The organism is Sphingomonas nostoxanthinifaciens (assembly GCF_019930585.1).
Taxonomy (GTDB): domain Bacteria; phylum Pseudomonadota; class Alphaproteobacteria; order Sphingomonadales; family Sphingomonadaceae; genus Sphingomonas_I; species Sphingomonas_I nostoxanthinifaciens.
In genome coordinates this window covers 3,950,032-4,006,527 of the sequence record NZ_CP082839.1, presented here as the reverse complement: position 1 = coordinate 4,006,527, position 56,496 = coordinate 3,950,032, and the positions used below count along the sequence as shown (strand labels likewise).

Annotated in this window: 55 protein-coding genes and 1 tRNA gene (2 of these 56 cut by a window edge); 37 read left to right on the top strand and 19 right to left on the bottom strand. The window is 66.3% G+C overall.

The annotated features are described in order from the left end of the window. The 27 genes from K8P63_RS19030 to K8P63_RS18900 all read left to right on the top strand — a co-directional run. Positions 1-777: the final stretch of a terminase gpA endonuclease subunit gene (locus tag K8P63_RS19030; protein WP_223797549.1), read on the top strand. The gene continues 1,272 nt to the left of window position 1, outside the view; only the last 777 of its 2,049 coding nucleotides appear in the window; the start codon falls outside the window, past its left edge; the stop codon is at positions 775-777. Further along, positions 777-989, top strand: coding sequence for a phage head-tail joining protein (locus K8P63_RS19025; protein WP_223797378.1), 213 nt, complete (start codon positions 777-779; stop codon positions 987-989). The genes K8P63_RS19030 and K8P63_RS19025 overlap by 1 nt, the downstream gene beginning before the upstream one ends. Then, the gene (locus K8P63_RS19020) at positions 986-2,461 is read left to right on the top strand and encodes a phage portal protein (protein WP_223797377.1); all 1,476 of its coding nucleotides are present in this window, start codon (positions 986-988) and stop codon (positions 2,459-2,461) included. The genes K8P63_RS19025 and K8P63_RS19020 overlap by 4 nt, the downstream gene beginning before the upstream one ends. 8 nt (positions 2,462-2,469) lie before the next feature. Further along, positions 2,470-4,665 (top strand): prohead protease/major capsid protein fusion protein, encoded by a 2,196-nt coding sequence (locus tag K8P63_RS19015; protein WP_223797548.1) that lies wholly within the window; start codon positions 2,470-2,472, stop codon positions 4,663-4,665. 59 nt (positions 4,666-4,724) lie between these two features. Then, complete coding sequence (locus tag K8P63_RS19010; protein ID WP_223797547.1) at positions 4,725-5,009, top strand: hypothetical protein; 285 nt, start codon at positions 4,725-4,727, stop codon at positions 5,007-5,009. A gap of 27 nt (positions 5,010-5,036) precedes the next feature. Next, complete coding sequence (locus K8P63_RS19005) at positions 5,037-5,360, top strand: DUF2190 family protein (RefSeq protein WP_223797546.1); 324 nt, start codon at positions 5,037-5,039, stop codon at positions 5,358-5,360. A gap of 66 nt (positions 5,361-5,426) precedes the next feature. Further along, positions 5,427-5,630, top strand: a complete 204-nt coding sequence (locus K8P63_RS19000; RefSeq protein WP_223797545.1) for a hypothetical protein — start codon at positions 5,427-5,429, stop codon at positions 5,628-5,630. Beyond that, positions 5,627-5,935, top strand: a complete 309-nt coding sequence (locus K8P63_RS18995; RefSeq protein WP_223797544.1) for a head-tail joining protein — start codon at positions 5,627-5,629, stop codon at positions 5,933-5,935. The genes K8P63_RS19000 and K8P63_RS18995 overlap by 4 nt, the downstream gene beginning before the upstream one ends. Beyond that, positions 5,935-6,366 (top strand): hypothetical protein, encoded by a 432-nt coding sequence (locus tag K8P63_RS18990; RefSeq protein WP_223797543.1) that lies wholly within the window; start codon positions 5,935-5,937, stop codon positions 6,364-6,366. Before K8P63_RS18995 ends, K8P63_RS18990 begins: the two co-directional genes overlap by 1 nt. Before the next feature lie 9 nt (positions 6,367-6,375). Then, positions 6,376-7,611 (top strand): hypothetical protein, encoded by a 1,236-nt coding sequence (locus tag K8P63_RS18985; protein WP_223797542.1) that lies wholly within the window; start codon positions 6,376-6,378, stop codon positions 7,609-7,611. A 7-nt stretch (positions 7,612-7,618) separates the two neighbouring features. Continuing rightward, positions 7,619-8,335: a hypothetical protein gene (locus K8P63_RS18980; RefSeq protein ID WP_223797541.1), complete on the top strand. Its 717-nt coding sequence runs from the start codon at positions 7,619-7,621 to the stop codon at positions 8,333-8,335. Between the two features lie 132 nt (positions 8,336-8,467). After that, positions 8,468-9,148 (top strand): DUF6441 family protein, encoded by a 681-nt coding sequence (locus K8P63_RS18975; RefSeq protein ID WP_223797540.1) that lies wholly within the window; start codon positions 8,468-8,470, stop codon positions 9,146-9,148. Positions 9,149-9,211: 63 nt separating this feature from the next. After that, on the top strand, positions 9,212-9,535 hold the full coding sequence (locus K8P63_RS18970) for a hypothetical protein (protein ID WP_223797539.1): 324 nt from the start codon (positions 9,212-9,214) through the stop codon (positions 9,533-9,535). Positions 9,536-9,787: 252 nt separating this feature from the next. Beyond that, entirely contained in the window at positions 9,788-13,225 is a 3,438-nt protein-coding gene (locus K8P63_RS18965) for a coiled-coil domain-containing protein (RefSeq protein ID WP_223797538.1), read from the top strand. Further along, positions 13,225-13,587 carry a hypothetical protein gene (locus K8P63_RS18960; protein WP_223797537.1) on the top strand — a complete coding sequence of 121 codons (363 nt, stop codon included), beginning with the start codon at positions 13,225-13,227 and terminating at the stop codon, positions 13,585-13,587. Before K8P63_RS18965 ends, K8P63_RS18960 begins: the two co-directional genes overlap by 1 nt. A gap of 3 nt (positions 13,588-13,590) precedes the next feature. Next, positions 13,591-14,394 carry a hypothetical protein gene (locus tag K8P63_RS18955; RefSeq protein ID WP_223797536.1) on the top strand — a complete coding sequence of 268 codons (804 nt, stop codon included), beginning with the start codon at positions 13,591-13,593 and terminating at the stop codon, positions 14,392-14,394. Beyond that, complete coding sequence (locus K8P63_RS18950) at positions 14,394-17,099, top strand: collagen-like domain-containing protein (protein WP_223797535.1); 2,706 nt, start codon at positions 14,394-14,396, stop codon at positions 17,097-17,099. The genes K8P63_RS18955 and K8P63_RS18950 overlap by 1 nt, the downstream gene beginning before the upstream one ends. Positions 17,100-17,226: 127 nt before the next feature. Continuing rightward, positions 17,227-17,553: a hypothetical protein gene (locus K8P63_RS18945; RefSeq protein WP_223797534.1), complete on the top strand. Its 327-nt coding sequence runs from the start codon at positions 17,227-17,229 to the stop codon at positions 17,551-17,553. Further along, positions 17,550-18,122: a hypothetical protein gene (locus K8P63_RS18940; RefSeq protein WP_223797533.1), complete on the top strand. Its 573-nt coding sequence runs from the start codon at positions 17,550-17,552 to the stop codon at positions 18,120-18,122. The genes K8P63_RS18945 and K8P63_RS18940 overlap by 4 nt, the downstream gene beginning before the upstream one ends. Positions 18,123-18,137: 15 nt before the next feature. Continuing rightward, positions 18,138-18,407 (top strand): hypothetical protein, encoded by a 270-nt coding sequence (locus K8P63_RS18935; RefSeq protein WP_223797532.1) that lies wholly within the window; start codon positions 18,138-18,140, stop codon positions 18,405-18,407. Positions 18,408-18,452: 45 nt separating this feature from the next. Beyond that, positions 18,453-20,087 carry a GDSL-type esterase/lipase family protein gene (locus tag K8P63_RS18930; protein ID WP_223797531.1) on the top strand — a complete coding sequence of 545 codons (1,635 nt, stop codon included), beginning with the start codon at positions 18,453-18,455 and terminating at the stop codon, positions 20,085-20,087. Between the two features lie 282 nt (positions 20,088-20,369). Then, positions 20,370-20,762, top strand: coding sequence for a hypothetical protein (locus tag K8P63_RS18925; protein ID WP_223797530.1), 393 nt, complete (start codon positions 20,370-20,372; stop codon positions 20,760-20,762). Then, positions 20,759-21,259 (top strand): hypothetical protein, encoded by a 501-nt coding sequence (locus tag K8P63_RS18920; RefSeq protein ID WP_223797529.1) that lies wholly within the window; start codon positions 20,759-20,761, stop codon positions 21,257-21,259. The genes K8P63_RS18925 and K8P63_RS18920 overlap by 4 nt, the downstream gene beginning before the upstream one ends. A 327-nt stretch (positions 21,260-21,586) precedes the next feature. Continuing rightward, positions 21,587-22,099: a TIGR02594 family protein gene (locus K8P63_RS18915; RefSeq protein ID WP_223797528.1), complete on the top strand. Its 513-nt coding sequence runs from the start codon at positions 21,587-21,589 to the stop codon at positions 22,097-22,099. Positions 22,100-22,109: 10 nt separating this feature from the next. Beyond that, a complete protein-coding gene (locus K8P63_RS18910; protein WP_223797527.1) occupies positions 22,110-22,493 on the top strand; it encodes a Pam3-gp28 family putative phage holin in 384 nt (127 codons plus the stop codon). 19 nt (positions 22,494-22,512) lie between these two features. After that, positions 22,513-22,884 (top strand): hypothetical protein, encoded by a 372-nt coding sequence (locus K8P63_RS18905; RefSeq protein WP_223797526.1) that lies wholly within the window; start codon positions 22,513-22,515, stop codon positions 22,882-22,884. A gap of 31 nt (positions 22,885-22,915) precedes the next feature. Beyond that, positions 22,916-23,146 (top strand): hypothetical protein, encoded by a 231-nt coding sequence (locus K8P63_RS18900; RefSeq protein WP_223797525.1) that lies wholly within the window; start codon positions 22,916-22,918, stop codon positions 23,144-23,146. Between the two features lie 615 nt (positions 23,147-23,761). On the opposite strand, the gene K8P63_RS18895 is transcribed toward K8P63_RS18900, so the two are convergent. Further along, positions 23,762-24,163: a hypothetical protein gene (locus K8P63_RS18895; RefSeq protein WP_223797524.1), complete on the bottom strand. Its 402-nt coding sequence runs from the start codon at positions 24,161-24,163 to the stop codon at positions 23,762-23,764. A gap of 1,018 nt (positions 24,164-25,181) precedes the next feature. On the opposite strand from K8P63_RS18895, the gene K8P63_RS18890 reads away from it, so the two are divergent. Continuing rightward, positions 25,182-25,640, top strand: a complete 459-nt coding sequence (locus K8P63_RS18890; protein ID WP_223797523.1) for a helix-turn-helix domain-containing protein — start codon at positions 25,182-25,184, stop codon at positions 25,638-25,640. Here the strand turns inward: K8P63_RS18890 and holA are convergent. The 4 genes from holA to K8P63_RS18870 are packed head-to-tail and all read right to left on the bottom strand — an operon-like array spanning position 25,637 to position 30,131. Then, a complete protein-coding gene (gene holA / locus K8P63_RS18885; protein WP_223797522.1) occupies positions 25,637-26,662 on the bottom strand; it encodes a DNA polymerase III subunit delta in 1,026 nt (341 codons plus the stop codon). The genes K8P63_RS18890 and holA overlap by 4 nt on opposite strands. Further along, positions 26,659-27,168: an LPS assembly lipoprotein LptE gene (lptE, locus tag K8P63_RS18880; protein WP_223797521.1), complete on the bottom strand. Its 510-nt coding sequence runs from the start codon at positions 27,166-27,168 to the stop codon at positions 26,659-26,661. Before lptE ends, holA begins: the two co-directional genes overlap by 4 nt. Further along, positions 27,165-29,690 carry a leucine--tRNA ligase gene (gene leuS, locus K8P63_RS18875; RefSeq protein ID WP_223797520.1) on the bottom strand — a complete coding sequence of 842 codons (2,526 nt, stop codon included), beginning with the start codon at positions 29,688-29,690 and terminating at the stop codon, positions 27,165-27,167. The genes lptE and leuS overlap by 4 nt, the downstream gene beginning before the upstream one ends. Positions 29,691-29,699: 9 nt before the next feature. Then, a complete protein-coding gene (locus tag K8P63_RS18870) occupies positions 29,700-30,131 on the bottom strand; it encodes a DUF3576 domain-containing protein (RefSeq protein ID WP_223797519.1) in 432 nt (143 codons plus the stop codon). A 221-nt stretch (positions 30,132-30,352) separates the two neighbouring features. Here K8P63_RS18870 and K8P63_RS18865 point away from each other — a divergent pair, with 221 nt between their 5' ends. Continuing rightward, entirely contained in the window at positions 30,353-31,072 is a 720-nt protein-coding gene (locus K8P63_RS18865) for a hypothetical protein (protein WP_223797518.1), read from the top strand. Here K8P63_RS18865 and K8P63_RS18860 read toward each other — a convergent pair. After that, a complete protein-coding gene (locus K8P63_RS18860) occupies positions 31,062-31,580 on the bottom strand; it encodes a thiamine phosphate synthase (RefSeq protein WP_223797517.1) in 519 nt (172 codons plus the stop codon). The genes K8P63_RS18865 and K8P63_RS18860 overlap by 11 nt on opposite strands. Positions 31,581-31,637: 57 nt before the next feature. On the opposite strand from K8P63_RS18860, the gene K8P63_RS18855 reads away from it, so the two are divergent. Further along, a complete protein-coding gene (locus K8P63_RS18855; RefSeq protein ID WP_223797516.1) occupies positions 31,638-32,312 on the top strand; it encodes a YggS family pyridoxal phosphate-dependent enzyme in 675 nt (224 codons plus the stop codon). Beyond that, positions 32,312-32,989, top strand: a complete 678-nt coding sequence (locus tag K8P63_RS18850) for an HAD family hydrolase (protein WP_223797515.1) — start codon at positions 32,312-32,314, stop codon at positions 32,987-32,989. Before K8P63_RS18855 ends, K8P63_RS18850 begins: the two co-directional genes overlap by 1 nt. Before the next feature lie 63 nt (positions 32,990-33,052). Here K8P63_RS18850 and clpX read toward each other — a convergent pair whose 3' ends face one another. From clpX to K8P63_RS18825, 5 genes are all read right to left on the bottom strand, one after another. Beyond that, positions 33,053-34,324: an ATP-dependent Clp protease ATP-binding subunit ClpX gene (clpX, locus tag K8P63_RS18845; protein WP_223797514.1), complete on the bottom strand. Its 1,272-nt coding sequence runs from the start codon at positions 34,322-34,324 to the stop codon at positions 33,053-33,055. A 186-nt stretch (positions 34,325-34,510) separates the two neighbouring features. After that, entirely contained in the window at positions 34,511-35,155 is a 645-nt protein-coding gene (locus tag K8P63_RS18840) for an ATP-dependent Clp protease proteolytic subunit (RefSeq protein WP_223797513.1), read from the bottom strand. A gap of 59 nt (positions 35,156-35,214) precedes the next feature. Beyond that, complete coding sequence (locus K8P63_RS18835; protein ID WP_223797512.1) at positions 35,215-36,165, bottom strand: glycosyltransferase; 951 nt, start codon at positions 36,163-36,165, stop codon at positions 35,215-35,217. After that, positions 36,165-37,796, bottom strand: coding sequence for a trigger factor (gene tig / locus K8P63_RS18830; RefSeq protein ID WP_223797511.1), 1,632 nt, complete (start codon positions 37,794-37,796; stop codon positions 36,165-36,167). Before tig ends, K8P63_RS18835 begins: the two co-directional genes overlap by 1 nt. A gap of 51 nt (positions 37,797-37,847) precedes the next feature. Then, a tRNA-Leu gene (locus K8P63_RS18825) sits at positions 37,848-37,932 on the bottom strand. Positions 37,933-38,041: 109 nt separating this feature from the next. Between K8P63_RS18825 and K8P63_RS18820 the strand changes: the two genes are divergently transcribed. Both K8P63_RS18820 and K8P63_RS18815 read left to right on the top strand, forming a co-directional pair. Further along, on the top strand, positions 38,042-38,224 hold the full coding sequence (locus K8P63_RS18820; RefSeq protein ID WP_223797510.1) for a hypothetical protein: 183 nt from the start codon (positions 38,042-38,044) through the stop codon (positions 38,222-38,224). Between the two features lie 62 nt (positions 38,225-38,286). Beyond that, positions 38,287-39,000 carry a glycosyltransferase family 25 protein gene (locus K8P63_RS18815; RefSeq protein WP_223797509.1) on the top strand — a complete coding sequence of 238 codons (714 nt, stop codon included), beginning with the start codon at positions 38,287-38,289 and terminating at the stop codon, positions 38,998-39,000. On the opposite strand, the gene K8P63_RS18810 is transcribed toward K8P63_RS18815, so the two are convergent. Together K8P63_RS18810 and gatB are read right to left on the bottom strand one after the other, a co-directional pair. Next, entirely contained in the window at positions 38,997-39,548 is a 552-nt protein-coding gene (locus K8P63_RS18810; protein ID WP_223797508.1) for a hypothetical protein, read from the bottom strand. The two genes, K8P63_RS18815 and K8P63_RS18810, sit on opposite strands and share 4 nt — an antisense overlap. Before the next feature lies 1 nt (position 39,549). Beyond that, the gene (gene gatB, locus K8P63_RS18805; RefSeq protein ID WP_223799886.1) at positions 39,550-41,025 is read right to left on the bottom strand and encodes an Asp-tRNA(Asn)/Glu-tRNA(Gln) amidotransferase subunit GatB; all 1,476 of its coding nucleotides are present in this window, start codon (positions 41,023-41,025) and stop codon (positions 39,550-39,552) included. A gap of 182 nt (positions 41,026-41,207) precedes the next feature. Between gatB and K8P63_RS18800 the strand changes: the two genes are divergently transcribed. Next, a complete protein-coding gene (locus K8P63_RS18800; protein ID WP_223797507.1) occupies positions 41,208-42,572 on the top strand; it encodes an oligosaccharide flippase family protein in 1,365 nt (454 codons plus the stop codon). 13 nt (positions 42,573-42,585) lie between these two features. On the opposite strand, the gene K8P63_RS18795 is transcribed toward K8P63_RS18800, so the two are convergent. After that, positions 42,586-43,599 carry a cupin-like domain-containing protein gene (locus K8P63_RS18795; RefSeq protein ID WP_223797506.1) on the bottom strand — a complete coding sequence of 338 codons (1,014 nt, stop codon included), beginning with the start codon at positions 43,597-43,599 and terminating at the stop codon, positions 42,586-42,588. Between the two features lie 173 nt (positions 43,600-43,772). On the opposite strand from K8P63_RS18795, the gene K8P63_RS18790 reads away from it, so the two are divergent. After that, positions 43,773-45,344 carry a tryptophan halogenase family protein gene (locus K8P63_RS18790; protein ID WP_398288933.1) on the top strand — a complete coding sequence of 524 codons (1,572 nt, stop codon included), beginning with the start codon at positions 43,773-43,775 and terminating at the stop codon, positions 45,342-45,344. Between the two features lie 22 nt (positions 45,345-45,366). Here K8P63_RS18790 and K8P63_RS18785 read toward each other — a convergent pair whose 3' ends face one another. Beyond that, entirely contained in the window at positions 45,367-46,071 is a 705-nt protein-coding gene (locus K8P63_RS18785; RefSeq protein WP_223797504.1) for a SapC family protein, read from the bottom strand. 343 nt (positions 46,072-46,414) lie between these two features. Here K8P63_RS18785 and K8P63_RS18780 point away from each other — a divergent pair, with 343 nt between their 5' ends. Further along, positions 46,415-49,348, top strand: coding sequence for a TonB-dependent receptor (locus K8P63_RS18780; protein WP_223797503.1), 2,934 nt, complete (start codon positions 46,415-46,417; stop codon positions 49,346-49,348). A gap of 213 nt (positions 49,349-49,561) precedes the next feature. Here the strand turns inward: K8P63_RS18780 and K8P63_RS18775 are convergent, their stop codons facing one another. Together K8P63_RS18775 and K8P63_RS18770 are read right to left on the bottom strand one after the other, a co-directional pair. Then, entirely contained in the window at positions 49,562-50,227 is a 666-nt protein-coding gene (locus K8P63_RS18775) for a hypothetical protein (protein WP_223797502.1), read from the bottom strand. A 338-nt stretch (positions 50,228-50,565) separates the two neighbouring features. Next, positions 50,566-53,349, bottom strand: a complete 2,784-nt coding sequence (locus K8P63_RS18770; RefSeq protein WP_223797501.1) for a bifunctional diguanylate cyclase/phosphodiesterase — start codon at positions 53,347-53,349, stop codon at positions 50,566-50,568. Positions 53,350-53,647: 298 nt separating this feature from the next. Here K8P63_RS18770 and K8P63_RS18765 point away from each other — a divergent pair, with 298 nt between their 5' ends. Beyond that, the gene (locus tag K8P63_RS18765) at positions 53,648-55,528 is read left to right on the top strand and encodes a glycoside hydrolase family 2 TIM barrel-domain containing protein (RefSeq protein ID WP_223797500.1); all 1,881 of its coding nucleotides are present in this window, start codon (positions 53,648-53,650) and stop codon (positions 55,526-55,528) included. A 4-nt stretch (positions 55,529-55,532) separates the two neighbouring features. On the opposite strand, the gene K8P63_RS18760 is transcribed toward K8P63_RS18765, so the two are convergent. Together K8P63_RS18760 and K8P63_RS18755 are read right to left on the bottom strand one after the other, a co-directional pair. Beyond that, positions 55,533-55,991, bottom strand: coding sequence for a PGDYG domain-containing protein (locus tag K8P63_RS18760; RefSeq protein WP_223797499.1), 459 nt, complete (start codon positions 55,989-55,991; stop codon positions 55,533-55,535). Further along, on the bottom strand, positions 55,988-56,496 hold the 3' portion of the coding sequence (locus tag K8P63_RS18755) for a hypothetical protein (protein ID WP_223797498.1). It continues 1,141 nt past the right edge of the window; only the last 509 of its 1,650 coding nucleotides appear in the window; the start codon falls outside the window, past its right edge; its stop codon occupies positions 55,988-55,990. Before K8P63_RS18755 ends, K8P63_RS18760 begins: the two co-directional genes overlap by 4 nt.

Genomic DNA, 56,496 nt, shown 5'->3' with positions numbered 1-56,496 from the left:
GATCGCTGGTCGATCGATACCCTTTCGGACGGTCTGACAACGGTGCAGCCGCTGCGCTACCGGGAGCATTGGTCTGCGCTGCTCCCGCTGTTCAGCCGCGAATGGAAACTGGCGGACGGATCGGGTCGCTCGGTTCGTGCGCTGACCGTCGCGATCGACGCGCGCGGCGGCGAAAGCGACCTGGCGATTGGCTTCTGGCATATGGCGGCGGCTGCCGGCATCCACCCGACGCGCGTCACGCTTCTGCAGGGCGGCAACAATCCGAAGGCCGCACTGATCAGCCCCGCCCGCCGGTCGGATCAGCGCTCGAACGGCGGCCAGAAGCGCAATTCGCCGGGCATCTGGACGATCAACGTCCATTGGCTGAAGAACATCCTCGACGCGATGCTGCGCCGGGACAAGCCTGGCCCCGGATATGTCCATCTCGCGGGCAATCTCGCCGAAGTGCATGTCGACGAGATCACCGCCGAACAGCTCGACAAGGGCAAGTGGAAGAAGATCCGTCCGCGCAACGAGACATGGGATCTGCTCGTCTACGCTTTGGCTGCCATCCTGCGCCGTCCGTTCGCACAATCGCGGCTCGACATGCGTTGGGTGCCCCCGGATTTCCGGGTGCCTGATCCCATCGGGCCGGCAGCGGCCGAGATCGAGCCGGACGAGGTAGCGGCAACCGTCGCCGCGGCCCGACCCGCCCCGGTCAAAGCAAAGACCGACAGTCGCAAACAACTTATTCGCACCAGGCCCAGCCCGAACTGGCTCAACCGACGAGGACGCTGATGGCTTACAATCAGGGCGACCTCGACGCGCTCAGTACGGCAATGCTGAACGGCATTCAGGAGGTGACCTATGCCGATGGCCGCAAGGTTCGTTACCAGACGCTCGCCGACATGCGCGCGCTGCGCAACGACATGAAGGCCGAGATAGCCGCCGCTGCGGCAAAGGTGACGCCCGCCCTTCGAACGACGATCGGCCGGATTTGCCGTCGATGAACATGATCGATCGCGCGATCCGCGCTGTCTCGCCGGTATGGGGCGTCAAACGCGCTGCAGCGCGTCGCGCCCTTACCGTGATAGACCGCGCCGATCAGCGCGTCAGCCAGCGGTTTGTCGGCAAGCCGGCCGACTGGGACCGGAACACAGGCAACCCGGATGACGCCCGCCTCGGCCGCGTCGTCGACCGTCGCCGCGTCCTCGAACTGGTCGCACAGGACCCGTTCGCCCGGAAGGCGCTGGCCGCGCTGGTCAACAATACCGTCGGCTGGGGCATCACCGGCGCGCCCAAGAAGGCCCCGGCTACTTTCCGCAACCTGTGGAACGACTGGCTGAAGATCTGCGACTGGAACGGCCGCCTCAACTTCTATGGGCTGCAGGAACTGGCGGTCCGCACGATGTTCCGCGAGGGCGAGTGCTTTATCGTGCTGCAGCAGCTTTCGCTGCAGGACGCTGCCGGCACCGTCCCGTTGCGGCTCCAGCTGCTCGATGCGGGCATGCTGGCCACTGGCCTCACCAGTTTCCAAGGCAATAGCGTCGTCCACGGCGTCGAATATGACGCCCGTGGCCGCCCCGTCGCCTATCACTTCTATCAGGGCCGCCCGAACCAGCTGTGGGTCAGCTATCAGACGGTCCGCATCCTCGCCGCCGACGTCATCCACCTGTTCGTTCAGGAGTATGTCGGCCAGCGCCACGGCGTCAGCGTCTTCAACACGGTCGTCAAACGGCTGGGCGACATCGACGAAGGCGTCGAGGCGGAACTGGTCCGCAAGAACATCGAAGCATGTTTCGCGGCCTTCATCACGCAGGGCGTTGACGACGAGGGCCGCCTGTTTGGTGCCCTCGATGCCGATGCCCCGACGCCGGTCGAAGGGCTGCAAGCCGAAACGCTGACTCCCGGCATGATCAACCGGCTCGCACCCGGTGAGGGCGTCAGGTTCGGCGATCCGAAGGCGTCGGGCGGGCTAGCCGAAATTTTGCGGCTGGCATTGCTATCGTCGGCGGCTGGCACGGGCATCACCTACGAGCATTTCGGCGACCTCTCGAACGTCAACTTCTCCAGCTACAAGGCCGGAAACCTTGAATTTCAGCGCTCCACCGGCCGGATCCAGTTCAACACGATCATTCCCGTGTTTCTCGACCGCGTGGCGGCTCGCTTTCAGGAGGCGGCCTTCACCGCCGGCATGATGGCGAACCGGACCTACGAGATGAACTGGGCGCCGCCGCCGTTCGAGAGCATCGACCGAATGGGCGACGTGCAGGCGGACATTCTTGAGATGGCCGCAGGCGTCGAGAGCCGACAAAATCTCGTCGTCGCGCGCGGCCATGACCCTGACCAATTGCGCGCGGACATCGCCACCGATCGCGCCGCCAACAAGCTGGCCGGGCTCGTGTTCGCCGGCGACTTCCCGCCAACCCAATACGCCGCGGCGAAAGATCCGGCCGCCGCAACGGCCGCACCGGCCAACTAGGAGCCACCATGGAAAAGCCCGACACGCCGCAGGAGGCTGCGGCGGAACCCACGCGCGCGCCCGAGCCGCGCACTGCGAACGGCCCGCTGCCACCGCCAGCGAAGGGGCGCACTGTGGCGATCGTTGGTGCCGGCGCCATCGCCGGCGCCGCTCTTGCCGGCATGCTGACCCGCGACGATCCCGGCCAGCGTCCGCAGCCTGACGCGGAGGAGCGGCGCCAACCGCAGGCAGGCGGCCGCGGGACGCGCAACCTCGATCTCACCCCCGGCAGCTACGATGCCGCCGCCCATACCGTCGAGGCGGTGCTTTCGGTCGGCTCGCCGGTCACGCGCTATTATTTCATCGAGGAGCTGGAGATCAGCTCCACCGCAATCGACCTCACGCGGGTCACCGGCGGCGTTTGTCCGATCCTCGACTCTCACAATCAGGGCGACACCGGCGCTCAGGTCGGCCGGCTGGTCGAGGCTCGTATCGAGGGCGGCCAGCTCGTCGGTCTGATCCAGTTCGACCAGACCGATGCGGGGCAGGCGCTGGAAGCGCGCGTCGCGCGCGGCGAGTTGCGCGCCATCTCTATCGGATACCAGGTCACCACCTGGCAGATCACGTCCACCCCCACGTCCGCCGATCTCGAAACGTGGCGCGCTGTCTCGTGGCAGCTGCTCGAAGCCAGTTTTGTCACCGTTCCCGCCGATCCGAACGCCGTGGTTCGATCAGCACCGGGCAATGCACACGGCACCACCCACCAGGAGAATGATATGTACCGGAACGCTCCGGGCGGCGGTGTCGCCCACCCAAATGCCAACCGCGGCGCAGCGCCGGAGACCCCGGCGGCCGATACGACCGTCGTCGTCGAGCCGAATGGCGAGACCCGTACCGAGCCGCACGGTCACGCGCCGGTCACGCCGCTGGCTGCCCCCGCGCCTGCGGTCACCGCTTCGCGCATCAGCGACCTGTGCGGTCGATCGACGGCGCTGGGTAGCGACTTCGCGCTGGAGCTGATCCGCGCGAACGAGACGACCCCGATGAACGAGGCGCAGCTGCTGGCGCGCGTCAACGAGCGTCTGCTCGATCCCTCGCGGCATACGATCGATGCGCGGGCCGGCGCCGCCGGACACGAGAGCGAAGGTTTTCGGCAGGCGATGGAGGATGCGGTCACCCTCCGCGCGAACCCTTCGCTGCGGCTGGAGGACGTCGCCGGCCGCACCCACGACCAGCGCGTCGCCGACGCCCGTGAGTTCCGCGGCATGACGATGATGGAGATGGCGCGTGACTATTGCGGCCGCACCAACGTCACCATCCGCGGCCTCGGCCGGATGGAGATTGCGGGCGCCGCACTCGGCATGCAGCGTTATGGCGCGCTGACCACCAGCGACTTCGCCAATGCGCTCTCCACCGCGTCGAACAAGCGCGTGCGCGCCGCCTTCACCGCGGCACCGCAGACGTTCCGACCGATCATCAGCACCGACACCCTGCCCGACTTCAAGCCGACGCAGCTCGTCGGTCTCGGCGACGCGCCGTCGCTGCTGGTCGTTCCCGAGAATGCCGAGTTCAAGCGCGGCGGCCTGACGGACACCGGGCTGTTCTACAACCTGACGACCTATGGTCGCATCATCGCGATCACCCGGCAGGCGATCGTCAACGACGACCAATCGCTGTTCAGCCGCATCCCGACCATGTTCGGACGCAAGGCGGCGGACCTCGAAAGCGACCTGGTGTGGGGCATCGTCATCAGCAATCCGACGATGTCGGACGGCTATGCGTTGTTTTCGACCCAGCACGGCAACCTGATGACGGGTTCGGCGATCACGATCGACTCGATCGGGCTCGCGACGCAGGCGATGCGCCAGCAGACGAGCGCCGAGGGCGGCTATCTCAGCATCCAGCCGTCTTTCCTGATCGTCGGGCCGGCGAAGGAGGCCGAGGCCCGCAAGCTGTTCTTCGTCGATCCGCAGCTGAACGGGAATTACTTCTCGTCCACGCTGACGCTGATCGTCGAGCCGCGCATCACTGGCAACCAGTGGTTCCTGGCATCTGACCCGGCGGCGTTCGACACGATCGTGCTGGCGCATCTGCTCGGCCAGGAGGAGCTGTTCACCGATACGCGCGTCGGCTTCGACGTCGACGGCATCGAGAACAAGGCCCGCCTCGATGTCGGCGCGGCCGCGATCGACTGGCGCGGCCTCGTCAAGAACCCCGGCAACTAAGCCGCGGCGCAACCTCAAGTGGTGGCGCCGGGTGATCCCGCGCCACCGGGAGACAGAACATGCAGGAAGTCACTCTCAAGGGCCCGCGCGTCATCGACGGCGTGGTCCGCTACCCGGTCGAAGGGCCGATCCCCGTCAGCGATGACGAATATGATCGGCTGCTCGAGGCGGGCGTCATCGACACCGACGACGATCACGATGGCGAGGACGATGACGGCCTCGAAGCCATGACGCTCGTCGACCTCGGCCTGATCGTCACCAAGGAGGGCGTGCCTCTCAACGGCGCGACCAAGAAGGCCGACATCATCGCGGCCATCCGCGCAAAGCGCGCCCCGGCTGCCTGAGCCGCCGGATAGGAAGGAGCATCCACCATGAAGAACTTCGTTCACCCCGGCGACAACGTCAGCTTTGTCGCCCCCTACAACGTCACGAGTGGCCAAGGCGTTCTCGATGGCGTCGAGTTCTCCGTCGCCTCGACCGATGTTGCAGCCGGTGCCACTGGCCAGGGCGTCACGCGCGGCGTGTTCACCCTGCCGACGGCCGCCGTGGCGGTCGTGCGCAAGACCGTCGCATATTGGGACAACGCCGCCCGTGTTGTCACCAACGTCGCCGGCGGTAACACCAAGATCGGCATCTTCCAGGCGTCGGCCGCCACCAGCGCCGGCGCGCCGGTCAAGCTGATCCCGATCATCTGACAAGGTCCCTGACCTGACGGGCGCTGCGGCTTCGGCCGTGGCGCCCGTGCCATTTGGAGCACCGCCATGAAAAAGCTCACGCTCTACAGCCCGTCGGTGCGCAATGACGGCAGCTATGTTGATGCCGGCGCAACGCTGGAGGTCGGCGACGCGGCCGACCAGATCGACGCGGCCCGTGCGCAGGAGTTCGCCGACAGCGGACGCGGGGCATCGGTCACTGATGCGAAAGCCGATGAGAAGCTCGGCGCGCAGGTGTCGGTCGAGGCGTGACCGACCCCTGGGAGGCGGCTCAGCCGATAATCCGCAAGGCTTTCGGCGAGGCCGTCACCTATGCCGGGGCGGGGCTTGTCGGCCCAACGACTATTTCCGTGATCTGGTCGAACGTGGCGGCCGGCGATTTTCTAGGCCCCGGCAACACCGCGCGACAGATTTCGTGCGAAATCGACAAGGCCTTGCTGCCAGCGCGTCCCGCCAAGGCGGATCGGATCACCCGTAGCGGCACCGACTGGAAGCCGATCGAGGTTGTCGATCGCGACGATGTTGGCGCGTGGGTGCTTATGCTGGAGCGCGCCTGATGACGGCCCTGCGTGAACAGATCTTCGCGCTGATCGAGGAGCGGCTGGGAGGGATCGCCGGCGTTTCCGAGGTCGAGCGCATGCCATCAAGCGACCCTGTCTCGTTCCCGGCTCTCCATATCTTCGACGGCGGCCAAGCTCCCGATTGGGATGAGACCGGCGTCACCCGGTACGACATGACCGTCGTCGTCGAGGGGTTCCTTGAAGCGTCGGGCGGCGCTGAAGCCCATAAAGCACTCAACGCGCTCTACGTCGATGTCGTCACATCGCTGATGACCGAACCACCGTTGGACGGCCTTGCCGAGACAATCGACGAAGGCGGCTTCCGCCCAGCCGTCGCGCCGCTCGCGTCGGTCCGGCGTCTCGGCTTCTCCCTCACCTTCCAGATCACTTTCCCCACTGAGCGCGGCGATCCCGCCCAGCCCGCATAGGAGATTACGATGGCCGATCCGACGATCCGGCCCGCCAACGTGGCGGTGCTGTTCAACCTCGAAACCAATGAGGCGGTCGACGCCGGCCCCGATCCGACGGTGGACGGCATCCCCGTCGAGTCCGACAGCGTCACCTATAATTCGCCATGGACGACCGAGGCGGCGAACGAGGCCACCGGCTCGCTCGTCGGCGGCGCGCCGCTCATCATCGGGCAGTCGGCCACCTTCAGCTTCAAGTCGCGCGTCAAGGGCGCGGGCGGTGGCGTGGTCTATACTTCGACCGTCAAGCCGCCGCTGCATCAGGTGCTGCAGGCGTGCGGTTGGCGCGGTCAGTTCACCCCCGCCATTATGGCCGCGCTGGCGACCGCCGGCGGAGCAACGAGCGTGACGCTGCCGGCCAGCTTCCCCGCGACTGCGCGCGCACTGTTGGGCTCGATCCTCCTGATCGGGGCAGGCACCGGGAACGGCGCCGCCGCCGCAATCGTGGAATATACCGCCGGTCGGGTCGCCACGCTGGCAGAAACCTACAACCCGCCGCTCGACACGACGACCAGCGCGTCGATCCCCGCCAACTGGACCTATGCGCAGACGTCGCCCAGCGATCAGACCGCGCGTCTGACCGATCAGCCGTCGGGCACTTGCTACATTTACGAGGACGGCGTTCTGCGTCGTTTCGTGGGCTGCCGAGGCACGATCATGCTCGACGGCAAGAACGCGCGCCCTGGCTATGCCACGGTCAACATGACCGGCATCTATGCTGGCCGCGCCGACACCCCCGTGCCGACCAACCTCGTCGTGGCCGGCCATTCGGCTCCAGTGCTGGCGCAGGGCACCGCTGTTTCAAACGCAATGCTCATGAACCGCAGGCCGCTGCCGATCTCGACGTGGTCGCTCGATCCGGGCAGCCAGATCGAGAACGTGGATGATCCGAACACGACCTATGGGTTCGGCGCGGGCCAGATCGTCGATCGCACCTCGATCCTCAAGATCGACCCGCTCGCGACGCTGATCGCCAGCCGCGACACGATCACCGACATCGGCAATGGCGTGACCTATCCAGCGGTGCTTCGTCACGGCGCGCAGCCGGGCAATCGCTGGGCTCTGATCGTTCCGGTGGGGCAGCCGACGGCAGCCGATCCGGGCACGCGCGGGAAGCTGCGGTCGGAGCAGATCAGCTTGCAGTGCCGCAATAACGGCCGCGACGCCGTCACGCGCGACACTGACCGTATCCTCTGTTTCTACTGAGGCGCCGATGATTTCCACCAGCACCCGCGAGCCTGTTCCCTTCACGCCCGCGTGGCGCGAAGGGCGACCGGACGCACCGCGCTTCTTCTTGCGCGCCGGATCCGTGATCGAGCGCGGGCACATGGAGGCGGAGCTGGCCGGCGAACATCGCGCAGGCAAGGTCTACCCGTGGGAGGTTCAGGATGCCGTCAAGAACGGCATCCTGACGCTCCTGGCCGAGGATCCTGAACTGGACCACCTGCTCCAGCTGGTCGAGGAAGAGGTCGAAGGCGGCACGATCGGCGACGGCGACAAGCGCCTGCTCCAGCAGACGCGGAATATCCTCGCCGAGCACTGGCCCGAATATCGCAACCTGCTGGCGAAGTTGGAGCGCCGCAAAGAGGTGGCGCCTATCGTGGCACTGGCCCGCTACTGCACCGGATGGGAAAATTGCCTGAGTGATCGAGGCGAGCCAGCGCCGTTCGCGACCGGCAAGGACGGGCTGGTCAGCCCCGAAGCGCTGATGGGCTTGGCCAGCCTCGACATGGTCGCGGCCGGCAATCAGGCGTACCTGCTGCAGTATGGAGCGGGACAAGCGGGAAACTCCGCGCGGCCGTCACAGTCCGACGACGGCCAGACGACTTCCGGTTCGGACTTACCTTCGGCGAAGGCTGGCAAATCGGCGACGACCGCTGGAAAGAAAACCCGCGGCTCGCCCTCCCGGCGTGGGTCTGGCCGGTCGTAGACCTCTGGTTCCTGTGTCGCCGCTACACGTCGCCCATGACCGCACCGCCACTGCCCTGCGCAGGCGCGGCTGGCGACCAGCCAGCGGCTTTGATGGACGCCTTCGCGCTGATGGATGCAATGGAGCGGCCGAGTGACTGACGGGGTCGAGATCACATATGACGCTGGAGCCTTCGAGGCGGCCGGCGATCAGATCGTGCGCTCGTACCTTACCGCCGGCGCGAACGCCGTCCGTGGCACGACGAAGTGGCTGGAGCGGCGCCTGGAAGAGGCGACGCAGCAGGCGGTGCCTGGCAGGCTCTGGCGCGCGTGGACGTCGACCGCGTTCCCGCGCTCGGGTCCGGCGGCGAACCCGGCCGGTAACGTCTTCCTGAACGGCCGGGATCGCACCTATGGCGCTCTCGCCTTCTGGACCGAGCCGGGAGCTGTTCGAGGCACACGTGGCCAATATCTCGCGGTCCCGCTCCCGGCGGCTGGGCCTCGCGGAAGGAATCGCGATTTGACGCCGGCGGAGTGGGAACGGGCCCATCCGGGCATCCGCCTGCAATTCATCTATCGGCAGGGGCGGCCGAGCATCCTCGCCGCGATCGGCGGTACGACGAATGCTCGATCAGGGAGCTTCCGGCCGCTGTCAGGTAAACGCCAACGTTTCGGTCGCGGCGGTGCGAACCCCCAGGCCGATGCCGTGGTCCCGATTTTCGTGCTGCTACCTATGGTGCCGCACCGCGATGCTTTTGCAATCCAGCCTATCGCAAACGCTTCTGAGGCGGAGCTGACGCAGGAGTTTTATGCGGCTATCACCGCCCTGACTTGACATAATGCGGCTTTCATTATGATCATTCATCGTCGGCGGTCTGTCGGCGCGAATGGGGGTTCAATGAAAGCTATCGGTATTAGCGCGGTGTTTGCCGCTGCTCTCGCGACGTGTGTGTCAGCCCAGACTACCTCACCGATGCCCCCGCCAATTCCCGCAGCCTCGGCGGCAGCCGCAAATCTCCCGGCCAATACGGTCGTGCCGCTGATCTCGGCGGAGGAGATATCGTCGATCAACATGAAGGTTGGCGACACGCATCAGTTGCAGGTGGCTAGCGATATCACGGAGGGCGGCAAAGTCGTTATTCCGCGCGGAGCCGCCGTAGCTACGGTCGTCACTTGGCGGACCGGAAAGGGTATCGGCGGCAAGTCTGCAAGTTCGAACTAACCTTCAGCAGTGTCTCGGTGAACGGCAAGAGCTACAAGCTAAAGGGTAAGGTTCGGCAAGAGGGACGTGGGAACACAGTAGGCGCGCTTTTGGGCTCAATGGTAATTACCGGAAAATCGGCCGTTATCGTGCCAGGCCAAACGATGACCGCTATCACAGACGAGCCTATCCCAATCTCATAGGCTCATTCACCATCGTGGAAACGCAAAGGGGCGATCCGTTCGGGTCGCCCCTTTTTATTGGAGGCGAGAGATGGCCACAACCGACATCATCGCCCGCTTGCAGTTACGGGCCGACCAGTTTTCCTCAGAGACGGGAGCGCGATTTGCGGAGCTTAGAACTCGCGCGCAATCGTCGGCAGAGGAGGTTCGCGGGTCATTCAACTCCGCTTTTGCAGACGTGCAGCGCTCAGCGCAGCAGGCGCTTACTTTGCCTCGGACCGACGCGGGCTCGCTCAATCTGGGCTCGCAAATTCAAGAGCTCCAGCGCTCCGCCGATGCTGCCGATCAAAATGCGATCTCGCTGCGTGAATTGGCCATTGCCGCGGAGCGCGCGGCGCAAGCAGAGGGCGTCGACCGACAGGCGATGGCGCTTCGCGCTGACGCCGCTTCCGTGGCGAGCCTAGCCGCTGAGAAGAACGCTTCTGCGATACGCGACGAGATCGCGTCGCTCCAGCTGTTGCAGCGCGAACTGAATGTGTCTTCCAGCGCGACGCGCGCATCGGGCGATGCACTGGAAGACGAGGCTCGTCATACGGGCAACAGTGTTGTGGCGAAGCAATTGCTCCAGCACTCCATCCGATCGGCAGCGGATTCGTTCGCCGCTGGCCTTCCCATCACCATGATTTTTGGCGAACAGCTCGGGCGCCTCGGTGAAGCGGCGGGCAACGTCGGCGGTGAAAAGGGCACGCTTAAGGCGATCGGTGCCTTTATGGGTGGCCCTTGGGGTATCGCCCTGACCGCTGGCATAGCGGTCCTCAGTCCGTTCGTCATGAAATTGTTCGAGACGAGCGACGCAGCCGGTGAGGCTGAAAAGGCGCTTGACGCTTTCTCTAAGCGCCAAGACGACATGGGTCGTTACATCGACGCGACCACCGGCAAGCTTATCGAGCAGAACCGACAGCTTGCCCTGATCAAATCGCAGACGCTGCCTTCGGAAATTGCTGGTCAGGGCGCTACGGCGCAGGGGTATATCAACCAGGCTTTCGAAACGGCGCGGGCAAAACTCGCCAGTGCTGGAAGCTCGCGTGCCGGCCCGAATGACGCCCAGCTAAGCCAAATCATTAGCGCCGCCGGCAGCAATGCCACGTCGCTGCTGCGCGGCCTGCAGGGAAGCGGGCGCACAGATCTCTCGGCGCTTACCAACGAGGTTGCCAAATATGTAGGCATGGCTGGCGAGGCGGTCGCGGCGGGTCGAAAATTGCAGGGCCAGCAATCCGAGCTCAATAGCGTTCTCGCGGGCAGCACGGTCATAAATTCCCGGCTTATCGAGCAGCAGGTGGCGTCCGCCAACGCGACGACGGCCGTCGCGAAGGCTCAGGACAACCTGAATGCCATTAAGCAGCGCGGCGCCGAGATCGATAAGATGGATGCGGGGCCGGCCAAGAATCAGGCTTTGGCTGAATATCGTTCGCAGCTTGACGGAGCCACCAAGGCACTCGACGCCGCCAAGACCGCCGAGATCGCCGCACGCGATGCCCGTAAGGAGCACACCAAGGAGATCAACGAGGCGCTGAAGGCCGAGAAGGAGCTGCAGGCTCTACTCGAGGGCCTAGTTGCCAAATATGATCCCGCTACCGCCGCCGCCAATCGCTATGCGAAGGAACTGGCGGAGATCTCGCGGCTGGCCGACAGCGGGAAGTTGGGCAAGGCACCCACGATTGATCTCGGCCACGGCACGGCCGTCCAGGGGCCGACCGCCGAACAGCTCAAGCTGGATTATGCCGCCGCACAGAAGCTGCGCGACGAGCAGACCAAGGCCGCGGCCGACGCGGTGCCCGACGAGGCGCTCGCCACCTTCAAGCAGATCCATCAGGAGTTGAATAAGGGCGGACAGGAGGCCGGCGAGAATTTCGGTCGTGCCGCCAAGGCATCGTTCCGCGAGATCGCCGAGACGCTGGAGAGCGTCCTCGGTCTCCATATAGGCTCAGGCGCGTCGCGGGTGCTCTCGATCCTCGGCGGAACCGGCACCGCCGGCGGCAAGACCGACCCATTCAGCCAAGGGCTGAAGGACGCCTTCGACCCGATCACCAAGGCGTTTGCCGGTGCCGCTTCTAAGATCGACGGCACGTTCGCATCCGGTGGGGGCTTTGAGCGTGCGCTGGGCCAGATCACCGGCGGCGCGGCGCTGGGCGGCCTTGGCGGTGGCATCTTCGGCGCGCTGGGTGGCACGAACAACAAGCTGGCAAGTTCGATCGGCGGCGTCCTCGGCGATGAAGCAGGAAAGAGCCTGTCGAAACCGCTGGGAAGCCTGTTCGGCGATGCCACCAAGGGGCTCGGCAAGACGATCAGCGGCCTCGCCGGCCCACTTGGGGGCATTCTCGGCGGCGTGCTGGGCGACGTCATCGGTGGCCTGTTCACCTCCCCACAGAAGGGCGGCGCGACCATCACCAGCGCTACCGGCAAGGCGACGACCTTCGGCAACAATACCGCGGACATTTCCGCAGCATCCGGCGCCGCGACCAGCGCGCAGCAGGCGGTGCAGCAGATCGCCGAGCAGCTCGGCGGCGTCCTCGGCGCGTGGTCGCCGGTGACGATCGGCGTCTACGGCAAGGACAACGAATATCGCGTCAACACCAGCGGCGGTACGCGGCTCGGCGGATCGAGCAGCGCGATCCCCGGCGTCGACTATTTCGGCAGCGGGTCCGAGGGCGAGCAGGCCGCGATCGCGGACGTGATCCGTATCGAGGTCGAGAAGGGCGTCATCACGGGCATCAGCAACGCCAGCAAGAACATCCTCGCCAGCGGGCAGGATCTGACGGCCGCGATCAACAAGGCGCTGATGATCGAGGCGGTGCCGAAGGATCTGAAGAAGATGCTCGACCCGGTCGGTGCCGCGATCGACGACCTCAACACGTCGTTCGGCAAGACCGTTGCCGCGCTCAAGGAAGGCGGCGCGACGGCCGAGCAGATGGCGCAGGCGCAGCAGCTCTACAATCTGGAGTTGGCGCAAGTTAAGAACAGCACCGACGCGGCCGACAAGACGCTGCAGGACTTCAAGAAGAGCCTGATGCTGGGGTCGGACTCGCCATATTCGCTGCGAGATCAGGAGACGACCGCCCGTTCCGCGCTGCAGCCGTTCCTCGATCAGATCGCGGGCGGGCAGTCGATCGACCAGAGCAAATATCAGGACGCGGCGCAGGCGTATCTCGACGTCGAGCGGCAGCTGTATGGTTCGACCAAGGACTATTTCGACGCTCTCGACAGCATCCAGGCCGCGACCAACAAGGCGATCGAGACGGTCGACAATGCGACGCCCATCGGCGGCAGCGTCGCGGATCCGTTCGCGTCGGCGACGGCGGATGCCACCGCCAGCACCGCCACGAACACCGCCACGGCGAACGAGCTGCTCAGCCAGGTCTCCGACACCCTGGCGAACGTGCAGAGCTTGCTGGGCACCATCGCTGACAATAGCAATTCGACCGGCTCGTCTGCCTTCATCGGCACCGATCGCGGCTATCTGGCCGCCTGATGCCGGCGCTTCCCGCTGACATCGGCGCGGCGATCCGCGACGTCCTGATCGTGACGTGGTCCGATCCGGATATCGCGCTGCGCTACCCCGGCGCACGCGACGGGTCGGTCACCGTCGCCGACGGCTATTTCGATGACGAGGCCGACGCGCTCGAGGTGATCGAGGCGCGGGGCGCGCTGATCGGCGAGGAGCGCCGCCGCTTCACCGTCGTCGCGATGGATCTGTTCTGGCCCGCCGTCTCTACCGACGTGCCGCGCGCGCTGCTGGTCGATCCCGAACAGGGTGCGAACACCGCCTTCATCATCTCGCGCCTCGAAGACGATCTCGAAGCCGAGACCTCCTCATTCGAACTGTTCGGCTGACCTATGGCGAATGCTTGGCTCCTTCAGCCGCTCCCGATCGTCGACGTGACCACGTCCGGCACCCTGCAGATGGGCACCGGCCTGAACGTGGCTAACGACTATGCCGGCGTCATCTGCCAGCTCGCGATGGATGGGTCGGGCAATGGCGCCTATTTCCGGATCGATCTAGGCGCCGACACCGCCTTCGACACGATCACGGCGTTCGGAGTTGAGCTCGCTCCACCGTCCACCGCGGTCTACGTCAGCTATGCGACGGCAGCTCAGGGCCCTTTCACCGGCGATTATACGAGCGTGCCGACCGGCGTGAACGCCTATGCCGGCTCGGCGCCAATGAGTTCTGGCAAGGGGGTGACGATTTGGTCGCTCAATGCGCCAGTTGTCGCACGGTACGTCCTCATCAGCTACGGCGCGGGCAACAGTAGCGCCTCGGTCCGGATCTCCCGCCTGGTCATCGGCCAACGAATCCAGCTCGAGCGGAATTTCACCTTCGGCGGCACTTTCGGCGTCAAGGATCTGGGCTCGGTCGACTTCTCGCGCCGCGGCGTGCTGCTGCGCCAGCGCGGCAAGAAGCTGCGCACGACCGCAATCACCTTCTCAAACCAGCGCAAGGACGAGGTCGAGGCCAAGACCAAGCCGCTGATCGAGCAGCTGGGCAATACCGAGATGCTGGCGATCGTCACCGATCCCACGCCCGACGCCCAGCGGCAGAACCGCTGCTATTTCGGTCCGCTGGTCGGTGACCTCAACCACACCTGGCGCAATGCTGCCGCCTGGGAGTGGAAGGTCAATCTGGTGAGCCTGTTCTGATGGCAGCGGTCGTCCAGATCGACGCCTGGGACCCGGTCGCCAATTCTGCCGTCACGATCTTCGCCGGCAGCCATGACGTGCCCGAGGTCTGCCACCTCGGCGGCCACACCTGGTTGCCGGCGATCGCCAAACTGCCGACGCTCAAATACGACCTGTTCGACGGCGACTTTTCCGCGCAGATCATCGCGCCGTCGGCCACGATCGCGCTGCAGGTCGAGGCGTGGCCCGATTTCGGCCGCTACCAGCTGGCGGATGCGCGCTTCCGGCTCTGGACGGGCAAGGTCGGCGATGCGTTCGGCGCGTGGACGCTCCGCGTCGACGGCCGCGTCACCGCCCAGCCGGCGCTGAAGGACTTTCAGGCGTCGATCGACTTCGCACCCGACGATCGCTGGCTGGATGGCTCGCTGCTCGCGACCTATGCGGGCACCAGCGGCGCCGAAGGCGAGGCCGGTATCAAGGGACAGGTGAAGCCGCTGGCCATCGGCGCGCCGCGCTACGTCGCCGGCGTGCTCATCGACAGCGTCAACAGCATCTTTCAGGTGACCGCCTACGGCGCGATGCAGGGGTTCGAGGCGGCGCTGGAGAAGCTGGCGCGGTTCAATGCCCCGGTCGCCGACTATGCCGACTACGCCTCGCTCGCGGCGGCAAACCTCGCTGCGGGCACATGGGCGACGGCGAAGGCGGTCGGCATGGCCCGCTTGGGCGCGCCGCCGGTCGGCCAGATCAGTTTCCTCGTGCAGGGCGACGTCGCCGGCCCGAACGGCTGGGCGCGCAAGCCCGGCCAGATCATCCGGCGGCTGGCGCTGCTGTCGGGCGGCGCCGGTAAGATCGACGACGCATCGCTGAACGCGCTCGATGCGATCCGGCCCTACAACCTGTCGCTCTACCTCGACCAGCAGACGGCCGCCCGCGACCTGATCCAGAAGCTGGCGGCGAGCATCAACGCCGTCGCCGGCGTCTCCTGGCTCGGCCAGCTCTACGTCGTGCCGATCGGGTTCGGTGGCACCAGCGTGACGCTCGCCGCCGACGGATCGGCGCTGCCGCCGGTCAAGTCGGTCGAGCAGATCAACATCGACACGCCCTACAAGAAGCTGGCGATCGGGTGCGAGCGCGCATGGACGGTGCATGCGCTCGCCGACATCGCGTTCACGTCGACGCTGGTCGACCTGGGCCCTTATGATGCCGGCACGACCTATCGCGAGGGCAACATCGTCCAGAGCGGCGGTTCGTCCTGGCTCTACATCAACACCACGGCGAGCGCCGGCCAGGCGCCTCCCGTACTGCCCACGACCGAGAATGCCTATTGGCGGGTGCTCGCCCAGCAGGGTCCGCAGGGCACCGCCGGCACCAACGGTATTCCTGGGCCGGCGGGAACGTCGTCGTTTACGTGGGTCGCCTACGCCGACAGTGCCAACGGCGCGATCAATTTCACGACCGGCGCCCCTGGCGATCGCCACTTCATCGGCATCGCATCGAACCAGAGCAGCCCCAACGAGAGCAACAATCCGGCCGACTATACCTGGTCGCAATATACCGGTCCGACCGGGTTCGGCCTAATCGGTTCGAGCGTCTACGTCGCCGGCAATAAGCTGATCGGTGCCCTCAACACGGGACAATGGAACCAAGGCGCCTATTCCACGGAGGCTTGGATCGGCGGCGCTCAGACTACCTTCCACATCAATGCGGTGCCGCCCGGCGGCATCATGGCAGGCCTGAACACCGACCCGACAACTGACAACAGCTACGTCTCGATCGATTACGCGTTTTTTCTACGGAACGACTACTACGTCGAGATTTGGGAGAGCGGCAATTACATCCAGAACATAGGTCAGGTTCCGGTTGGGGCGAGCTTTACCATCCACTATGATGGTGCCCACATCCGCTATCTGGTGAACGGCAATCTGGCTCGCCAGATCGACGTCGCGGGCGGCCAGCGCTTCTATTTCGACAGCAGCTTCACCTCGACAGACACCCTCTACGTCGACGACTTCTCGGCTGCCGGCCCGATAGGCCCGCAAGGCGCGCAGGGTGCCGCCGGCGTGCCCGGCGCGAACGGGGCAACGCTGTACACGTGGGTCGCATATGCCGACTCGCCCGACGGCTTCACCAACTTCACGACGGGCGCGCCCGGCGGGCGCGGTTATCAGGGCATCGCCACCAATCAGGGATCTTCGGCCGAGAGCGGCTATCCCGGCGACTATGTGTGGGCGCCATATCGCGGGCCGGCCACATTCGGACTGGTGCCGCAGCAGAACGTTGCGGTCGGGCCGGACTATATCGTGAGGACGGCAACCAATTTCGATTGGAACGCCAGCGCCTATTCGTCCGAGGGATACACCAACGGCGCGAGCGTCAGTTTCACCATCGGCGACCCCGCCTATCGCACCTACTTCATCGGCCTGAACACCGACCCGACGACCGACGTCAGCTACGGCTCGATCGACTATGCGTTCTACGTCGCCGACGATGGCAGCCTGCAGATCTGGGAGAACGGTGCGGGCGTGCAGGGCCAAGGCACCGCCAATGCCGGCTCGCGCTGCACGATCGCATATGATGGGCGCGCGGTTTCGCTACTATATCGACGGTGTCCTGGCGCGGATCGTCGGCGCTCCGTCCAACCTGACGCTCTATCTCGATACCTCGCTGGCGTGGCCGGCGACGCGCATCGACAAAATCGCGTTCAGTTCGGCAGGTCGGGCTGGTGACGACGGTGCGAACGGGCCGCCTGGGTCGAATGGCGCGAACGGGTCGGCCGGCCCGGCGGGGCCACAAGGACCGCAGGGGCCAGCTGGAGCAGCAGGCGGCAACACGTTCCCGGCGATCACGCTGGACGTGGGCACGTGGCAATATCCGAATGCGATCCTGCTCGACAGCGGGCAGGGCGTGACGGTGGTCGCGTCGGTGACCTCGAAATATCCCAGCGGAAACGGGACCACCGATCTCCAGATCCAGGTGAGCCCATCGGGGCAGGGCACGTGGGGCGTCATCGCGGAGGATAGTTTCGGCTACGCCTCAGGGGAGCCCGGTCAGGCCAATGCCGGGGGCACCTTCTATAATTCCGGCCCGAAACAGGCCTTCGATCTACGCGCGGTGGTGAGCCAGAGCGGGAGCTACGTCGGCATGCAGGTCAACCAAAGCTACATGCAGCCTAACACATGAGGTGGGCGCTGATCCGGTCCAGCGATGGCGCATGGCTGTCGCCAGCTGCGGGTGAAACCACCAAGCCGACGGCGGTCGACGGCCAGCACGTCATCGCCATCGCCTCGGGATATCCGGACACGGCGAGCTACGTGCCCGCGTCCAACGCGTTCATCGACCTCATGTCGGAAGCGGCCTGCCTCGCCATGATCGACACCAAGGCCGGCCAGCTGCGCCTGGCGCAGATCACGTCCGTGCCGGGGCAGGCCGACCTCTACAGGCGAAAGCAGGCCGAGGTCGACAAGATGGCGACGCTGGGCAGCACGGTCGCTGCCATCCTGTCGGCGCTGAACCTGATGACGCCGGCGGCGCGCGCGGCGGCCTATCCGCTGCTGACGCTGGAGATGCAGGTGATGGGCTATTCCGACCTGACGAAGGCCTACACGATGGTGACGAACGCGATCGCCGCCGCCAACGCCAAGCTGAATGCGATCGAGTTGGTCCGTCGGCAGACCAAGGTCGCAATCCGCGCCGCCGCCACCCTCGCCGCGAAGAACACGGCCGCCGTCGCGGCCGCGTGGCCCACCTAGAACACGGAGACCGACATGGCCGATACCGAAGCCCCCTCGACGCCGACCGCCGAGGAGATCGCCGCCGCGCGCGTGATCGTCGCCGCGGCCGACGCCGCCGCGGCCGCCGAGGCGCAGGCGAAACGCGATGCCGCCGCCAAAGCGGTCGCCGATGTCGTCGCGTCGGCCGAATTCGCGGCGCTCCACCAGATTGCGGACGCCGCCCTGCAGGTCGCGCCGAAGGACATCGATTTCGCCTACATGGTCCAGATGATGGACCGCCTGGCCGCCCGCACCGCCGCCTGATCCACCCGCCGGCGCGCCGGCACTTCTTCTTCCGAAAGGACGACCATGACCAGCCACGCCGCGCGTCGCTACCTGTTTGGCACCAGTCTCAGCACGGGGCCGACGCTCCCGTCTGTCGACCAGCAGCGTATGGCGACCGTCTCGAAACTCCAGCGTGTGATGACGGCCGCGCAGACGAACAGTCCGCGCGACACCGCGCCGCTGGGGATCGTGCCCGTCTCGTCGCTGACACCGTCGCTGACGAACGAGGTGACCTATCAGAACAATCCCGGCGTGTTCGAGGTGCTAGGTGGCGTCCCGTTCGTCACCACCGACCCGGCGATGTTCATTGTCGGGCAGGCGGACGACACGCCGAACAACAATAGCAGCACTGCCGCCTTCATGCCCAACAGCCAGCCCGTCTGGCAGTATGCAGGCAAGTGGAACATCTCGATCGCGAACACGCGCTACATCGAGGTTATCACCCGCGAGAACAATAGCCCATCAATGCGCTTGTGGGTGAATGGCCGGCTCGCGCACGCCACGCGCGCGGGCTATGCGCCGAACCCCGGCGGAAGCGGCGTTGTCTATACGAAGTACGATCTCGGCGCGGTCGGCACGTATGAAATCGCCGTCGAGATGCATACCGCGATGCGCTTCAAGGGCGTCCGTGCCGACACGGGGGCGATCTTCTCGAAGCCGACGCGCGCCGATACCGTCACGATGGCGGTCTTCGGTGACAGCTACAGCGCAGGCGTGGCGAACAACTCGCTGCGCGGCGACGACCTGATGAACAATTTGGCGCAATATCTGGGCGTCAAGAGTTCGGTTACGGCTGCCATCGCGGGGTCGGCGCTGGCGATCACCAGCAACCTTATCAAGATGATCCCGCAATTCTATTCCGACTTCGTCGTCCCGAACCTCAAGCCGGCGATCGATCCCGACATCGTCGTCATCGCCGCAGGCTACAACGATACAGAGAGCGCGGGCATCAGCACGCCGGCCGCCTACGCCTTCTGGCAGCAGGTCCGAGCAGACTTCCCGCGAGCGCTGATCGTCGTCGTCGGCATGTGGGGCGGCGTGATCCAGGTCCGCACCACGCTTCAAAATCGCGAGGAGGCATTCCGCGCCCAGTTCAACACCTGGGCCGACCCCTTCTCCGTGTTCGTCCGCTCCGTCTATGCGCCGGGCTCGGCGGGCGACTTCGGCTGGCAGATCGGCACCGGCTACGTCGGCACGCCAAAATATGACGGCATCAACGACTACATTCTTTACAGCGACCGCAATCACCCGACCGACGGCTACGATCAGTTCAACGGCAACTGGTATATGTCCACGAAGGCGCGCGATGCCGTCATCGAGGGCATCAACAACCTCGGCGCGAGCTACAATCCAGCGGGCACGCAGATCCCACGCTGGCCGCTTAGCCTTAAGCTGGCCGATCCTTCGGGCGCACCGCCTGCTGCAACGCTTAACGCTCCCTACCTGCTCGCAACGATGGCAACAGGCGGTGCGGTCGCGCGCACCTTCTCGATGAAGGCGGGAAGCCCAGCGCTCCCGACCGGCCTGACGCTGAACCCGCGCGCGGGCCATTGGACCGGCACGCCGACGGCAGCGGGGACCTATGGTCCGTGGACGCTGACCGTGACCGACGGCGTTACGTCGACCGACCTGACGATCCCCCCGATTACCGTTAGCTGACGAAATGGAGCGCGACGGTCCAGTATCGCCGCGCTCCATCCCTTTGCCCCAGCGACTCGCTGTGCGCCACCCATAGTCGGGATGGGATGTGCCGGCGACCTCGCCATGCACGTATCATCCAAAATGGATGCAATGAAGCGCGCCGAGCTGGGACCGAGGGCGCGCTTCACCGGCAACTGCGCTGGAAGCGCATCCCTATCAACGACCTCGCTCGCCGCGTCTTTAGCAGGCTGGAGACCTCACGATGATGATCGAACTATCTCCCGGCAGGCAGCCGGGAGAGTGAGCGCGCCTGCCTGGGTGGACGCAACCCGCATCGGGTTGCGTCTCGCGCTGTTTCTGCTCGCCAGCATGGTCGTGCTGAGTTGGGGCGCCCAGGGGCGGTCGACCACCGTTCTGGATCGCTACCGCAGCCTCACAACCGCTGTCACGGCGATCGGGATCTGGTTGTTCGGTCCGGCCTTTCTGCCAGGCCTGTTCGGCACACCGTGGCCGCCGCTCATCGGCGACGGCATCGAGATCATGGCGATCGCGACCATGTGCGCCGCCCTCATCCTGCTGCTCGGCACGCGCGCGCTCAAACGCGAGATCGGCCTCGCCCGCGTGCATCGCGGCATGGCGGTCAACGCAGCGATCGTCATGGCGCTGGTCGCTGCGGCATGGGTGTTCCGTTGACCTGGCAGGCGGATGCTGCGGGCCGCTATGGGGCGATCGGCGCGGGGCTGATGATCGGCACGGCGGCCCGCTATGGTCTCGCGCTGAGCGAAGGACGACGGCTCAGCTGGCGCGCGATGCTGGGCGATGCTCTGCTGCTCGGATTGGTCGGGCTGTTCGCGGTCATCATCTCCGACAAGTTCGACCTGCACGGCGACGTGCGCGCGTTCTGCTCGGCGCTCGCGGCAGTCTCATCCGACCGCCTGATCAAGCTCTTGCGCTCGCGGTTCATGCGAGCGGCTGAGGCGCAGCTGGATCAGTTCACGCGCGCTTCCATCGCGGGCGACGTCGTCAAGGTGCCGGCCGGCAGCGGCGCACCCGACAACGTTCGCATCGACGTCATCCGTGACGAGAACCCGATCGGCTCGGCGCTTCGCTCGCAGTATCGGCGCCCGGCTCAATCGCGGCCTCCGGAAGATCAGATCGAGTTGCTGCGGAAGCTCGATCAGCAAGACTGAGCGTCGCACCCCGCCGCGCGGGGGTGCGGCGGGGCACTTCCTGGCCCCCGAGGTGTAGACAGCCAGGCTCCCCGAATGTGCCCAACTGCCCTGACATCGCCCTTACATTGGAGACGGCTATTATCGACGGGGGGGACGTCGCTTAGCCAGCGCTGACGCGCCCCAACGCTTAGGCGATCCCGATCACGTAGGCCGCAAGCGGCGCGGCAGCCAGAACGCCGGTGATGCCGACCAGAAACGCGCTCGCGAACAGATACTTGGACATCGTCATCTCCAACACGCCTGTGTGCATTTTATAGCCGCAGGCCTCCTAAAGGCTGGTTAACTATGGAAAGTGATCCCGCGTGGCTCGTCCGCGCGCGGGCGCTCGTCGGCACGCGTGAAGCGGCCGGCGTCGCCAACAATCCAACCATCATCGGCTGGGCGCGCGCGCTTACGATCAAGGTGCTGGGCGTCCTCTACAATGCCGACAGCGTGCCGTGGTGCGGCGTGTTCGTCGCCGAAAGCTTCCGCGAGGCGGGCGTCGACCTGTCGAGCATGAAGATCGGCGTGCGCGCGACGAGCTGGGCGACGTGGGGCAAGCCGATCGCGCGCGACATGCTCGCGCCCGGCGCGGTGCTGGTGTTCCAGCGCCCCGGCGGCGGCCACGTCGGCTTCTACGTCGGCGAGGATCTGACGGCCTTCCACGTGCTGGGCGGCAATCAGGGCGACCGCGTGTCGATCGTCCGGATCGAGAAAGCGCGCTGCATCGCCGCCCGCTGGCCGTCCGATCAGCCGCTGCTCGGCCATCCGGTCCTGATGACGGCCGCCGGCGTGCCCGCCTCGACCAACGAAGCCTAAAGGACCACACATGTCCGACCTTCCCGCGCCGGCCGCCACGGCCGTGCATGCCCTGCTCGCGTCGCTCGTCCGTCACGCCCTCGTCGCCGCCGGCTCCGCGCTGGTGACGCGCGGGATTGTCGACCAGGGCGCAGTCGACGGCTTCATCGCCACCATGGTCGAGACGATCGTCGGCACGCTCATGGTCGCCGGCGCCACCGGCTGGGCGCAGGCGCGCGCCTTCCTTTCCCATACCCGCCTAGCCGCCGCATGGGCCGCGCTCAATGGCGACCCCCAGCCCGAGGCCGACGACCGGCTCTTCCGGCTGATCAACAAGATACCTCCGGCTTCGGCCGCCGGCCCTCTTCCCGTCGCTGCCGCCGGTCAGGCCGTCAGCGCTGGCCCTTCCGCCTGACCTTCAATCGGAGAATACCATGTCCAAACTTTTCGTCGGATTCCTCAGCTCCGCGCAGCTGGCCGCGCTCCACGCCGCCGGCCACGCGGTCGAGCAGTTCGCCCTGTCCGAGACGCAGAAGGTGGTCGCCACCCTCAAGACGACCTCGATCGGCGCCACCGTCACCGCCGATATCAAGGCGCTGAAGGACTCGACGCTGACGGGCGCCGAGAAGTTCGAACAGGTGGTGGCGAACACCGCGCCGCTCGTCCTGACCTATGTCACAGGTGGCGGGCTGGCTTCACTCGCGGCCGATGCCGGCGACGTCGCGCGCGAGCTGGTTCAGTCGCTCTACAACGATGTGGCCACGGCGCTGAAGCCGGGCACCGCGTCGGCGGCCGTCGCCGCCTGAGCATCCGCCACATTATCGACAGGAAACCGCAATGACCGTTCGCGCGAAATTCAACTGCTTTGCCGTCCTCAAGCAGGAGGACGGCGAAGGCCGAGTGGTGAAGTTCCATACCGTCTACTCGGAAGAGGTCCAGTCCGAAGACGGCCGCTTCACCAAGGCCACGCCATGGGGATCTCTCGAGATGCTCGTCGACAATCCCGATGCCGCCCTGCAGTTCGAGGTCGGCAAGTCGTACTATCTCGATTTCACGCCGGCAGCGTGATCCCGAGCGGCGGGAGGGGCGCTATCGCTCCTCCGCCAGTGCGTGAGGGCCGGCCTAAGCTTCGGCTGGAGCGAGTGTTAGCTCGGATGGAAGGGACCGCGTTCGTCGCCAGCCTCCCGACCTCAAATGACACGGGAAACATTGAATGTCCTATGGTCGCTTAGCGCGACGCCATCACCCGGGGATGGGACCGCCTCCATATTAAGATTTACCCCGTCGGGCAGAATGCCGCGAACACGAACCATGGTCGTTCCCCTGGACGCCAATTCCAACCCCGGCGTCCAAGTATAACGCTCCGTCCGATCTAAACACTTCCTTTTCGGCTCTTTCTCTCGACTTCAGCCCCCGGCCTGTCGATCTGTTCGGCTAGGCAGCCGCTTCGAGCGCTTTAGCTTGAGCCATAGCGCTCCTCGTGAACCCCGCGGGATCGACGGCACACCGCGCCGCGATCGCGAACGCCGGGGACATCGTGCGCGAATGCATCCCGTTATGGGCGGATAACGGTGTGCCGACGCTCATTCGGTTATGGCGGGCTTCCTATCCTCGTTTGCCTTTGGGCTCATATGGTCGATCGCTGTTTGAAGGTGACAGGCCGAAGTAGAACCTTCGCCTTCGTCAAGAATTTCCAATGCGGTCTTCATTAGGGATAAGGCCCAGCTCTGACGCGAGGTTGCCAGTGTGATCGTCATTTTGAAGACTCAATGTTTCTAGGAGAAGGGACAGCATTTTTGTTTTTGCTTCTGGCATGAGCTCTAGGTGGGGATGAGGCCAGGATGACAGCACAGTGATTGATTGCGCCTTTAATACAATAAGCCATCGATCGAGTGAAGACAGGCGAGTCTCGGTGAATTCCGCAACTTCTTCGACCGTAACAATCTGCCCTTCCTCTCCCGCAATGTATAAAAGCAGCAATATGTCCCAAGCATGTTCATCAAAAAGGCCATGAGTAAAATGCCTTTTTCGAATTAACCGTGCGGCCATTATCTGTTTTGCCAGTTTTAGAGCTTGTAGCCGCATGGTGGATCCTTCCTATTTTCATTATCTTATTGCAGAGGCAACGCAGGGCGCCCTTATTGTTAATGTTCACGATCACGAGCATCGCTGGCACACGCAAATTTTGAAGGTAGTAAATTGCCGAACTGAAGAGATCATACATACATAGCTTACGCGCGACGCTGGTCCTGGCAGATCAAGTGTCGCGTCTTGCAATCTCTCTATTGTATTGAGAATTATTGATCCGAATTGATGGCCTTGTATGAAAGCGCTTCGCACCATCGGCGCTAACTAGAATTCTGCCCGAGTTTTTTTGAAAAGCATTTTCAGACACATACTTAGCACCGTTACAACGATACCCGAACCGTTTAGCTGTTGCTGCAGGTTAGCGAAGGTGATGATGATGGGATTCTACGGATCAGCATCAAGCGCGCGGCGTGGTCCGTTTGACACCACGCGCTCTTGCTCCTGCGGCTGCTCTCCGCATGCGCCGCAGGCAAGCCGACCTATCACCATCACAAGCGCCAATGACGCGGAAGCTGAAGGCTGATCTCAGCGCGGCGTCGATCATCACGCTATAATAGAGCGGAGCGCGTCTGAGAGCGATTGATCCAGCAGGCGCGGGGCTGATTGATATTTTACAGCGTCCGGCTAAGCTTTTGAAAAGAAAGGGCCGGTTTTCGCGTGATTTTACACAAAACGCCGCGGAAAACTGCCAAATCTGGCAGCTTGGAAGGCTACCGCTCTACCATTGAGCTATACCCGCGTCGCGCGCCTCTTGCCGCGTGCCGCGCGCGTGGTCAACGCCCTTCTCTATTGCATCTGCGAACGAAACGAGCCGGCGGAATGACAATATCCCGTCCGTTTATGTATCTAATGATTGCCAGAATGGCATTAAAACGTTCGGTCCTGCCAGAGGATTGATTGCCACCGATCCGTTTTCAGTATTATTCCAACCAAAGTGGATCGATCCGGAACAAGATGAGGCGCGCCCGGTCTAGTTAATAATTCGCCGTCAGTGCGATGTGAGGAGAAGCGGGCAATGAACGAGATCATTCGTCGGCAGCAGGTCAGAAGTGCACAAACCATCAACGCCTCTGAAACGCTTGGTATGAACACGGACGCGGACATCCGCCGGCTGACCACGGCGAAGGCGTGGATGAAGGCGCGCGCAGTCCGCAACAAGGTGCTGGGGCTCCACCTGTTCGCGGAACCGGCATGGGATATGCTGCTGGCGCTCTACATCGCCCATGGCGAGTTCCGCATGCTCAGCGTCTCGGCGGTCGTCAGTTACGCCAATGTCCCGTCGACGACCGGGCTGCGCTGGCTGACGAAGCTGGAGGATTCGGGGATGATCTCGCGCCGCACCGATCTCAAGGACGGGCGCCGCATCTTCGTCCAGATGCTGCCGGAAGCCATCGAATCAATGGAGACCATCTTCGACCAGGTGGGGGAAAGCGACGCGCGGCTGGGCCTCTCGCGCCTGTATTTCCAACGCTAACGCCGGCGTGCGGCGAAGCGGCTGATTGCCAACAGTTCCTGTTCGACGAGCGCATGTCCGGGATAACCGGGCGACTTCACCTGCCGTTCCGCCTCCGCCAGCCGGCCGATGGCGGTCGCCAGCCCCTCCGGCGTCCAGCGCATCAGTTCGGCGCGGATCTGCGCCTGCTCCTTCCAGAAGATTGCGCGCCCCGCGGTCTGCATCACATGCTCGACGCTGTCGCCCGCCGCCATCTGCGCCCGCAGCTGCGCCAGCTGCAACGCCCGGCGCGACAAGGCACGCAACACCGTGATCCCCTCCACCCCTTCGCTCGCGAGCCGCGCCAGCTCCTCGTCGACCGCCTGCGGCTCGCCGGAGAAGACCGCGCGCGTCAGGCGCGAAAGGTCGCCTTCCTCGGTCGCGGCACCCAGGGCGTCCAGCGCGTCATGCTCCAGCGGGTGCGGCCGTTCGGGGGCGGCATCGAGATAGAGGGCGAGCTTCTCCAGCTCCTGCCCGATGATCGCGCGATCGCCGCCGGTGGCGGAGGCCAGCCGGCGCGCGACGTCCGGCCGCGCCTGCAGCCCGAGCGCGCGTGCCATCTCGGTCACCAGCGCATCGGCGTCGCGTCCTTCGGGCAGATAGCTCGCATGGGCAAGCGCCGCGCCGCTTGCCTGGACGAGCTTCAGCAGGCGCGCATCCTTGCGCAGGGTTCCGCCGATCGCGGCGACCGGATTGCCCGCTGCCGGTGCCTCCAGCAACGCCGCAATGGCATCGCAGGCATCGTCAGCGGCGGGATCGAGCCGGATCCAGCGGCGCCCGCCGAACAGGCCGATCGCCGCCGCCTCGTCCGCCAGCCGGGCCGGATCGGCCTTGAGCATGGCCGAGGTGAGGTCGATCCGCTCGGCATCCGCGCCCAGCGCCTTGCCGAGCCGCGCGGCGAGCGCGCGCGATCCCGCCTCGTCGGGGCCGTGCAGCAGATAGAGGCGGATCGCCGGATCGGCGCCGTCGAGCGCGCGCAGCAGCGCGGCTTCGGCCGGTTTCACCGTGGCGCCGTCGCCGGCTTGCCGCCGTGCACCGCATAGAGCGCGACGCGCGAGACGATCTGGTCGGCAACCTGCTCGGTCAGGTTCTCGAGCGCGGTCTGCTCGGCGGCGATCACGGCATATTCGGAGGTGACGACGTCGATGCCCGCGTCCGATCCGGCGGTCGCGTCGAGCACCACCGTGCCGTCGGATACCTCGACCAGCCGATAGCGCGCGCGCAGCGCCCGCCGCTCGCGCGTCACCGAATTATCGGTGCGCACGCCGAACGCGTTGATCTGGTCGTCAATCTCGACCTCGAGCCGATAGCGCACCTCGCTGCTGCCGCCGGCGCCGAGCCGGGTCTCCAGCGCATGCTTCATCAGCCAGCCGGACTGGCCGCGGATGGCGCCGACCTCGACCTGGCCGAGCATCTGCGCGACCGGGCCGCGCCCGCCGCCCTCGTAGAGCGGGTGCAGCCCGCATCCGCCCAGCGCCAGCGCGGCGGCGAGGGCCAGCCAGCGCCTCATGCGACGATGTTGACCAGCCGGTCGGGCACCACCACCACCTTCTTCGGGGTGGCGCCTTCCAGCACGCGCAGGATCTTCTCGGAGGCGAGCGCCATCGCCTCCAGCGTCGGCCGGTCGGTGCCCTTCGGCGCGCTCAGCGTGTCGCGCAGCTTGCCGTTGATCTGGACGGCGATCGTCACCTCGTCCTCGACCAGCAAGGCTGGATCGACGTCGGGCCACGCGGCATCGGCGACCAGCGCATCCTCGCCAGCGCGCACCCACGCCTCTTCGGCGATGTGCGGCACCATCGGCGCGACCAGCCGGATCAGCGTGCGGCCCGCCTCGGCGCGCGAGGCGGTGGGGGCGGCCTTCTCGATCGCGCCGACCAGTTCGTAGAGCTTGGCGACCGCCTTGTTGAACGACAGCGCCTCGATATCGACGGCGACGCCGGCGATCGTCTGGTGGAGCTTGCGGTCGAGCGCGGCGTCGCGGCCCGCACCGCCTTCGGCCGCGCTCGCGCGCCATACGCGCTGGACGAAACGCGCCGCGCCCTCGATCCCCGCGACCGACCACGGCAGATCGCGCTCGGGCGGGCTGTCGGACAGCATGAACCAGCGCACCGCGTCCGCGCCGTAATGATCGAGGATCGGCGCCGGATCGACCGTGTTCTTCTTCGACTTCGACATCTTCTCGACGCGGCCGACCGTGATCTGCGGGCCGCCATCCTTGAGGAAGGCGCCCCCGTCGCGCCGGTCGATCTCGTCGGTGCCGAACCAGGTGATGCGGCCGGTCTCCGCATCCTCCTCATAATAGGTTTCGTGCGTCACCATGCCCTGGGTGAACAGGCCGGTGAACGGCTCGGCGATGTCGATCTGGCCGACCCGCTGGAGCGCGCGCGTCCAGAAGCGCGCATAGAGCAAATGGAGGATCGCATGCTCGACCCCGCCGATATACTGGCCGACCGGCAGCCAGCTTTCGGCCACCGCGCGATCGAACGGCTTGTCCTTGGGCTGGCTGGCGAAGCGGATGAAATACCACGACGAATCGACGAAGGTGTCGAGCGTGTCGGTCTCGCGCCGTGCGGGCGCGTCGCACGTCGGGCAATCGACATGCTTCCACGTCGGGTGCCGGTCGAGCGGATTGCCGGGAATGTCGAAGCTGACGTCGTCGGGCAGCACCACCGGCAATTGCGCCTTCGGCACCGCGACCGGGCCGCAGGCTTCGCAATGCACGATCGGGATCGGCGTACCCCAGTAACGCTGGCGGCTGACGCCCCAGTCGCGCAGGCGGAAGACGGTCGTGCCCTCGCCCCAGCCATCGGCCTCGGCACGGCCGATGACGATGCCCTTGGCATCCTCGCTCGCCAGCCCGTCGAGGAAGCGCGAATTGACGATCATGCCCGGATCGGTGTCGGCCTCGTCGCCGATCGGATCGTTGGCATGATCGGGCGACTTCGCGACGACGCGCGTCACCGGCAGCATATATTTGCGCGCGAAATCGAGATCGCGCTGGTCGTGCGCCGGCACGCCGAACACCGCGCCGGTGCCATATTCCATCAGCACGAAGTTCGCGACGAACACCGGCAGTCGCCATGCGGGATCGAGTGGGTGGACCGCCGACAGGCCGGTGTCGAAGCCCTTCTTCTCGGCGGTCTCGACCTCGGCCGCCGCGGTGCCGGTCTGGCGGCATTCGTCGATGAAGGCGGCGAGGCCGGGCGTCGTGTCCTTCAGCGCCTGCGCCAGCGGATGATCGATCGCCACCGCGACGAACGATGCGCCGAAGATCGTGTCGGGGCGCGTGCTGAACACCTCGACATGCGGCAGCGGGCCGTTCTCGACCGCGAAGCGGAAGCGCAGCCCGCGCGAGCGGCCGATCCAGTTGGCCTGCATCAGCTTGACCTTGTCTGGCCAGCCGTCGAGGGCATCCAGCCCGTCGAGCAGTTCGTCGGCGAAATCGGTGATCTTGAGGAACCACTGGCTGAGCTTGCGCCGCTCGACCAATGCGCCCGAGCGCCAGCCGCGCCCGTCGATCACCTGCTCGTTGGCGAGCACGGTCATGTCGACCGGATCCCAGTTGACCGCGCTTTCCTTGCGATAGACCAGCCCGGCTTCGTACAGATCGAGGAACAGCGCCTGTTCCTGCCCGTAATAATCGGGCTCGCAGGTCGCGAGTTCGCGGCTCCAGTCGAGCGCGAAGCCGAGGCGCTTCAGCTGCGCCTTCATCGCCGCGATGTTGGAACGGGTCCAGTCGCCGGGGTGGACGCCCTTTTCCATCGCCGCATTCTCGGCGGGCATGCCGAACGCGTCCCACCCCATCGGGTGGAGCACTTCGTGCCCGGTCATGCGGCGATAGCGCGCCAGCACGTCGCCCATCGTGTAATTGCGGACATGGCCCATGTGGATGCGCCCCGACGGATAGGGGAACATCTCCAGCACGTAGCTTTTGGGCTTGGGGCTATGATCGTCGGCGTGGAACGTGCCGCGCGTCTCCCACTCCCGCTGCCAGCGCGCGTCGCTGTCGCGGGGCTCGAACCGCTCGCTCATGGACTAGGCTCAGCCGGCCGCGTTGCGGCGCAGGTCGCGCGCTTTCTGCAGGATGACTTCCTCCAGCTTGGCGTCGGTCGCGGCCTGCACGGCGGCATCGACCCACTGGCCGTTCTGCAGGATCTGGCGCGCGGCGGCCACGCGGACGGCGTCGGCGCGCAGATCCTGGTCGAGGATCGTGACCGAGACCTTCATCCGCTCGGTCGGGACGCGCGGATTGACGTACCAGTTGGTGACGATCACGCCGCCATTGCTGTCGGTCTGCGCGATCGACATGAACGACAAGGTGTCGAGCGAAGCGCGCCACAGATAGGCGTTCACGCCGATCTGGGTGAGGCGGGACGGCGCCTCCGCTTTCACGCGCGGCTTGTGATGGTGCGCGCATGCCCCAAGGCTGGCGCACAGCATGAGGCCGAGTGCGAGACGGGAAGCACGGATCATCAAAGAAAGCCTTGGGTGTCAGGGATAAGCCGCGCCGTTATAGAAGGTCGCGTCCGGCCCGCAAGCGGGGTGCGGCGGGCTGCTTTTGCGGATGGCTGTGGAGGCAATGCAACAGCTTGCAATGATTCCGTAACCGGCATGGAACAGGGGGGCTTCCGCATGGTAGGCGCATCGCCACCAGACGAGGCAATAAGTCGGGCGAGATGAGAGTGATTCGAGGCATGGCAAAGGGAACGGGCGGCGCGATAGCGCTTTGCTGCGTCCTGCTTGCGTCCGCCTCGGCCGATGCCCGCACGCGTCATCGCGCGCCGCGCCCGCTGCTGATCCATACCAATCTCGCCGCCGACGCGCCCGGTTTCGGCGCGTTCACGCCCGCCGCCGCCGATCCGCGCGTCGCCGCCGAATTCGCGCGCAGCGGGCTCGGTACGGGCAATTTCGCGGGCGGCGCGTTCCGCTTCACGCCGTCGGGCACCACGCCGAGCCGCCGTGCGGTGACGGTCGCGGTGCGCGCGCGCATGGTCACGCGCAGCGAAGCGGCGAAGACCCTGGTGCTCGCCAGCGACGGGCTGGCGCCGTCGGCCTACAGCCTCGGGGCGTCGGTCGGCTGGAAGCGGTTCGCTTTGTCCGGCGACGTGTCGAAGATCGACGGCGGCCTGCTGCCGACCGGGCGCGAATCGGCCGACATCGGCCTCAGCTTCTCCGGCAAGCGCTGGGCGACGAAGTTCGATCTCGGCACCGAACGCTCCGATACCGACAATCCGGCGATGATCGGCATCGACCAGAGCTGGTCGGTCGGGCTCGGCGGATCCTACTCGGTCACGCACAATATCGATCTGACCGGCGGGCTGCGCTACAAGACGCAGCACGACCAGCTGATGAGCTTCCTCGACAACAAGCGCGACAGTCAGGCCGTCTACCTGGGCACGACCTTCAAGTTCTGATCGCGTCCGTATCGGCGCTCCACGCGTCGATCGCCGCCCAGCCATAAGCGCCGAGCGGCCCCACGCGACGGAAGCGCGCCGCCGTCATTCCCCCCAGCGCGATCACCGGCGGGCGAACGTCCCGCGCGGCCAGCCCGAACCGTATCGCGCCGAGCGTCACAGCACCGGGATGCGAGCGCGTCGGGAAGACCGGCGACAGCAGCACCAGATCGGCGCCGGCGCGCGCCGCGGCGATCAGCGCGCGGCGATCATGCACGGGCGCGGTGTGGAGCAGCCCCCGGCCGCCATGTGCGCCGTGGACGCCGTCCGCCCGCCACGCCGCGGCGATGCGCGGATCGCCCGCCAGCACCAGCACCAGCCGCCGCGCGCGCGCGATCGTCCGTACGTGTGCGAACAGAACGCGTCGCTCCGGCAGGGGCGTGCGATAGTGGCGGAAGATCACACCGCCACCGCGCGGCAGTCGCGCCAGCGCGACCCACAAAGCGTCGCCCATCCGCTCGTCGGTCATCAGCCATAGATGCGGGAGAGGGTGGCGGCGGCGCATCCTGCTTTCTATAGCGCCGCGATGCTCCCGATCGACCCCGACACGCCCGCGACGCGCCTCGCCGCGACGCGCGACCGCATCGCCCGCGCCGCGCGGCTCGCCGACCGCCCGGCGTCGGCGGTGACTTTGGTCGCGGTCTCGAAGACGCATCCGGCCGACGCGATCGTGCCGCTGATCGCCGCCGGCCAGCGCGTATTCGGCGAGAATCGCGTGCAGGAGGCCGAGGAGAAGTGGCCGGCGCTGAAGGAAGCGACGCCGGATATCGCATTGCACCTCGTCGGCCAGCTCCAGTCGAACAAGGCGGCGCAGGCGGTGGCGCTGTTCGATGCGATCCACGCGCTCGACCGGCCGAGCCTCGCCGACGCGCTGATGCGCGCGATCGACGCGCAGGGCCGCGCGCCGGCCTGCTTCGTCCAGGTCAATATCGGCGCCGAGCCGCAGAAGGGCGGCTGCGCGATCGAAGGCGTGCCGGGGCTGCTCGACCATTGCCGCGCGCTCGGCCTGCCCATAGCCGGCCTGATGTGCGTGCCGCCGCTCGACGTGGAGCCGGCACCTTATTTCGCCTTGCTCGCCAAGCTGGCGCGCGATCACGGGCTGGCGGGGCTCAGCATGGGCATGTCGGGCGATTACGAGACCGCGGTGATGCTCGGCTCGACGCACGTCCGCGTCGGCACCGCATTGTTCGGAGCGCGCTGATGCAGGCGGCCGCAATCCTGTTCGATTTCGACGGCGTGCTGATCGAGAGCGAATATGCGAGCGCGGTGCACATCGCCGCGACGCTGACCACGCTCGGCCACCCGACCACGCCCGAGGTGGCGATCCATCGCTTCACCGGGCTCGCCGGCAGCCAGTTCGTCGAAGCGGTGACGGCGTGGATCGGCGGCCCGCTCCCGCAGGCGTTTCGCGAAGCACGCGCGATCGAGGATGCGCGCGCGGTCGCCGAGGGCGTCGCGCCGGTGGCGGGCGCGGTGGCGTTCGTCGCGTCGTTGCCGGCGGACCTGCCGATCGCGGTGGTCTCGTCGAGCACGAGCCACTGGATCAACGCGCACCTCGCGCATATCGGCCTCGCCGATCGCTTCGGGCGGCACGTCTATAGCGGGCGCGAGCATGTCGTGCGCGGCAAGCCGGCGCCCAATCTCTATCTCCACGCCGCCGCGCAGCTTGGGGTGCCGATCGAGGCCTGCGTGATCATCGAGGATTCGGTGGTGGGCGCGACCGGCGCGGTGGCGTCGGGTGGCTACGTCATCGGCCTGTGTGCCGCGACGCATTGCGACGCCGATCATGGCGATCGTCTGCGCGCGCTGGGCGTGCAGGCGCTCGCGGCGGATTATGATGAGGTCGCCGCGATCCTGGATTTCACGCCGGCGGAGTGATCTCGCTTGCCGTCACCCCGGCGGACCGGGGCGACGGCAGGCATGGATCGGAAGCGAGCCGCCTCAGGCGGCGTCGCCGGCCTTTTCCTTGGTCTTCTTGGCGAAGACGCGCACCGGCTCCTTGCGGCCGTCGACCACGTCGCGGTCGATGACGATCTCGTCGATATCGTCCATCGACGGCAGGTCGAACATCGTGTCGAGCAGCATGCCCTCGAGGATCGAGCGCAGGCCGCGCGCACCGGTCTTGCGCAGGATCGCCTTCTTGGCGACCGCCGACAGCGCCTCGTCGGTGAAGGTGAGCTTCACGCCCTCCATCTCGAACAACTTCTGATACTGCTTCACCAGCGCGTTCTTCGGCTCGGCCAGGATCTTGACCAAGGCCGGCTCGTCCAGATCCTCCAGCGTCGCGATCACCGGCAGGCGGCCGACGAATTCGGGGATCAGGCCGAACTTGAGCAGATCCTCGGGCTCGCACTGGCGCAGCGTCTCGCCGACGCGCCGCTCCTCGGGCGTCGCGACATAGGCGCCAAAGCCGATCGACTTGCCCTGCAGGCGGTCGCCGATGATCCGCTCCAGCCCGGCGAACGCGCCGCCGCAGATGAAGAGGATGTTGGTCGTGTCGACCTGCAGGAATTCCTGCTGCGGATGCTTGCGTCCGCCCTGCGGCGGCACCGAGGCGGTGGTGCCCTCCATCAGCTTCAGCAGTGCCTGCTGCACGCCCTCGCCCGACACGTCGCGCGTGATCGACGGATTGTCGGCCTTGCGGCTGATCTTGTCGATCTCGTCGATGTAGACGATGCCGCGCTGCGCCCGCTCGACATTGTAGTCGGAGGCCTGGAGCAGCTTGAGGATGATGTTCTCGACATCCTCGCCGACATAACCGGCCTCGGTCAGCGTGGTCGCGTCGGCCATCGTGAAGGGCACGTCGAACGTCTTGGCGAGCGTCTGCGCGAGCAGGGTCTTGCCGCAGCCGGTCGGCCCGACGAGCAGGATGTTCGACTTGGCGAGCTCGACCTCGGCGCCCTTCGCGCCGTGCGCGAGCCGCTTGTAATGGTTGTGGACCGCGACCGAGAGGACGCGCTTGGCCTGCTGCTGCCCGATCACATAATCGTTGAGCACGCCGCAAATCTCGGCGGGCGTCGGCACGCTGCCATCCTTGCGCGTGACGAAGGTGGCCTTCGTCTCCTCGCGGATGATGTCGTTGCACAGCTCGACGCACTCATCGCAGATGAACACGGTCGGTCCGGCGATGAGCTTGCGCACCTCGTGCTGCGACTTGCCGCAGAAGGAGCAATACAGCGTGCTCTTCGAATCGCCGCCACTGAGTTTCGTCATAAGGTCCATGTCCTCGGGCCATGATCGGCCGGGTGAGTCGGGGGCGATCCTAGCCCCCGCTGCCGCAATGCGGCAAGGTCAATAGCCCAGGCAGGGTTGACGCTCCGTTTCAGCGCCAAGCCCCGCCAATCATGCAATATGTTCCCGTAAGCGCGACGAAACAAGACGGGCCGTCGCAACGATCGATCAGGCTGCCTGCGCCGTTTCCTCGGCCGGCGAGGGGCGCTTGTCGAACACCTCGTCGATGATGCCGAAGGCCTTGGCCTCGTCCGCCTCGAGGAACTTGTCGCGGTCCATCGCCCGCTCGATCTCCTCGATCGATTTGCCGGTATACTTGGCATAGAGCGTGTTGAGCGCGTGGCGCATGCGCAGGATCTCGCGCGCCTGGATCTCGATGTCCGCCGCCATGCCCTGCGCCCCGCCCGACGGCTGGTGGACCATGATGCGGCTGTTGGTGAGCGCGACGCGCATGCCCGGCTCGCCCGCCGCGAGCAGGAAGCTTCCCATCGACGCCGCCTGGCCAATGCAGACCGTGCCGACGCGCGGACGGATATACTGCATCGTGTCGTGGATCGCGAGGCCGGCCGTCACCACGCCGCCCGGCGAGTTGATGTACATGAAGATGTCCTTCTTCGGGTTCTCGGACTCGAGGAAGAGCAACTGGGCGGTGATGAGCGAGGCCATATGGTCTTCCACCTGGCCGGTGACGAAAACGATGCGCTCGCGCAGGAGGCGCGAATAGATGTCGAAGCTGCGCTCGCCGCGGTTCGACTGCTCGATGACGATCGGAACGAGACCCGCGGTGATGTCGGCGTGGTCGATGGAAGACATGGTCGCTCTTAATCCTTCTGCCCGGATGCGGGCCAACATCGGCCTTCGCCGGGGGCAGTTCAAGAGGGCAGGCCGGGGGCCGGCAGCGCGAGATAGGCGAGCCGCCGCAGCTCCAGCCGGCCGCGCACGACATTGTCGAGGATCAGCCCGCAAAAGCCGTTGAGGAAGGCGAGGATCACCACCCCGGTGACGAGGATCGCGGTCGGGAAGCGCGGCACGAGGCCGGTGCGGGCGTAGGTGACGACCAGCGGCGTCGCCAGCGCCAGCGCCAGCAGCCCGAAGGCGAAGCCGATCGCGCCGAAAAACAGGAACGGCCGTTCCAGCCGGAACAGGCTCAGGATCGTGCGCAGGATGCGCCAGCCGTCGCGATAGGTCGACAGCTTCGACGCCGATCCTTCGGGCCGCGCGCCGTAGCGGGTGACGATCTCCGCCACCGGCATGCGCAGTTCGAGCGCGTGGACGCTGATCTCGGTCTCGATCTCGAAGCCCTGCGACAGGATCGGGAAGCTCTTCACGAAGCGGCGCGAGAAGACGCGATAGCCCGACAAGATATCGCTGAAGGTGCGCCCGAAGATGCGCGAGAGGATGCCGGTGAGCAATGCATTGCCGAAGCGGTGGCCGCGGCGATAGGCGGCCTCGACCTCGTCCTCGCGCGCGCCGACGACCATGTCGAGCCGGTCGTCGATCAGCCGCGCGATCAGCGCGGGCGCGGCGGCGGCGTCGTAGGTCGCGTCGCCATCGGCCATGACGTAGATGTCGGCCTCGACGTCGGCGAACATGCGCCGGACGACATGGCCCTTGCCCTGCATCGGCTCGGATCGGACGATCGCGCCGGCAGCGGCGGCCGCCGCGCGCGTGCCGTCGCGGCTGTTATTGTCGTAGACGTAGATGGCGGCGTCGGGCAGCGCCGCGCGGAAACCAGCGACGGTGAGGCCGATCGCGGCCTCCTCGTTATAGCAGGGCAGGATGACGGCGACGCGGAGGGACGCCGCCGTCGATCCTGCGCGCATCAGCCCTCGGCCTCGGTCTTCTTCTTGGCGGCGCGCTTCTTCGGCGCGGGCGTGGCCTCGGCTAGCTCGGGCGCTTCCTCGGCCGAAGCCTCGCTCACGCTCTCCGACTTCTTGGTTCGCTTGGCGGCGGGCTTCTTGGCCGGTGCCGGCTCGGCCTCGGCGCTCGCTTCGGCCGCCTGCTCGGCGGGCTCTGCTGCGTCATGGTCGTGGCCATGGTGATCGTGGTCATGCCCGTGATCGTGGCTGTGGTGATCATGGTCGTGGTCGTGATGATCGTGGACGTGCGTGCCGGTGGCGAAGCCGTCCTCGGATTCGATCGCCGCTTCCAGCTCGGCGCGGGTCACGGCGCGATCGGTGACCTCGGCCTTGTCGAACAGGAAGTCGACGACCTTGTCCTCGTACAGCGGCGCGCGCAGCTGGGCGGCCGCGATCGGATCCTGCTGGACATATTCCATGAACCGCTCGCGATCCTTCGGCGCGTATTGCTGCGCGGCCTGCGTGGCGAGGCGCTGCATCTCCTGCCCGCTCACCTCGACGCCGTTCTGCTGGCCGATCTCGGAGAGGAGCAGGCCGAGGCGCACGCGGCGCTCGGCGATCGCGACATAATCGTCACGCTCCTTCTCGACCTCGGCCATCGCCGCGGCGGGGTCGGCCTCGTGGGTCGCCTCATGCTCGAGCTGCTGCCAGATCTGCTGGAACTCGGCCTCGACCATCGACGGCGGCACCGGGAAATCGTGGCCGGCGGCGAGCTGGTCGAGCAGCTTGCGCTTCATGTGGGTGCGGGTGAGGCCGTTCAGCTCCTGCTCGACCTGGCCCTTGAACAGCTCGCGCAGCTTGTCGAGGCCCTCGAGGCCGAGCGACTTGGCGAACTCGTCGTCGATCGTCGCCGCCTTGGGCGTGTTGATCGCCTTGAGCGTGATGTCGAACGTGGCGGGCTTGCCCGCGAGGCTCTTCTCGCCGTAATTTTCGGGGAAGGTGACGTGGAGCGTCTTCTCCTCGCCGACCTTCACGCCCTCGAGCTGCGCCTCGAAGCCGGGGATCAGGCGGCCCGAGCCGAGCTCGACCGGCATGTCCTCGCCGGTGCCGCCCGGGAAGGCGACGCCGTCTTCGGTCTTGCCGACGAAATCGACCACGACCTGGTCGCCCTCGACCGCCGGATGGCCGTCGAGCGCCGGTTCGAAGCTCTGCTGCTGCGCGGCGAAGCGGCCGATCAGCGCGTCGATCGCGCTGTCCTCGGGCTCGACCGTCAGCCGCTCGAGCGTGAGGCCGTCGATCGACGGCGCCGGCACCTGCGGCAGCACTTCGAGCGTGACCTTCACCTCGGCATTCTTGCCGGGCTCATAGTCGTCCAGCTCGACCTGCGGCTGCATTGCGGGGCGCAGGCCCTGCTCGGCGATCAGCGACTGGACGCCTTCCTGCACCGCGCTGTTGAGCGCGTCGCGCTCCAGCGCGGGGCCGTGCATCTTCTTGATGAGGTTGGCGGGCACCTTGCCGGGGCGGAAGCCGGGCATGCGCACTTCCGGCGCGGCGCGCTTCACCTCGGCGTCCACCTTGGCGGTGATCTCGGCCGCCGGAATGGTCAGCGTGTAGGCGCGCTTGAGCCCCTCGTTCAACGTCTCGACAGTTTGCATGGGTGCCTTCTCAAGCCTCATCGGGTGGTCGTCCCCGCGCATTGCGGCGGCTGGTGCGGGCGAAGGGACTCGAACCCCCACATCTTGCGATACTGGAACCTAAATCCAGCGCGTCTACCAGTTCCGCCACGCCCGCGGGACGCATTTCGGATCGCGGGCGCTTATAGCAGCGTCTCGCGCCGTGCAAGGAAAGAGGGAGCCGCGCCGCGCCGCGATCGTTGGAAGCGCTTCCAAGGAGACCGAACATGGCCAGCACCCCCGACGCGCATCCCGACTCGGTTCCACCCCGCCCGTCCGATTCGCCCGAGCAGGTTTCGTCCGGCGGCGAGCCGGCGCGCGAGAATATCGAGGACACGCCCGGCACCGACGGCGGCACGGCCGGGACCGGCGGCACCAATCATCGCGGCGACCGCGACATCACCAGCTGATCGCCGCGCCTTTCGCCCCCCTCGCCGAGCGGCTATCACGTCCATCTTAGCGAGGGGACCAAATGCCGCATCTGCTTGCGATGTTCGATCGGGTGCGCATAATCAACCTGGTCGATCGGCCCGATCGACGGCGTGAGGTGACCGCGCAGGTGCAGGCGATCGGCGGATTCGACGGCGGTCGCATCGATTTCCTCGAGGTGCAGCGGCCGGCCGATGCCGGGCCGTTTCCGAGCCTCGGCGCGCGCGGCTGCTTCGAAAGCCAGCTGACCTTGCTGCGCCAGGCGCGCGATGCCGGCGCCTCGAGCGTCGTCATCATGGAGGATGATCTCGACTTCACCCCCGATGCCGCCACCCGTGGTCCGGCCCTGCTGGACGATCTGGCGCGGCACGATTGGGCGTTCTTCTACGGCGCGCATGGCGAGGCGGCACCCGGCCGGTCGGGTCTGGTGGCGATGCCGGCGGAGCAGGGGATCATCACCGCCGCCTTCCTCGCGGTCAACGGCCCTGTGATCGCGCCGCTGGTGGCGTGGCTGGAGGCGGTCCAGTCCCGCCCCGCGGGATCGCCCGATTACGGGCCGATGCACGTCGACGGGGCCTATTCGGTGTTCCGCGCGCATCATCCCGAACTGGCGACCTATGCCGCCTTCCCGCCGCTTGGCCGGCAGCGCAGCTCGCGCTCCGACATCACCCCGCGCGGGATGCTGCTCGACCGGTTCGCGCTGACCCGGCCGCTCGCCAACCTGCTGCGCAGCGCGCGCCGGCTGGTGCGCGGCTAGCGTTCCGCCGACGCGGGATCGGACAGCCAGCGGGCGAGGTCGCGCGCGGCATCGCCGAGCAGGGCGCGATAGAGCGCCGCCGCCGGCGCGGCATGCTGGGCGTCGATCGTGCGCGTGATCACGCTTTCATGCCGCCGCTCGACCGTAGCGGTGGCGCGGCTTTCCGCGCGCCACTCGATCGTGACGCCGATCTCGCCGCTCAGCGCCTTGCTGTCGCCCAGCCAGTGGCGCGCGCACAGATTGGCGGAGGCCGCACGGACGACGCCGCGCAGCCGCAGCACGCGCTTGCTGTCGGCGGCGGCCGATTCGCCCAATGGCGTGACGGCGATGTCGGCATCCTCGAGCGCATCCTGCACCGCCTCGCGCTGGTCCATCGCGTGCCCGGCGGCGAGGTCGCTCCAGCGGATCACGCCGTTGCGCATGCACATCATGCCGGCGCGCTTCACGCCGACCACCTGATCGGCAGCCAGATCCGAGCCGATCCGCGTGATCGCATAGACGGTGGGCGTCGGGCTCGCTGCCGCCGCTGCCAACGCCAGCGCGATCATGCTAGCCGAGCGCCTTCTTCAGCAGGTCGTTGACCACCGCCGGATTGGCCTTGCCGCCCATCGCCTTCATCGTCTGGCCGACGAAGAAGCCGAAGAGCTTGTCCTTGCCGCAGCGATAATCGGCGACCTTGTCGGCATTGGCATCCATCACCTTGGCGATCTCCGCCTCGATCGCGCCGGTATCGCTGGTCTGGCGGAGCCCGCGCGCCTCGACGATCGCGCCCGGATCCTCGCCCGTTTCCAGCATGATCTCGAACACCTGCTTCGACAGCGAGCCCGAGAGCGTGCCGTCGGCGACGAGGCTGAGCAATTCCGCCGCCTGCGTCTGGCTCACCGGCGAATCGACGATGTCGCGACCGAGCCGGTTGAGCGCGCCGAACAGCTCGGATGTGAGCCAATTTGCAGCCGGGACCGGTTTCGCGCCCTGATCCAGCACCAGCTCGAACCAGCGCGCGGTTTCGACATCCGCAGTGATCACGCCGGCATTGTAGGCGGAGATGCCGAGCACCGTCTCGTAGCGGTGCCGCTTGGCATCGGGCAGCTCGGGCAGGCTCGCCTCGCACTCGCTCAGGAAGGCGTCGTCCAGCTCCAGCGGCAGCAGGTCCGGATCGGGGAAGTAGCGATAATCGTGCGCATCCTCCTTGGACCGCATCGAGCGTGTCTCGTTGCGGTCGGGATCGTAGAGGCGCGTCTCCTGCACGATCGTGCCGCCCGCCTCCAGCACGTCGACCTGGCGGCGCGCCTCGCCCTCGATCGCGGCCATGACGAAGCGGACCGAATTGACGTTCTTCGTCTCGGTGCGCGTGCCGAGCCCCTCGCCCGGGCGGCGGACCGACACGTTCACGTCGGCGCGCATCGAGCCCTGCTCCATGTTGCCGTCGCAGCTGCCGACATAGCGCAGGATCGCGCGCAGCTTGCGCAGATAGGCGCCCGCCTCGGTCGGCGAACGCATGTCGGGCCGGCTGACGATCTCCATCAGCGCCACGCCCGAGCGGTTGAGGTCGACATAGGAGCGCGTCGGATGCTGGTCGTGCATCAGCTTGCCCGCATCCTGCTCGACATGGATGCGTTCGATGCCGATCGTCTTGGTCTCGGCCTCGGGATCCTTGTCGTCGAGGCTGATCTCGATCCGGCCCTCGCCCACCAACGGGTGGTAGAGCTGGCTGATCTGATAGCCCTGCGGCAGATCGGCGTAGAAATAATTCTTGCGGTCGAAGCGCGACCATTTGTTGATCGGTGCGCCGATCGCCATGCCGGTGCGCACCGCCTGGCGGATGCACTCGCGGTTGGGCACGGGCAGCATGCCGGGCATCGCCGCGTCGACCAGGCTCACCTGCGTGTTGGGCTCGGCCCCGAACGCGGTCGCCGCGCCCGAGAACAATTTGGCGTTGGAGGTGACCTGCGCGTGCACCTCCAGCCCGATCACCACTTCCCACGCGCCGGTCGCGCCTTCGATCCGATATGCCGCCGTCATCATTCCGTCCCTGGCCGGCACGCGCCGGCGTCCGATCGATCCGGCACGTGCCGGCATCCGATCGATCGGATGGGGCGCATGCCGCCGATTTGCAAGCGCCAGCCGTCCCCCGCTCGCTTCCCGTTCGCAATTCCGCAAGCTATGTCCGCTAAGGCGTAAGCCGAGCGTACGGAAGTTTCAGCCAGATGCAGATGATGTCGATCGCCGCACGCCGCGGCCAGTGGAGGCCGTTCATACGGCGGCTGGCGATGGGCGGAACCGCGAGCATCGCGGCCAACGTCATCGTCACCAACGTGCTGCGCATCGTCAGCAGCATGACGCTGGCGCGGCTGCTCAGCAGCTATGCCTATGGCGTCGTCGGCGTCATCACCTCGATCGCCTACATGCTGGCGATGCTGTCGGACGCGGGCTTCTACCCCTTCGTCATCCGCCACGAGCGCGCCGACGATCCGAAGTTCCTCGATGGCGTGTGGACGCTGCGGCTGGTGCGCGGCGTCGTGCTGACGGTCGCGATGCTGGTGGTGGCCAAGCCCGCCGCCGCCTTCCTCGGCAAGCCCGAGCTGGCGCCGGTCATCATGGTGTGGGGCACGACCTTCCTGCTCGACGGCCTCTCCTCGCTCGCGCAGGCGACGGCGGTGCGCGAGCAGAAATTGTGGCGGCTGAGCACGCTGGAGACGTTGTGCAACGTCATCACGCTCGCCGGCTCGATCACCAGCGCGCTGATCCTGCGCAGCTATTGGGCGATGATCATCGGCATGATGATCGGCCAGATCGCGCGCGTGTTCCTGTCCTACGTCATGTTTCCGGGCTCGTTGCGCGGGCTGCGCTTCAGCCGCGAGACGCAGCGCGAGCTGTGGCTGTTCTCGCGCTACATCGCGATGTCGAGCATGCTGAGCCTCGTCATCCTGCAGGCGGACAAGGTGGTGCTGGCGCGGATGATGCCGCTCGCCACCTACGGCTTCTACGCGATCGCGACCACTTTGGCGCTGGCGCCCGAGGCGATCGCCAATCCCTACGCCCAGCGCGTGCTCTACCCGATCTATGCGCGCATCATGCGCGAGGATCGGCCGGCGCTGCGCGCGACCTATTATGGCGCGCGCCGGCGCGTGACCCTGCTCTATGCGTTGGCGGTCGGCGGACTGATCGGCGTGGCGCCTTTGGTGGTGGAGCTGCTCTACGATCCGCGCTACCGCCCGGTGACGCCGTTCCTGCAACTTCTCGCGATCCGCGTGTTCCTGCGCATGCCGAACCTCGCCGCACACGAGGTGATCGTGGCGCTCGGCAAGACCAGCACCTCGCTCGCCGCCAACGTGTTCCGCATCACCTGGCTGATCGTCGGCGGCGCGGTCGGCCTCTATCTCGGCGACATCATGTTCCTGGTGGTGGTGGTGGCGACCGACGAGGTGCCGGCGACCCTGTGGTACTGGTTCAATCTCTCGCGCGAGGGGCTGATGGACCTGAAGGAAGAGATTGCGCCGTTCGCGATCGGGCTCGGCGGGCTCGGGCTCGGCTGGGCGGTGGCGAAGGTCGGGCTGCTCGTCGTCCACTGAGCGTGCGACGGTGCTACGCGCCGCCCCGCAGCATCTGCATGACGCGGGCGCGGATCGCGCCGTAATTGGCCTTGATCGGGCCGAGGATGCCGTGCCTTTCGGGCGGCAGGTGCGCCAGCGGATGCCCGTCGGGCCGGAACGCATAATGATCGAAGAAGGCACGCCACGCGCGGCGCTCGCCCTCCGGCCGGTCGGCGATCGCGATCATCGCCAGCAGCATCGCCGCGTAAGGCGCATCGGGCCCAGTCGCGAACGGATCCCACCAGAAATTCAGCAGCGCGTTGACCGGGGCGGTCGATTCGACCTGATGCCACCACAATTTGGGCATGTAGAGCGCGTCGCCCGGCGCGAGCTCGGCGGTGAGCGCTTGGTCGGCGACCGCGTGGAAGCGGGGATAGCGCGGGTCGCCCGCCGCGGCCGATGCGGCGAGGCTGACCGGCTGGCCCGCCATCGTATGATCGACCGGGCCGACATAGAGATCGCCGATCAGCTCGGGCGGATAGAGAGTGAAGCGCCGCCGCCCCGCGACCACGCAGGCGACATTGTCCATCGTGTCGTAATGGGTCGACACGCGCGCGGCATGGCCGAGCCAGATGCGCCCGCCGCCCGCCGGATGGCGCGGCAATGCCAGCGGATTGTCCGCCGACAGGCCGGGCAGATAGGTGTCGACCGGCAGCGAGCCGAGATAGACGGTCGGGCTCTGCTCGTCGCGCGCCGCGGTCAGCAGCGCCAGCCCGTCGCCGAAGCGCATCCGCCGCCGCTCGAAATTGAATCCGGCCAGATCGTCGGTGTAATAATAGCGGCCCTCGATCTCCGGCGGCCCGACGAACCCCTCCAGCTCGATGCCTTTGTCCCAGCGCCGCAGATAGGTGGCGAGCGCGTCCGGCGACTCGGCACCCGCCGCGACGATCGGCCAGTGCCGCACCAGGCCGCGCAGCACGATCGGCCGGCAGGGTCGCGCGATTTCCTCGAGGAACCGATCGGGGTCGATCGCCGCGGTGCAATCGCGTTCGTCGATCGCCGGCACGGCTATGGTCGCTCTGCTTTTAGGCAATGCGCGGCCACGATCGGACGGGGACGGTGCGGGGGCATGAACAATGATCGACGCCTCTCATTGCCGATATGTCGCGGCACGTGCCGCTTGTCGAGGCGATGCGGGCGATTTGCCGGCGGCGCGCTTCGCTGTAGATTGCATGCATGATGCTGCAGCAAAAAGGCGACGCGGTGAACGATCGAATCCGCGATATCGTGATCGTCGGCGGGGGCACCGCCGGCTGGCTGACCGCCGGGGTGATCGCCGCGCGCCACAAGGCGAAGATCGCCGCCGGCCAGTTCAGCGTGACATTGGTCGAATCGCCCAACGTGCCGATCATCGGCGTGGGCGAGGGCACCTGGCCCACGCTGCGCACCACGCTGAAGAAGATGGGCGTTTCGGAAACCGATTTCTTCCGCGAGTGCGACGCCGCCTTCAAGCAGGGCGCGAAGTTCGCCCGCTGGACGACCGGCGCCGACGACGATGCTTATTATCACCCGCTGATGCTGCCGCAGGGCTTCGCCCAGGTGAACCTCGCGCCGCATTGGCTGGCGGAGGATCCGGACGAGAGCTTCTGCGACGCGGTCTGCCCGCAGGGGCGGCTGTGCGACGACGGGCTTGCGCCGAAGACGATCGCCACCGCCGAATATGATGCGGTCGCCAATTACGCCTACCATCTCGACGCCGGGAAATTCGCGCCCTTCATCCAGCGTCACTGCACCGGAAAGCTCGGCGTGCGCCACGTGCTGGCGGACGTACGCGAGGTGCGGCTGGCGGAGAATGGCGACATCGCCGCGCTCGCGACCGAGCAGGCGGGGGAGATACCGGGCGACCTGTTCGTCGACTGCACCGGCTTCGCGTCGCTGCTGCTGGGCAAGGCGCTGGGCGTGCCGTTCAAATCGTGCAGCGACGTTTTGTTCTGCGATACCGCGCTCGCCGTGCAGGTGCCCTACGACACGCCCGACGATCCGATCGCGTCGCATACCATCTCCACCGCGCAGTCGGCCGGCTGGATCTGGGATATCGGCCTCCCGACGCGGCGCGGGCTCGGCTACGTCTATTCCAGCCGCCACACCAATGACGACGAGGCCGAGCAGACGCTGCGCACCTATGCGGGCGCGGCTGCGAAGGATCTGTCGGTCCGCAAGATCGGCATCAAATCGGGCCATCGCGAATTGTTCTGGAAGAAGAATTGCGTCGCGGTCGGGCTGGCGGCGGGCTTCCTCGAGCCGCTCGAGGCCTCGGCGATCGTGCTGGTCGAGCTTTCGGCCAAGCTGATCGCCGAGCAGATGCCGGCGACACGCCCGATCATGGATGTCGTCGCGCGGCGCTTCAACGAGGTGACGCTCTACCGCTGGGGGCGGATCATCGACTTCCTCAAGCTGCATTATGTGCTGACCCAGCGGCGCGACAGCGCGTTCTGGCGCGACAATGTCGATCCGGCGACGGTGCCCCAGCGGCTGCAGGATCTGTTGCGCCTGTGGGCGCATCAGTCGCCGTGGTTCTTCGACGAGTTCGACCGGCTGGAGGAAGTGTTTCCTGCCGCCAGCTATCAATATGTGCTGTACGGCATGGGCTTCCGCACCGCGGTCGATCCGCTCGACGTCGCGGGCGATGCCCCGCTCGCCGAACGTTTGCTGCGCGAGAACGACAGCGCGACGCAGGCGATGCGCGCGCGGCTGCCGCGCAACCGGGATCTGATCCGCAAGATCCACCAATACGGCCTGCAGCCGGTCTGAAACGAGCGTCCGTGGGGCGCCTTCAGGCGGGCAGGGCGTCAGCGAGCCGACGGTTGCGCTGGCTGGCGAGGATCGGCAGCTGGCGCAAGGATGCTGCCGCAGCATAAGCGAGCTGCAGGTGATTCGAGCGGAACAGCGCCAGCACGGCGGCGTCGTCGAGCTGGCTCATTTGATCGAGGCTCACCGTGTAGAGGCCGTCGAGGTTCAGTCGCTCGCCATCGTCGAAATCCAGCGAGATCGCGATCGGCTCGATCAGTTTATGCTGCAGCAGCACGTCGATGAATGCGGCGGTCGGTTCGCGGCCGCGCATCAGCATGGCGACCGCTTGCTGCACCTCCTTCAGCGCGGTGGCAGGCTCGCCCTGCGCGTCGAAGAGCGGCCGGCCCTCGGTGCGGCTCACCCGCGCATCGTCAGGATCGATCGCGAGATGATCGCCGGAAACGAAGAACCCTTCGCGCTGCACCGCGAACGGAACGTAGGCGTCGGGATCGGGCGACCCCAGGCTGCGTACCTGCCCCTCGGACTGGATGCCGTGAAGTATGCCCGCCATGAACCGGCCGGTCTCATAGTTCTTCGTGAAGAAAATGGGGTATCGCGTCGCCGCAACCGCGAACTCCGCCAGAACGATTTCGACGAAGCCGCGCCATTGTGTGCCGCTCGATCCTATTGCGTCGCGCACGCGCAAGTCGCCGTGGAGGGAGGCGTTCAAGACCTCGATATCGGTCATGGTTGTGGCTCTATAGCTGGAGGGCGGCACTGGCGGCGCAACTCGCCCGACGGGAGTGCGAAACGCAAGGCCGCGTTGACGCCGATAACGCTAACAAAAATTTCGGATAGCGCTAACGAAAAAATTGTCTGGACGGAAAGAGTGTGTAACAAGGCGGCTACTTAGTGGTCACAGACGGTCCGCGCGACAATGCGTAGGGCCGCGATAGCAGACCAAATGAAGGGGAGAGGATATGTTAGCAGAAGCTTGCGGCGTCGTTCGTGTTCGTTCGGCGCGCGTCGCGCTGAGGAGCGCGTGTAGCCTGGCGGCACTTGCGCTGGGGACTCCGGTATTCGCGCAGGCGATGCCCCAATCGCCCAGTTCCACCCCGTCGAGCGCGCCGGCCACCGTTTCCGGTGTGGCCCCGGTCGACAATGGCACCGCCACCGACAGCATCGGCGCGAAGGCGGCTGCGTCGCCGCGCGACGAGACCGCAGCGCCCGGCGCCGCCCAGTCCAACCAGACGATCGCGCAGCAGACGTCGGCGGGTGCGGAAGAGATCATCGTCACCGGCCTGCGCGGCTCGCTGCAGCGTAACCTCGATATCAAGCGCAATTCGGTCGGCGTGGTCGACGCGATTTCGGCCGAGGATATCGGCAAGTTCCCCGACTCGAATGTTGCGGCTTCGCTGCAGCGTCTGCCCGGCGTCTCGATCCAGCGTAACGGTGCGCGCGGCGAGCCGACCGGCGTCACCGTGCGCGGTTTCGGCGGCGATTTCGTCGCCACCTTGTATGACGGCCGGCGCGTGTCGACCGGCACCGGCGGTCGCTCGATCGACTTCTCGACGGTGGGCTCCGACTTCGTCGGTGAGCTCGACGTGCTCAAGACGCCGGACGATGCGCTCAACGCCTCGGCCATCGGCGCGACGATCAACATCAAATTCCCCAAGCCGATGGATCACCCCGGCCTGCGCGTGGCCGCGTCGGGATCGGGCTCGCTCCAGGACGGCGCAGGCAAGGTGGTGCCGACCGGTGGCCTGCTGATCAGCGACACCTTCGCCGACGATACGATCGGTATCCTGGTCGACGGTATCTATACGCGTCACGACACGCAGACCAACCGCGTCGACACCAATGGCTGGGAAGGCACCCATTTCGCGCCGTGCCAGCTGACGCCGACCTGCACCGCGGCGCAGAATACCAGCGCCACCCAGACGATCGTCGGCTGGTATCCGCAGGATTACACGATCGCGCGCGACTATACCAAGGACGAGCGCTATGACGGCCGCGTCGCGCTGCAATGGCATCCGTCGGAAAGCCTGCTGATCACTGTCGACGACAATTTCTCGCGGCAGGACATCCACACCACGGTCGCCGGCATGGGCGTGTGGTTCAACTCGAGCTCGCTGCAGAACATCAAGCAGGACAAGAACGGCACTGCGATCAGCTTCACCCAGGCCGGCTCGCCGATCGACTTCGTCGCCAACGACAACCGCCAGGTGCTGCAGACCAACCAGCTCGGCGGCAACATCAAGTGGGATGCGACCGAGCATCTGCACTTCGACCTCGATGGCGCATGGGGCCGCAGCTACCAGAATCCGGGCAACTTCGTCGCCAATCGCGGCGGCGACATCGGCTACGGCAATACGTTGGGCGCCACCGCGGGCGTCGTCGTCAGCGGCAAGAGCAGCAACAGCCTGCCCGTGCTGGTCGGCTACGGGCCGAACGGCGATGCCTCGCGCCTGATCGACCAGACGATCATCGGCACGCACGTGCTGACCGACGCGACCCAGCGCAACCGCGACGACCTGAAGCAGGTGCGGCTGACCGGATCGTGGGAGCAGGACGATCTGAAGATCCGCTTCGGCGGGCAATATTATCGCGACCGCTTCCAGCTGCACAACGAGAACACCTTCTACAACAACTTCTGGCAGTCCTATGCGGGCTACGGGCCGGCTTCGGGCCGCAGCAGCGGTGTGCCGATCCCGGCGGGCCTGATCACCGGCACGTTCAGCACCGCCGGCTTCATTCCCGGCTTCTCGGGCGCGCTGCCGCCGAACCTGCCGATCTTCAGCGCGACCGCGCAGGAAAATCTGCAGCAGGGCTTCGGCGATCCCTATGCCAAGAACATTCCGGGCTTCAATTATCCGGCCGCAGGGTCGGGTGACGGCCTGCTGAACTATCATGGCCTGCAGACGCCGGTCACCGATCCGGGCAGCGTGCAGAACATCCTGGAAAGCACGTGGGCGGCGTTCGTCACCGTGAGCCAGACCACCGAGATCGCCGGCATGCCGCTGCACATCGCGGTGGGTGCACGCGAAGAGGTATCGCACATCACGTCGGCCGGCCTCGGCACGGTGCCGGTCAGCCTGACGGTGCCGTCGAGCGATCCGACCGCGTTCGTGATCGCCTTCTCGGGCACCACGTCGGTGTCGACCAAGTCGAACTATTCCTACTTCCTGCCGAGCCTCGACCTCAGCCTCGACGTCACCGACCGGCTCAAGTTCCGGTTCGATGCGTCGCGCACGCTGACCCGGCCGCCGCTCAACCGCCTGACGCCGGTGCTCACCGGCGTCGGTGGTCGCGTCAACGCGCTGGTGGCGACGGGCGGCAATCCGAGCCTTCAGCCTTACCTGTCGGACAATTTCGATCTGGGCGGCGAGTGGTATTATCACCGCAACTCGATGTTCTCGCTCGATCTGTTCGCGAAGCACGTCACCAACTTCATCGTGGCTGGCTCGCAGCGGCAGACGATCAACAACGTGATCGATCCGACGACCGGCCAGCCGGCGAGCTTCACGGTCTCGTCCTACGTCAACGGGCCGGCCGCCACGGTGAAGGGCCTCGAGGTCGCGCTGCAGCACGTGTTCGGCGACAGCGGCTTCGGCTTCCAGGCCAACGGCACGTTCGTCGAAACCAACAAGCCGTACGACCCGTACAATCTGTCGCAGAGCGGCTTTGCGGTGACGGGCCTGGCCAATTCGGCCAACTTCGTCGGCTTCTATGACAAGCACGGCTTCCAGGCGCGTGCCGCAGTCAACTGGCGCGACTCGTACCTGCTGCAGTTCGGGCAGATCCAGAACAATTCGGCGTTCGGCACCGAACCGACGATCGTCGACTCGCAGATCCAGGTCGACTTCAGCACCAGCTACGACATCAACAAGCATATCAGCGTGTTCTTCGAGGCGCTGAACCTCAACAATGCGGTGCAGAGCACCCACGGCCGCTTCGATAATCAGCTGCTGCAGGTTTATGCCTACGGCCGCCGCTTTACGGTGGGCGCGCACTTCCGCCTCTGAACCGGCGGACTCTGACGACTGAGCGACGGCTCGAAGGCGTAATCGTCTTCGGGCCGTCGGCATTTCCGGCACCGCGCATGGCGCCGATGTCGCCGCGGCGGACTGGGGGCGACCGAAACGACGAAGCCCACGGCCATCGCTGGCCATGGGCTCCGCCGTCAGATCGAGATCGCAAGACCCTTGGGCCGACAGCGCGGCCATAAGATCACCAGGCTAGGCTGCCCCTTCGAGCAGGACGTTCCGGCGCCGACGCGTCGCGAAGCCGAGCGCGCCGAACCCGACCACGAGCGAAGCCCAGGTGGACATTTCGGGCACCGCCGAACCGGCATCGAAGATCAGCGTCGACGGTGCGCCGTTCGCGGCGACATACCACAATTCATAATTGTGGCCGCCCACGAGCGACGGCAGCGCGGTCGTGGTCGCCGAGGTCGGCCCCTCGTTGCCGGGGATGAGGTTGCTGCTGCTCGTCGTGATGTCGAACAGCGAGATGCCGTCGTCATGCGTGATCGACGCGCCGGTCAGGTCGGTCGGCAGGATGAAGGTGAATTCGAACAGCGACGCCTCGTTGAAGGTCGGTGCGCTCATCTGGGTCGTCGGCAGGCCGATGCCCGGAATGAAATTGCTCATCAGGTCGGTGGCCTGACTGCTGTCCGAGAAATTGATCGGCCCGGTGTACGAGAAAAACCCGACATATGTCTGCGACGTCAGCGGGTTGCTCGGATCGGCCATTTGGGTGGGATCACCGATGCTGCCGGGGCTCGGACTAAACCCATGCCAGACATTGATGTTCACGCTCAGAAGTATCGGTGCCGCGCTGGCGGCGCTGGCGATGCAGCAGGCGAGAACTGGCGCAACGCAATAGCGAGCTAAAAACTTCATTACCCCCTCCACATATACGACTCAACGACAATGTTTAAATAACATTAACATGGTCAACACGCAACCGAAACGGGTGTGTAGTCGTAAGTGCCGGTAAGCTGGAGGTTATAGTTCAAGTAATAACCTATGTTAAAGCGATATGAGGGCGGGCTATCCTTGAAACAACTGGTGATTTGGTTCGAGCGCGAGGAAAATTGGGCAAATCTGTCGAAACTTGCGGGCGACGAGGACGGCGTCTGGCCGGGCTGATATTCCCCGTGCTGGCGGTCACCCACCTTCGGTCGGGATGTGCCGCAAGCCTCGAATTCGCGCCGCCGGGGAGCGCGCGCGAGCGGCCGTCAGGCGGCCAGCGAGGCATCCGGCAGGTCGAGGCTCGGCCGCCCCAGCAGGAAGCCCTGCGCCTCGGTGCATCCTTCCAGGCGCAACATTTCGAGCTGCTCTTCGTCCTCCACGCCTTCCGCCAGCACGGGCATGTTCAGGCTGGAGCCGAGCGCGATCACCGCGCGAATGATCGCACGCGCCTGCTCGCTCTGCCCCGATTGCAGGATGAACGATCGGTCGATCTTGATTTTGTCGAACGGAAAGGCGTGCAGCATTTCGAGCGAGGCATAGCCGGTGCCGAAATCGTCGATCGCGATCGTCACGCCCAGCGCCTTGATCTGCCGCAGCGTCTGCAGCGCGGCCGCCTTGTCGACGATGATGGCGGATTCGGTGACCTCCAGCTCTAGCCGACGCGGTGGCAGCCCGGTCTCGAGCAGAATTTCGGTGAGGGTGGTCACCAGATCGCGGTCGGCGAACTGGAGCGGCGACAGGTTGACCGCCACCCGATGCGGTTCCACCCAGCCAGCGGCTTCGCGGCAGGCGCGGCGCAACACCCATTCGCCGATTTCGATGATGCTGCCGCTCTCCTCGGCGACGGGGATAAAATCCCCCGGCGAAATCCAGCCGTCGGTCGGGTGATGCCAGCGCAGCAGCGCCTCGTAACCGGTCACGGCGCCGGTCTGCACCGAGCATTGGACCTGAAAGGCGAGCGTCAGCTCGTCGCGGGGGATGGCCTCGCGCAGGTCCTTCGCCATGGCGCGACGCGCGCGGGCGGCTTCGTTCATGCCATTTTCGTAATGGCATACCTGCATGCCGGGCGATGCCTTCGCCCGGTACATCGCGAGATCGGCGTTGCCGAGAACCTTGTCACGGTCCTGACCGTCGTCGGGGAAGATGCTGACGCCGAGGCTGGCTGCCGGCGTGATCGCCAGCCCGTCGATCGACATCGGATCGCCCAGCAGCGTCGACAGCCGATCGACAAAGGCGTGCAGCTCGTCTTCCTGCCGGAAGATGCAGAGGGCGGCGAATTCATCGCCGCCGAACCGGGCTGCCGCTTCATCGTCGCCCACCGCGGCCTTCAGCCGCGCGCCCAATATCTGGAGCAGATTGTCGCCAACGGCGTGGCCGTACGTGTCGTTGATATCCTTGAAGCCGTCGAGATCGATCACGATGATGCCGACCTTCGTCCCGTCGACCGACGCGCGATCGATCGCGGCATCCAGCCGCGCGTTGAAATTGGTTCGGTTGGGCAGGCCGGTCAGGCCATCGTGCAGCGCCATGTGCGCGATCCGCGCCTCGGAGCGGTGACGCTCGCTGACATCCTCGAACGTCGCGACCACGCCGCCTCCGGGCAGTGCGCGATACGACGCGTCGACGACGCTCGCATCCTCATAGGCGACCGTCACCGATCCGCCGCCTTGCGGCTGCGAAAGGCAGGCGCGCATCCAGTCGAGGCTTTGTGCGACGCGATCTTCGGACACGACGCCGCCGCTGCGCGACTTGAGCGAAAACCGGAAGAAGTCGGACATGTCGAGCCCTTCCAGCGGCACCTTTGCGTCGATCCGGTACATGATGCGGAAGCGTGCATTGACCAGCGCCACGCGCTCGTCGCCGTCGAACAGGACGAGCCCCTGCTGCATGTTGGTGACGGCAGCATCCAGCTTGCGCGTCAACGCGGCCATGCGGTCCTGATCCTCCTTCAGGCGGCTCACATCGCGGGTGATCTTCGCGAAGCCGATGATGTCGCCCTGCTCGCCGATCACCGGCTCGATCGTGACCGCCGCCCAGAAGCGGCTGCGATCCCTGCGATAGCGCCATCCTTCGGCGGTGAACTTGCCCGTCGTGCGCGCCGTTGCCAGCGCGCGCGCGGGGACGCCGAGCGCGCGATCCTCATCGGAATAGAAAGCCGAGAAATGGAGCCCGATCGCTTCTTCGGAGGTAAAGCCCTTCAGATGCTGCGCGCCGGCGTTCCAGCTGGCGACGCGCCCGTTTGGATCGAGCATGTACAGGGCGCAGTCGGTGATGCCTTCGACGAGGATGCGGAACTCGCGCCCGCCCGCCCGGATCGCAGCCACCGCCAGCGCATGCGCCACCGCCGCCCCCGCGCCGATAACCAGCACGGCCGCCGCGATCGCGCTGACGGCAAGGCCCATGCTGGCCGGCGACAGGATGAAGCGATCATGCCCGTCAGCGGCATCGGGAATGACGGTTGCGGCCGCCATGCCGGTGAAATGCAATGCGAGGATCGCCAGCATCAACGCCACGCTGGCGAGCGCGCCGGAGCCCCAGTCGCGCCGTCGCAGCGCCATCGTCAGCGCTGGAACGGTGGGCCCGATCGCAAACAGGATGGACAGCACGACCAGCGGCGGGGACCAATCGAAATGCCCGGCGAACTGGACCGAGCTCATGCCCAGATAGTGCATCGTGGCGATGCCGCCGCCGACGACGATCCCGCCGCCGATGATATCGCGAAGCCGCGCGCCGGGCCGCGAGCCGAGCGCGAAACCCGCGGTGGTCATAACGATCGCGACCAGCAAAGACAGCCCGGTCAGGCCGAATGCGTAACCGGCGACGGCGATGTCGTCGTAGCCGAGCATCGCCACGAAATGCGCGCTCCAGATGCCGAAGCCCGTCATGATCCCGGCGACGAGTTGCCACCGTACGTCGGTCCGCTGGCTTTCGCCGCGCTGCTGGCGCAGGGTGATGACCGCGGCGGTGCACGCGAGGCATGAAATCAGGCCGGCAAGCGCGACCAGTCGCCAGTCATGTTGATCCCGAATGCAGTACCAAACGGTAAGCACGCAACCCCCGATTCCTCAGCCCCCCTGCCAAGCTCCCGCCGGCCGAAGCGCACTCACATCGTCAATCAAGTAACAAATGTTAGGAGAAAAATGGGTCGATACCGTTAACATCTGCCCGTAAGCTACAGAAAATTTGTAAAACTTTTCCGGCGATGGCGCCGTGCGTGCGATCGCGATCGTTACTTGGCCGACCCGATCCCTAAAATGCGTACCGTTCCCCGGCGTCGATCGCGCGTGCGCCGATGCCCGACACCCGCTAGGCTGCGGCGACAAGAAACGTCGGAGGAGCAGGATGGGAATGGCGCACGCAATGGCGGTTGCGATGGCGTTGCTGGTGGCGGCACCGGCCGCCGCGCAGGGCCCGGCCGGATCGCCGACGCCCACGAGCCCGACGCTCGTCGCGGCGGACCTCCGTCCCGGCACCGACCTGACCGGCCTTTGGCATTATTCGGTCGATCCCTACCGGTCGGGTCTGGCCGGCTTCCACGGCGAGCCGCCCAACGTTACCGAGCGGCGCTGGGCCGAGGTGGAGGTCGCGGCGGCGATGCGGCGTGGCGACGGCGCGCTGTTCGAGTTCGACATGGATGCCGCCCCGGTCGCGACCTTGCCGGCGAGCTGGCTGACCCACGCGCCCGAGATGCGCTATTATCAGGGGCTGGTCTGGTATCAGCGCCACTTCGATCTCAAGCGCACGGCGGGCGCGCGCCAGTTCCTGCGCTTCGGCGCCGCCAATTACGCGGCGCGCGTCTATCTCAACGGCCAGTTCGTCGGCGCGCATGAGGGCGGCTTCACCCCGTTCGCGTTCGAGGTGAGCAAGCTGGCGCGCGACGGCGACAACCAGATCACCGTCGCGGTGGATTCGCAGGCGACCGAGGCGAGCGTTCCGCCGCCGGTGACCGATTGGGAGAATTATGGCGGCATCACCCGCGACATCCGCCTGATCGAGACGCCGCAGACCTATGTCGACGATGCCTGGGTGCGGCTCGGTTCGGACGGGCGGATCGTCGTCGACGCGCGGCTGGACGGCACCGCAGCCGCCGGCGCGGCCGTCACCCTCACCGTTCCGGGTATCGGCGTGTCGCTCGCCGGACGCACCGATGCGGAGGGGCGCTGGCATGCGGTGCTCGCGGCGCCGCGCCGGCTGGTGCGCTGGTCGCCGGAACGGCCGCAGCTTTACGACCTGACGATCGCCGTCGGCGACGATCGCTGGCACGACCGCATCGGCTTCCGCACGATCGAGCGGCGCGGCAGCCAGATCCTGCTCAACGGCCGCCCGGTTTTCCTGCGCGGCATCAGCCTGCACGAGGAGGAGTTCGGCGTGGCGCCCGCGCGCGCGATCACCCCGGCGGCGGCCCGCGCGCTGCTGACCGAGGCGAAGGAAGGGCTGCACGCCAATTACGTCCGTCTCGCCCATTATCCGCACGGCGAGGCCACGCTGCGGCTGGCCGACGAACTGGGCCTGATGGTGTGGAGCGAGGTGCCGGTCTACTGGCGGATTGCGTGGGACAATCCGGCGACGCTCGCCACCGCGCGGCGGATGCTGGCCGAGAATATCGCGCGTGATCGCAACCGCGCCGCGATCATCATCTGGAGCATCGCCAACGAGACGCCCAATTCGCCCGCGCGCAACGTCTTTCTCGCGACGCTCGCCGACGATGCGCGGCGGCTCGACGGCACGCGGCTGGTCGGTGCGGCATTGCTGACCGAGCGCGGCGAGGCGGGCGGCCATCCGTTGATGACGATGAACGATCCGCTCGCCGATCATTTGGACGTGATGGGGATCAACACCTACAATGGCTGGTACACCGCCGACCGGCTGGCCGACGTGCCCGACATTGCGTGGCGCCTGCCCGCCGACAAGCCTCTGATCTTCTCCGAGCTCGGTGCCGACGCCAAAGCGGGCTTTCACGATCTGCGCGCCGGCCCGCAGAAATCGTCGGAGGAATTCCAGCGCGATTATTACCGCGCGACGCTGGCGATGGCGGCGAAGATCCCGACGCTGCGCGGCATGTCGCCGTGGATCCTCAAGGATTTCCGCTCGCCGCGCCGCCAGAACCAGTTCGAGCAGGGCTGGAACCGCAAGGGGCTGGAATCGGAGACCGGCCAGCACAAGCTGGCGTTCGACGTGCTGGCCGATTTCTATGGCAGGCGCGCGGCCGAGGATGCGGGCGCGCGCTGAGCGCTCAATCCGCGGCGGGCGGCAAGGGTGTGGCTGGCCCGACGACATCGTAGCTCTGCGCGAAGATGTCGTCGCGCACGATCGCATGGCTGCCGTCGCGATAATCGATCAGCCAGTCGCCCGGCTGGCCTTCCAACACGCCGCTGCCGCCGGTCAAAGCGAGCCGGATCGCGGTGGCCAGCTTCAGCGCCAGCACGTCGGTGGCGCGCTTGGTATAGTGGCCGTCACCGCCAGCCTCGGTCGGTGGCACCCGCCGATAGCGCGCCAGGAAGCGGTCGCGGCGCACCGGCCATTGCTCGCCCTGCTCGCCGGTGACGATGGCATCGCCCGGTGCGTAACGGACCGGCCCCTCCAGCGTATCGCAAATGCCGCCGACGTCGGCGAACCAGACCGCGCGCGCGATCGGCCGCATGCGGGCGATCACGGCGTGCGGCGCGCCGGTCAGGTCGGGCGTGTCGGTCATGGCAGGCTCACCGGCTCGACCAGCATGGTCGCGTGCCACGCATCGGCCTCGCTGCCCATCGCGTCGGCGGCGCCGACCACCAGCTCGCGCAGCGCCGACCACGCCCCGCTGCCCGCCGCGATGATCGCGTCGAGCTTCTGCACGACATCGTCCAGCTTGACCGCATAAGCACGGCTCAGGTCGTTGCGGCGCGCGATCTCCAGCCGCCCCGCCGCGCCGTGCAGCGCCGCCGCCAGCGCCGGCCCGCCAGCAGTCAGCAGCAGCAAAGCGGGCAGATGCACGCCGAACAGGTGCGCAGCCACCGCCAACAGCACCGCCGCGAAGATCAGCACGTTGATCCGGCGGATCGCGCGTTCGACCGCGTGCAGCCGGTCATGATTCTTGCGGTGATAATCGCGCTGGTCGGCGACGATGCAGCGCAGCCAGTCGGCCGCGCCGACGATCGTCATGCCCCGTCGCAGCGCGCTCGGCCCTTCCTCGCGGATCACGCGCTTCACCTCCGCCA

Coding starts and splice junctions, on each gene's coding strand:
- K8P63_RS19025 (WP_223797378.1), top strand. CDS start 777: ATGGCTTACAATCAGGGCGACCTCGACGCGCTCAGTACGGCAATGCTG.
- K8P63_RS19020 (WP_223797377.1), top strand. CDS start 986: ATGAACATGATCGATCGCGCGATCCGCGCTGTCTCGCCGGTATGGGGC.
- K8P63_RS19015 (WP_223797548.1), top strand. CDS start 2,470: ATGGAAAAGCCCGACACGCCGCAGGAGGCTGCGGCGGAACCCACGCGC.
- K8P63_RS19010 (WP_223797547.1), top strand. CDS start 4,725: ATGCAGGAAGTCACTCTCAAGGGCCCGCGCGTCATCGACGGCGTGGTC.
- K8P63_RS19005 (WP_223797546.1), top strand. CDS start 5,037: ATGAAGAACTTCGTTCACCCCGGCGACAACGTCAGCTTTGTCGCCCCC.
- K8P63_RS19000 (WP_223797545.1), top strand. CDS start 5,427: ATGAAAAAGCTCACGCTCTACAGCCCGTCGGTGCGCAATGACGGCAGC.
- K8P63_RS18990 (WP_223797543.1), top strand. CDS start 5,935: ATGACGGCCCTGCGTGAACAGATCTTCGCGCTGATCGAGGAGCGGCTG.
- K8P63_RS18985 (WP_223797542.1), top strand. CDS start 6,376: ATGGCCGATCCGACGATCCGGCCCGCCAACGTGGCGGTGCTGTTCAAC.
- K8P63_RS18980 (WP_223797541.1), top strand. CDS start 7,619: ATGATTTCCACCAGCACCCGCGAGCCTGTTCCCTTCACGCCCGCGTGG.
- K8P63_RS18970 (WP_223797539.1), top strand. CDS start 9,212: ATGAAAGCTATCGGTATTAGCGCGGTGTTTGCCGCTGCTCTCGCGACG.
- K8P63_RS18965 (WP_223797538.1), top strand. CDS start 9,788: ATGGCCACAACCGACATCATCGCCCGCTTGCAGTTACGGGCCGACCAG.
- K8P63_RS18960 (WP_223797537.1), top strand. CDS start 13,225: ATGCCGGCGCTTCCCGCTGACATCGGCGCGGCGATCCGCGACGTCCTG.
- K8P63_RS18955 (WP_223797536.1), top strand. CDS start 13,591: ATGGCGAATGCTTGGCTCCTTCAGCCGCTCCCGATCGTCGACGTGACC.
- K8P63_RS18950 (WP_223797535.1), top strand. CDS start 14,394: ATGGCAGCGGTCGTCCAGATCGACGCCTGGGACCCGGTCGCCAATTCT.
- K8P63_RS18940 (WP_223797533.1), top strand. CDS start 17,550: ATGAGGTGGGCGCTGATCCGGTCCAGCGATGGCGCATGGCTGTCGCCA.
- K8P63_RS18935 (WP_223797532.1), top strand. CDS start 18,138: ATGGCCGATACCGAAGCCCCCTCGACGCCGACCGCCGAGGAGATCGCC.
- K8P63_RS18930 (WP_223797531.1), top strand. CDS start 18,453: ATGACCAGCCACGCCGCGCGTCGCTACCTGTTTGGCACCAGTCTCAGC.
- K8P63_RS18915 (WP_223797528.1), top strand. CDS start 21,587: ATGGAAAGTGATCCCGCGTGGCTCGTCCGCGCGCGGGCGCTCGTCGGC.
- K8P63_RS18910 (WP_223797527.1), top strand. CDS start 22,110: ATGTCCGACCTTCCCGCGCCGGCCGCCACGGCCGTGCATGCCCTGCTC.
- K8P63_RS18905 (WP_223797526.1), top strand. CDS start 22,513: ATGTCCAAACTTTTCGTCGGATTCCTCAGCTCCGCGCAGCTGGCCGCG.
- K8P63_RS18900 (WP_223797525.1), top strand. CDS start 22,916: ATGACCGTTCGCGCGAAATTCAACTGCTTTGCCGTCCTCAAGCAGGAG.
- K8P63_RS18895 (WP_223797524.1), bottom strand. CDS start 24,163: ATGCGGCTACAAGCTCTAAAACTGGCAAAACAGATAATGGCCGCACGG.
- K8P63_RS18890 (WP_223797523.1), top strand. CDS start 25,182: ATGAACGAGATCATTCGTCGGCAGCAGGTCAGAAGTGCACAAACCATC.
- lptE (WP_223797521.1), bottom strand. CDS start 27,168: ATGAGGCGCTGGCTGGCCCTCGCCGCCGCGCTGGCGCTGGGCGGATGC.
- leuS (WP_223797520.1), bottom strand. CDS start 29,690: ATGAGCGAGCGGTTCGAGCCCCGCGACAGCGACGCGCGCTGGCAGCGG.
- K8P63_RS18870 (WP_223797519.1), bottom strand. CDS start 30,131: ATGATCCGTGCTTCCCGTCTCGCACTCGGCCTCATGCTGTGCGCCAGC.
- K8P63_RS18865 (WP_223797518.1), top strand. CDS start 30,353: ATGGCAAAGGGAACGGGCGGCGCGATAGCGCTTTGCTGCGTCCTGCTT.
- K8P63_RS18860 (WP_223797517.1), bottom strand. CDS start 31,580: ATGACCGACGAGCGGATGGGCGACGCTTTGTGGGTCGCGCTGGCGCGA.
- K8P63_RS18855 (WP_223797516.1), top strand. CDS start 31,638: ATGCTCCCGATCGACCCCGACACGCCCGCGACGCGCCTCGCCGCGACG.
- K8P63_RS18850 (WP_223797515.1), top strand. CDS start 32,312: ATGCAGGCGGCCGCAATCCTGTTCGATTTCGACGGCGTGCTGATCGAG.
- clpX (WP_223797514.1), bottom strand. CDS start 34,324: ATGACGAAACTCAGTGGCGGCGATTCGAAGAGCACGCTGTATTGCTCC.
- K8P63_RS18840 (WP_223797513.1), bottom strand. CDS start 35,155: ATGTCTTCCATCGACCACGCCGACATCACCGCGGGTCTCGTTCCGATC.
- K8P63_RS18835 (WP_223797512.1), bottom strand. CDS start 36,165: ATGCGCGCAGGATCGACGGCGGCGTCCCTCCGCGTCGCCGTCATCCTG.
- tig (WP_223797511.1), bottom strand. CDS start 37,796: ATGCAAACTGTCGAGACGTTGAACGAGGGGCTCAAGCGCGCCTACACG.
- K8P63_RS18820 (WP_223797510.1), top strand. CDS start 38,042: ATGGCCAGCACCCCCGACGCGCATCCCGACTCGGTTCCACCCCGCCCG.
- K8P63_RS18815 (WP_223797509.1), top strand. CDS start 38,287: ATGCCGCATCTGCTTGCGATGTTCGATCGGGTGCGCATAATCAACCTG.
- K8P63_RS18810 (WP_223797508.1), bottom strand. CDS start 39,548: ATGATCGCGCTGGCGTTGGCAGCGGCGGCAGCGAGCCCGACGCCCACC.
- gatB (WP_223799886.1), bottom strand. CDS start 41,025: ATGATGACGGCGGCATATCGGATCGAAGGCGCGACCGGCGCGTGGGAA.
- K8P63_RS18800 (WP_223797507.1), top strand. CDS start 41,208: ATGCAGATGATGTCGATCGCCGCACGCCGCGGCCAGTGGAGGCCGTTC.
- K8P63_RS18790 (WP_398288933.1), top strand. CDS start 43,773: ATGCTGCAGCAAAAAGGCGACGCGGTGAACGATCGAATCCGCGATATC.
- K8P63_RS18785 (WP_223797504.1), bottom strand. CDS start 46,071: ATGACCGATATCGAGGTCTTGAACGCCTCCCTCCACGGCGACTTGCGC.
- K8P63_RS18780 (WP_223797503.1), top strand. CDS start 46,415: ATGCCCCAATCGCCCAGTTCCACCCCGTCGAGCGCGCCGGCCACCGTT.
- K8P63_RS18775 (WP_223797502.1), bottom strand. CDS start 50,227: ATGAAGTTTTTAGCTCGCTATTGCGTTGCGCCAGTTCTCGCCTGCTGC.
- K8P63_RS18765 (WP_223797500.1), top strand. CDS start 53,648: ATGGCGCACGCAATGGCGGTTGCGATGGCGTTGCTGGTGGCGGCACCG.
- K8P63_RS18760 (WP_223797499.1), bottom strand. CDS start 55,991: ATGACCGACACGCCCGACCTGACCGGCGCGCCGCACGCCGTGATCGCC.